Source organism: Ligilactobacillus salitolerans (genome assembly GCF_003864415.1).
Lineage (GTDB): Bacteria > Bacillota > Bacilli > Lactobacillales > Lactobacillaceae > Ligilactobacillus > Ligilactobacillus salitolerans.
Genome location: NZ_BFFP01000022.1, coordinates 1 through 41,531, shown reverse-complemented (window position 1 = coordinate 41,531; position 41,531 = coordinate 1). Strand labels below are relative to the sequence as shown.

The 41,531-nt window shown below is 40.4% G+C and carries 51 protein-coding genes; 8 read left to right on the top strand and 43 right to left on the bottom strand.

The genetic code is table 11. The features are described 5' to 3' along the window. The first annotated feature begins 271 nt into the window (after positions 1-271). Positions 272-475: a hypothetical protein gene (locus LFYK43_RS07240; RefSeq protein WP_124976891.1), complete on the top strand. Its 204-nt coding sequence runs from the start codon at positions 272-274 to the stop codon at positions 473-475. A gap of 95 nt (positions 476-570) precedes the next feature. Here LFYK43_RS07240 and LFYK43_RS07235 read toward each other — a convergent pair whose 3' ends face one another. The 21 genes from LFYK43_RS07235 to LFYK43_RS07140 all read right to left on the bottom strand — a co-directional run bounded on the left by LFYK43_RS07235 (position 571) and on the right by LFYK43_RS07140 (position 20,102). Next, the gene (locus tag LFYK43_RS07235) at positions 571-819 is read right to left on the bottom strand and encodes a hypothetical protein (protein WP_124976889.1); all 249 of its coding nucleotides are present in this window, start codon (positions 817-819) and stop codon (positions 571-573) included. A gap of 2 nt (positions 820-821) precedes the next feature. Then, entirely contained in the window at positions 822-1,268 is a 447-nt protein-coding gene (locus LFYK43_RS07230) for a DUF1617 family protein (protein ID WP_158609210.1), read from the bottom strand. Between the two features lie 10 nt (positions 1,269-1,278). Then, positions 1,279-4,803 carry a phage tail spike protein gene (locus tag LFYK43_RS07225; protein ID WP_124976885.1) on the bottom strand — a complete coding sequence of 1,175 codons (3,525 nt, stop codon included), beginning with the start codon at positions 4,801-4,803 and terminating at the stop codon, positions 1,279-1,281. A gap of 1 nt (position 4,804) precedes the next feature. Then, positions 4,805-5,527 carry a hypothetical protein gene (locus LFYK43_RS07220; protein WP_124976883.1) on the bottom strand — a complete coding sequence of 241 codons (723 nt, stop codon included), beginning with the start codon at positions 5,525-5,527 and terminating at the stop codon, positions 4,805-4,807. Next, positions 5,524-9,699 (bottom strand): phage tail tape measure protein, encoded by a 4,176-nt coding sequence (locus tag LFYK43_RS07215; RefSeq protein ID WP_124976881.1) that lies wholly within the window; start codon positions 9,697-9,699, stop codon positions 5,524-5,526. Before LFYK43_RS07215 ends, LFYK43_RS07220 begins: the two co-directional genes overlap by 4 nt. A 21-nt stretch (positions 9,700-9,720) precedes the next feature. Continuing rightward, positions 9,721-9,876, bottom strand: a complete 156-nt coding sequence (locus LFYK43_RS12570; RefSeq protein WP_158609209.1) for a hypothetical protein — start codon at positions 9,874-9,876, stop codon at positions 9,721-9,723. A 23-nt stretch (positions 9,877-9,899) separates the two neighbouring features. After that, positions 9,900-10,238, bottom strand: a complete 339-nt coding sequence (gpG, locus tag LFYK43_RS07210; protein WP_124976879.1) for a phage tail assembly chaperone G — start codon at positions 10,236-10,238, stop codon at positions 9,900-9,902. Positions 10,239-10,302: 64 nt separating this feature from the next. Continuing rightward, positions 10,303-11,058 (bottom strand): Ig-like domain-containing protein, encoded by a 756-nt coding sequence (locus tag LFYK43_RS07205; RefSeq protein WP_124976877.1) that lies wholly within the window; start codon positions 11,056-11,058, stop codon positions 10,303-10,305. Between the two features lie 78 nt (positions 11,059-11,136). Next, entirely contained in the window at positions 11,137-11,736 is a 600-nt protein-coding gene (locus LFYK43_RS07200; RefSeq protein ID WP_439957211.1) for a major tail protein, read from the bottom strand. Between the two features lie 4 nt (positions 11,737-11,740). Beyond that, on the bottom strand, positions 11,741-12,154 hold the full coding sequence (locus tag LFYK43_RS07195) for a hypothetical protein (protein ID WP_124976873.1): 414 nt from the start codon (positions 12,152-12,154) through the stop codon (positions 11,741-11,743). A gap of 2 nt (positions 12,155-12,156) precedes the next feature. Beyond that, positions 12,157-12,534 (bottom strand): HK97-gp10 family putative phage morphogenesis protein, encoded by a 378-nt coding sequence (locus tag LFYK43_RS07190; protein WP_124976871.1) that lies wholly within the window; start codon positions 12,532-12,534, stop codon positions 12,157-12,159. Further along, entirely contained in the window at positions 12,531-12,860 is a 330-nt protein-coding gene (locus tag LFYK43_RS07185; protein WP_124976869.1) for a phage head closure protein, read from the bottom strand. The genes LFYK43_RS07190 and LFYK43_RS07185 overlap by 4 nt, the downstream gene beginning before the upstream one ends. Next, positions 12,847-13,167 carry a head-tail connector protein gene (locus LFYK43_RS07180; protein ID WP_124976867.1) on the bottom strand — a complete coding sequence of 107 codons (321 nt, stop codon included), beginning with the start codon at positions 13,165-13,167 and terminating at the stop codon, positions 12,847-12,849. Before LFYK43_RS07180 ends, LFYK43_RS07185 begins: the two co-directional genes overlap by 14 nt. Before the next feature lie 74 nt (positions 13,168-13,241). Continuing rightward, positions 13,242-14,447: a phage major capsid protein gene (locus tag LFYK43_RS07175; protein ID WP_124976865.1), complete on the bottom strand. Its 1,206-nt coding sequence runs from the start codon at positions 14,445-14,447 to the stop codon at positions 13,242-13,244. Continuing rightward, positions 14,444-15,079 (bottom strand): HK97 family phage prohead protease, encoded by a 636-nt coding sequence (locus LFYK43_RS07170; RefSeq protein WP_124976863.1) that lies wholly within the window; start codon positions 15,077-15,079, stop codon positions 14,444-14,446. The genes LFYK43_RS07175 and LFYK43_RS07170 overlap by 4 nt, the downstream gene beginning before the upstream one ends. Continuing rightward, on the bottom strand, positions 15,021-16,259 hold the full coding sequence (locus LFYK43_RS07165) for a phage portal protein (RefSeq protein WP_124976861.1): 1,239 nt from the start codon (positions 16,257-16,259) through the stop codon (positions 15,021-15,023). Before LFYK43_RS07165 ends, LFYK43_RS07170 begins: the two co-directional genes overlap by 59 nt. Positions 16,260-16,265: 6 nt before the next feature. Then, positions 16,266-16,463, bottom strand: a complete 198-nt coding sequence (locus LFYK43_RS07160) for a hypothetical protein (RefSeq protein WP_124976859.1) — start codon at positions 16,461-16,463, stop codon at positions 16,266-16,268. Between the two features lie 12 nt (positions 16,464-16,475). Continuing rightward, entirely contained in the window at positions 16,476-18,188 is a 1,713-nt protein-coding gene (locus LFYK43_RS07155; protein WP_124976857.1) for a terminase large subunit, read from the bottom strand. After that, on the bottom strand, positions 18,188-18,769 hold the full coding sequence (locus LFYK43_RS07150; RefSeq protein ID WP_174713977.1) for a P27 family phage terminase small subunit: 582 nt from the start codon (positions 18,767-18,769) through the stop codon (positions 18,188-18,190). The genes LFYK43_RS07155 and LFYK43_RS07150 overlap by 1 nt, the downstream gene beginning before the upstream one ends. Before the next feature lie 168 nt (positions 18,770-18,937). Continuing rightward, the gene (locus LFYK43_RS07145; protein WP_124976855.1) at positions 18,938-19,732 is read right to left on the bottom strand and encodes an HNH endonuclease; all 795 of its coding nucleotides are present in this window, start codon (positions 19,730-19,732) and stop codon (positions 18,938-18,940) included. Beyond that, on the bottom strand, positions 19,725-20,102 hold the full coding sequence (locus LFYK43_RS07140; RefSeq protein WP_148095609.1) for a hypothetical protein: 378 nt from the start codon (positions 20,100-20,102) through the stop codon (positions 19,725-19,727). Before LFYK43_RS07140 ends, LFYK43_RS07145 begins: the two co-directional genes overlap by 8 nt. 123 nt (positions 20,103-20,225) lie before the next feature. Between LFYK43_RS07140 and LFYK43_RS07135 the strand changes: the two genes are divergently transcribed. Next, positions 20,226-20,939, top strand: coding sequence for a hypothetical protein (locus LFYK43_RS07135; RefSeq protein ID WP_124976851.1), 714 nt, complete (start codon positions 20,226-20,228; stop codon positions 20,937-20,939). Positions 20,940-21,080: 141 nt separating this feature from the next. On the opposite strand, the gene LFYK43_RS07130 is transcribed toward LFYK43_RS07135, so the two are convergent. The 20 genes from LFYK43_RS07130 to LFYK43_RS07040 all read right to left on the bottom strand — a co-directional run bounded on the left by LFYK43_RS07130 (position 21,081) and on the right by LFYK43_RS07040 (position 34,625). Then, positions 21,081-21,518, bottom strand: coding sequence for an ArpU family phage packaging/lysis transcriptional regulator (locus LFYK43_RS07130; protein WP_158609208.1), 438 nt, complete (start codon positions 21,516-21,518; stop codon positions 21,081-21,083). A gap of 99 nt (positions 21,519-21,617) precedes the next feature. Continuing rightward, the gene (locus tag LFYK43_RS07125; protein ID WP_124976847.1) at positions 21,618-22,124 is read right to left on the bottom strand and encodes a hypothetical protein; all 507 of its coding nucleotides are present in this window, start codon (positions 22,122-22,124) and stop codon (positions 21,618-21,620) included. Continuing rightward, positions 22,124-22,351 (bottom strand): hypothetical protein, encoded by a 228-nt coding sequence (locus LFYK43_RS07120; RefSeq protein WP_124976845.1) that lies wholly within the window; start codon positions 22,349-22,351, stop codon positions 22,124-22,126. The genes LFYK43_RS07125 and LFYK43_RS07120 overlap by 1 nt, the downstream gene beginning before the upstream one ends. Positions 22,352-22,362: 11 nt before the next feature. Then, entirely contained in the window at positions 22,363-22,485 is a 123-nt protein-coding gene (locus LFYK43_RS12985; protein WP_268226943.1) for a hypothetical protein, read from the bottom strand. Position 22,486: 1 nt separating this feature from the next. After that, on the bottom strand, positions 22,487-22,684 hold the full coding sequence (locus tag LFYK43_RS07115) for a hypothetical protein (protein ID WP_124976843.1): 198 nt from the start codon (positions 22,682-22,684) through the stop codon (positions 22,487-22,489). Further along, the gene (locus LFYK43_RS07110) at positions 22,685-23,098 is read right to left on the bottom strand and encodes a RusA family crossover junction endodeoxyribonuclease (protein WP_124976842.1); all 414 of its coding nucleotides are present in this window, start codon (positions 23,096-23,098) and stop codon (positions 22,685-22,687) included. Further along, positions 23,073-23,387, bottom strand: coding sequence for a hypothetical protein (locus LFYK43_RS07105; RefSeq protein WP_158609207.1), 315 nt, complete (start codon positions 23,385-23,387; stop codon positions 23,073-23,075). Before LFYK43_RS07105 ends, LFYK43_RS07110 begins: the two co-directional genes overlap by 26 nt. Positions 23,388-23,611: 224 nt before the next feature. After that, positions 23,612-25,891: an AAA family ATPase gene (locus tag LFYK43_RS07100; RefSeq protein WP_124976838.1), complete on the bottom strand. Its 2,280-nt coding sequence runs from the start codon at positions 25,889-25,891 to the stop codon at positions 23,612-23,614. Beyond that, on the bottom strand, positions 25,875-26,096 hold the full coding sequence (locus LFYK43_RS07095) for a hypothetical protein (protein WP_124976836.1): 222 nt from the start codon (positions 26,094-26,096) through the stop codon (positions 25,875-25,877). The genes LFYK43_RS07100 and LFYK43_RS07095 overlap by 17 nt, the downstream gene beginning before the upstream one ends. A gap of 297 nt (positions 26,097-26,393) precedes the next feature. Then, a complete protein-coding gene (locus LFYK43_RS12845; RefSeq protein ID WP_229717993.1) occupies positions 26,394-29,045 on the bottom strand; it encodes a DEAD/DEAH box helicase family protein in 2,652 nt (883 codons plus the stop codon). 12 nt (positions 29,046-29,057) lie between these two features. Then, positions 29,058-29,804 carry a hypothetical protein gene (locus tag LFYK43_RS07080; protein ID WP_124976834.1) on the bottom strand — a complete coding sequence of 249 codons (747 nt, stop codon included), beginning with the start codon at positions 29,802-29,804 and terminating at the stop codon, positions 29,058-29,060. Between the two features lie 6 nt (positions 29,805-29,810). Further along, entirely contained in the window at positions 29,811-30,236 is a 426-nt protein-coding gene (locus LFYK43_RS07075; RefSeq protein WP_124976832.1) for a YfdP family phage-associated protein, read from the bottom strand. Between the two features lie 16 nt (positions 30,237-30,252). Further along, entirely contained in the window at positions 30,253-30,801 is a 549-nt protein-coding gene (locus tag LFYK43_RS07070) for a hypothetical protein (protein ID WP_124976830.1), read from the bottom strand. A gap of 20 nt (positions 30,802-30,821) precedes the next feature. Next, positions 30,822-31,859 carry an ATP-binding protein gene (locus LFYK43_RS07065; RefSeq protein ID WP_124976828.1) on the bottom strand — a complete coding sequence of 346 codons (1,038 nt, stop codon included), beginning with the start codon at positions 31,857-31,859 and terminating at the stop codon, positions 30,822-30,824. Continuing rightward, positions 31,859-33,205 (bottom strand): ATP-binding protein, encoded by a 1,347-nt coding sequence (locus tag LFYK43_RS07060; protein WP_124976826.1) that lies wholly within the window; start codon positions 33,203-33,205, stop codon positions 31,859-31,861. Before LFYK43_RS07060 ends, LFYK43_RS07065 begins: the two co-directional genes overlap by 1 nt. Before the next feature lie 127 nt (positions 33,206-33,332). Then, on the bottom strand, positions 33,333-33,509 hold the full coding sequence (locus LFYK43_RS12565; protein WP_229717992.1) for a hypothetical protein: 177 nt from the start codon (positions 33,507-33,509) through the stop codon (positions 33,333-33,335). 85 nt (positions 33,510-33,594) lie between these two features. Next, positions 33,595-33,924 (bottom strand): DUF771 domain-containing protein, encoded by a 330-nt coding sequence (locus tag LFYK43_RS07055; protein WP_229717991.1) that lies wholly within the window; start codon positions 33,922-33,924, stop codon positions 33,595-33,597. Positions 33,925-33,929: 5 nt separating this feature from the next. Beyond that, positions 33,930-34,163, bottom strand: a complete 234-nt coding sequence (locus LFYK43_RS07050) for a hypothetical protein (protein ID WP_124976824.1) — start codon at positions 34,161-34,163, stop codon at positions 33,930-33,932. Between the two features lie 12 nt (positions 34,164-34,175). After that, positions 34,176-34,421 carry a hypothetical protein gene (locus tag LFYK43_RS07045; protein WP_124976822.1) on the bottom strand — a complete coding sequence of 82 codons (246 nt, stop codon included), beginning with the start codon at positions 34,419-34,421 and terminating at the stop codon, positions 34,176-34,178. 12 nt (positions 34,422-34,433) lie between these two features. Further along, positions 34,434-34,625: an XRE family transcriptional regulator gene (locus LFYK43_RS07040; protein WP_124976820.1), complete on the bottom strand. Its 192-nt coding sequence runs from the start codon at positions 34,623-34,625 to the stop codon at positions 34,434-34,436. A gap of 296 nt (positions 34,626-34,921) precedes the next feature. Here LFYK43_RS07040 and LFYK43_RS07035 point away from each other — a divergent pair, with 296 nt between their 5' ends. From LFYK43_RS07035 to LFYK43_RS07020, 4 genes are all read left to right on the top strand, one after another. Then, on the top strand, positions 34,922-35,254 hold the full coding sequence (locus LFYK43_RS07035) for a helix-turn-helix domain-containing protein (protein WP_124976818.1): 333 nt from the start codon (positions 34,922-34,924) through the stop codon (positions 35,252-35,254). An 11-nt stretch (positions 35,255-35,265) separates the two neighbouring features. Continuing rightward, on the top strand, positions 35,266-35,685 hold the full coding sequence (locus LFYK43_RS07030) for an ImmA/IrrE family metallo-endopeptidase (RefSeq protein ID WP_124976816.1): 420 nt from the start codon (positions 35,266-35,268) through the stop codon (positions 35,683-35,685). A gap of 69 nt (positions 35,686-35,754) precedes the next feature. Beyond that, complete coding sequence (locus tag LFYK43_RS07025; RefSeq protein WP_124976814.1) at positions 35,755-36,390, top strand: hypothetical protein; 636 nt, start codon at positions 35,755-35,757, stop codon at positions 36,388-36,390. Positions 36,391-36,493: 103 nt separating this feature from the next. After that, positions 36,494-37,624 carry a tyrosine-type recombinase/integrase gene (locus tag LFYK43_RS07020; RefSeq protein WP_124976812.1) on the top strand — a complete coding sequence of 377 codons (1,131 nt, stop codon included), beginning with the start codon at positions 36,494-36,496 and terminating at the stop codon, positions 37,622-37,624. A gap of 174 nt (positions 37,625-37,798) precedes the next feature. Here the strand turns inward: LFYK43_RS07020 and LFYK43_RS07015 are convergent, their stop codons facing one another. After that, positions 37,799-38,959 (bottom strand): site-specific integrase, encoded by a 1,161-nt coding sequence (locus tag LFYK43_RS07015; RefSeq protein WP_124976810.1) that lies wholly within the window; start codon positions 38,957-38,959, stop codon positions 37,799-37,801. A 57-nt stretch (positions 38,960-39,016) separates the two neighbouring features. Continuing rightward, positions 39,017-39,532: a helix-turn-helix transcriptional regulator gene (locus LFYK43_RS07010; RefSeq protein ID WP_124976808.1), complete on the bottom strand. Its 516-nt coding sequence runs from the start codon at positions 39,530-39,532 to the stop codon at positions 39,017-39,019. 281 nt (positions 39,533-39,813) lie between these two features. Between LFYK43_RS07010 and LFYK43_RS07005 the strand changes: the two genes are divergently transcribed. Both LFYK43_RS07005 and LFYK43_RS07000 read left to right on the top strand, forming a co-directional pair. Then, a complete protein-coding gene (locus tag LFYK43_RS07005; RefSeq protein ID WP_420852574.1) occupies positions 39,814-40,026 on the top strand; it encodes a DNA-binding protein in 213 nt (70 codons plus the stop codon). A gap of 172 nt (positions 40,027-40,198) precedes the next feature. Next, positions 40,199-41,401 carry a replication initiation factor domain-containing protein gene (locus tag LFYK43_RS07000; RefSeq protein WP_229717990.1) on the top strand — a complete coding sequence of 401 codons (1,203 nt, stop codon included), beginning with the start codon at positions 40,199-40,201 and terminating at the stop codon, positions 41,399-41,401. The last annotated feature ends 130 nt before the right edge of the window (positions 41,402-41,531 follow it).

The following is a 41,531-nucleotide window of genomic DNA, read 5'->3' as shown; positions in this document are numbered from 1 at the left end:
GCCACTTCTTGTACATCGATTCGATGTTTTGTCTAGGGCTTCCTTCAGATTCTACCTCGCAATAGACACCCTTGCCTTCGACTTGTGATACCGACCACTACGGCTCACAGCGGACTCACACCGCCTAGTTACTGCCCATGCCGGGCGCACCAAAAATAGCACCTAGCGGTTGCTAGATGCCTACTACTATATTCATAAAAATTAATTGATTATCTTTTACATTCACTCACATTTATAATTGAATTAGCTCAATATATTGGAGGTGAGAAAAATGAACAAATGTCCTTTCTGTGGAGCTTATAATGTAGGCCCTATGAACTTGCCAGAAGGTCAACATATTCTGCTTCAGACAGTTAATGACGATGGAAACATTAACATCGGTGCTGGCTATAAGGTTGACCTAGTTGCTTGCGGTTCGTGCAAGAATATGTGGCTTCATAGTGACGGAATCACTGCTGGAAAACCGGAAGTTTAATGTTTGAACTGTCTTATCGTGTTCCTTGCTACTCCCAATAGCTTGGAGCACGTTTTTAATTTCTGATTCAGTACCTTCGATTGTTAATTTCATTTCTATTCTCCTTTCTCAGCTGGTTGTTCCGAAACTGCTGCGATTTCTGCCAGCCGAGCACGTGCCAGCTTCTCCAATTGCTTACGCGACAAATCATCAATATCTTGTTCCTCAGCCAAATCAGCTGGTGTAACACAGACGCGAGCATTAATGTATTCCTTATCTTGCCCGCCATTAAAGTTTGCACTAACACAGTCTGTTTTGCCATTCTCATCAAAACTATACTCTAAACTCATCATTTTAATTTCCATCCTTATTCCTCTTTTCCGTCTTTAAAACACTTATCAAAGGCATCCATTACCAATTCATAAAGCAAAGCGTCCTGATTGCTGAACTCACCTTCATAATTCTGTAAAGCTTCATACAACTTTTTGAATTTATTTGAGTACTCGGTAATTGAGATCACTGCTACATCATCACTGATATTCTTAAATTGCTGATCGGCTTCTTTTCTATCAGAAACATTCTTATAAATCAGCTTCTGACCGCCTTTTTCAGTCTTGAATTCACCGTCTTCGTTTTTTTCGAAAAATTGGTCACGAATTACGTTTAAATCACTCTGATAATCTGCATTTTTCGCAACGATCAGTTTAATCAATTTCGAACGCCCCAAAGAAGCCATATTCTTGAGATTTAAATTCCCTAAAAAGTTACCGATAGCCACCAATTCTGCATTTCTAAATTTAACTACATTCTTCATTTCCTGCCTCCTAGAATTCCATAACCGTATATGTCTTGATTCCTTCACCATCAAGTTCTAACGGGATGATAAATTTGTTCCCAACTAATTTTTCCAATCCTTGGATTATTTTTGAAAGATGGAATACCGAGTTGTCCATGCCTATCAGATACATCTCAGTATTCCCAAAAACAAAACCAGCTTGTCTGTTTGAGTTCATGATTGTGATAAAGTTGTCTGAAGCCCCAACTTTGGCAGCACCCAAGGCTAGGTAGTTGCTGGCATTTCCATCACCCTTCAGAGCTCCTCGTATAGCAACATCGTCATCGAAATTGAACCCCTTAGTCATACCAGCTCCCTTGGCAGTATCAAGCCTTGGGAAGTATGTCAGTGCAGGAGTATATGGAGATGTCGTGTCTTTTCGATATGCCCATGCCATATACTCAGCTTTCGAATTTAGATTAAAACTTAGACCGTTCATTGCATCATTGGTGAGCCAATGACTTGCACTGATGGACCCCATATCTTCCCCATTGTACTGATCTAGAATGTTCATGCCAGTACTATTAAGTGATAGCACACCCTGTCCAGCGCCAATCTTAATTCCCGTACCGTCAATCGTCACAAATTTAGAAACCGCATTCCACGCAGATTGAACGAAATTTGTGGTGTCGCCGACTAAATTCGAAACATCAAGATTGATAATATGGACGTTAGCAGCATCTAGAATTCCCGCGGTAATCTTACTTGCATCGATTGTATCAATCATGGTGGACTTGATTACCGCATTATCAATTACGGTCTGCCCAGTTATGCGAACTTTGTCGCCTTGAATTAATACTCCTTCAGTAGAAGCATTAATACGACTGACAATCTCTCCTTTTTTCACCATTAAATCAATCTGGCCGTTAGTAACAGACAGATCTGTTTGAGTTGCAAAATCGAGTACACAGGGGCTCCAAACCTTGCCGGTGCCTTCAGTCAACATAATGTCGCCAACATACAGAGCGCAAATTTTGCTATTTGTTGTGCCATTATTATCGAACCGTATATATCCTGACACCATATTACCTGTATTAAAAGTATAAGCAACACGACGATCCCTATCAGAATCATAATGTGCATTAGCAACAATATTTATGACAACCGAATTCCCGCTTGCGTCATTTCCTATTAGAAAAGCATCCGAACTAACTACATTTTGGCTATTAAAGACATCGAAAGATAGGGTATAGTCAGTGTTTGGCTTGACCTGAATGTTTTCGCCTCTGAAGGTCTTCTCAGTAGCTAGAACGTTGCTTAGCATGAACAAATTTCGTGAACTGTTAAAAAAGAAACTGTGTTTGGTGACGCTCAACCTACCTGTTGGCTCTTTCCAGAAATCTAAAGTTTTTGGATCCCCAGAATTCCGCAATAGATTAGTGCCTGCCAAAGCTAAGTTATTAACATCATCCTGGATGCTGTTAATCGAAACTTGAAAGCTATCTGATGCAATGTTTATCTGATTGTTGACCCAAGACTGGGTATCATCTATTGTTGAATAGTTTAGCTTTAGGGAATCGGCCGTGGCTTTTATTGAAGCGGCATTTGCTTGAATGTCGCCTTTAACCTTCAAAATGTCTGCCGTAAATCCATCAGCACTTGCTATCCACTGATTCTTAGCGGTGTTCAAATCGCCGTTAAGCTCATCAACGCTGCTAGCTGAAGCTTTACCTTCAATTGCTTTTGCATTAACCTTAATCGAGTTCTCGGCAGTTCCGATTCGCCCAGATAGCAAGTCAACATCAGCTTGTTTAGCTGTCAGCTCTAGAGCATCCGAATTGCCTTTAATTGCTAGTTCGTTGGTTTTAACACGCTGATCAAGTGTATCGATGTCACTTTTCGAAGCAACCAAATCAAATTTGCCATTGATAGTGTCAATGTCGTTCTTAATGCCGATAATTGAATTATTAGCTGTCGTAGCACTAGCAAGTGCGTCACTGGCATTCTGTTGAGCATTTGCAACATCGCTTAGTGCTTGTCCAACAGAATTAGCTGCATCCTGTGAAGTTTGCTTGGCTATGTTAGCTGCTTCCAAAGCTTGAGCTGAATTATCGTTAGCACTGTTAATCTTATCGGCATAGTCAGCCATTTCTTGCATAGCTGCGTCAACTTTATCCCGAATCTCATGCGTATCTTTGGTGGAGACAATTAAGACCCATGTCACACCGTCCCACTGATACATCTCTGTATCTTCACCATTAGGCTTGTACCAGAGGTCTCCCACATGATTAGCAACTGGCGTATCGGGACCTCTGAACACCGTAGACTTACCGTCAGCGCCTGTCTGGGCAATGCTTTTAGCCTTGTCAGCTTTGTCATTAGCATTGCTTGCAATCTGTTCAACTTGACTTAATTTATCGCCTAGTGTAGCAGAGATGTCGCCTAATTCAAGGCTGTCATAGCTGTCTAGCAGAACGTTCCAGACAACACGACTAATCTTAGCTGTGGTATCAATGCCTAATTTAGCGAATCTGATCGGTACCTCATCACATAGGTCCAATGCTTCCAATGGAGCGTAATCGGCATAATTACTGGTCTTGGACAAGTCAATGAATGATACCTTAATGGAGACTTTTGGAATGCCTACTTTATTAGTCTTGATATAGGACTGTGCTAAAGATTTAAGTTTGGCTTGTACCTGTGCCACACTCATATAGACTGTTGTCTTATCGTCTGAACCGTCACCTTTTGTTGGATTGGTCCCAACCTTGACGTTTTCAAATTGACTAGCAAAGTCCACTGGCAATACTTTCTGATTAGGGTACCGATCCCGATAGTCAGAATCAACCACTAAGCCATCAACTGTATAGACCTTCGTTGAATCACTATTGACAACCTCTGACAAACTAGCATATGGATAGATACTTGTATATGTCTCCAGAATGTTATTTTCTTGCTCAAATGACAGCAGATTGCGTCCATATGATAATAGCGTGTTAGAGACTGTGCCACGATGTGATAGCAGGCTAATATGGAGATTGTCAAAGCGGTACTCACCGCCCCATGTGTCAAGGATTGACCCTTCAACGCCACCTAATGCCTGTCTTGCATTGGTTACCTTATCAATCGTCCATGACGTGCCATTATGCGTCTCAATGTCACTATCAACAGTAAATTGCTTTGGTGTCGTTAAGCCGTCATTCCACATTGTTAGAGCTTGTTCTGCGGACATATCTTGCATTGTGATATTAGGCTTGATAGCCAAATCATTAGCTAAATATGATACATGTTCGGCATGGACAGTTATAATCGTGTTGCCAGAATTATCCATGCTAGGCGTGACCGTCTTGATAATAAAGCGCTGGTCTTTCAGTTTATGGCCTGCATCAACTTTGATAATTCTGTTGTTTTCAATCTCACCAGCTCTTCTACCGTTGAGTGGATAGGTGAGGTCTAACACGAACTCGCCATTACGTTCTTCTGTCACAACAGCTGTCAGAGCGTCTGGTAACGTCCCCAAGCCGTTACTAAAGAAGTCTGTGGCATCTGCTGCATATAATACTGGATAACTCATATTATGATCTCACCGCCCATCTAGGTAAAAGTTCTATTTTAGTAATGTTATCACCTGTGATAGTGACCGTCTGATTGCCCTTAGCAATGGACATAAAGTCACCATACATTTTATCGAATGCCGTTCTTGTACCTGCCAAATTAGTGCATGACTGACTATCAGTATCCATAATGATACCTGTATCAATACCCTTTAGAGATACCTTAGCAGAGCCAATTTGTATCGTGCAATCACCTTCGCCAGTGACTTTGATAATCGGCTTAGCTGAAATGGTACCAGGGTTGGTCAATACTTGTTTATTAGTAATAGTCTGATACGACTGACCAGATGTTAGATACTTGTAAGGCATCATTTCGAATTGTAGGGTTTGGGTTATACCAGTTACTGTTTTCTTAACCGGAAAACTAGACAAATACGCTGCACGATAGATATAGTCTCGATCAAAACTAAATAAAAAATCATGCCATTTTGAATCTGCTAACATGATTTGTCTTGCTTGATCAATTTTTTGCATTGTTTCTTTATGCTTACCCAAATAAATAATTGGTAGTTCTTGAACGAAACTTTTATACCGATTATTTGGAATAATCAAATCGCCATCTCTTCCAGGAACTTCCACAATTTGATAATCAGAAGCAGAGCTGGCAATTTCATATTCAGCATTAATATACATATTAAAATCAGTTGATTTTAAATCATTAAAAGTAAAACTTGTTACTGTCATGTTGTTAACCGCCCCCTACCTCGTTGAGAATCAAATTTATTGAACTGTTGTGATAAATTACGTACCATTTCTCGATCACTATCCGTTGATTTCTTGGATGTCGCTAAATCTATTAATCTATTCATTAAGGCAATTTGCTCACGATATAGACCAGTCTGTTCATTCAAACTGGCTACCACATCCGCGTTATCATTTTGAATGGCCACCAAGTTGTTGCTATCCATCTGTGCCTGGTTTGGTGTATTTAAGATTGTATTAACCGCTCGGTTAGCCTCTGATGTACCCGTTGCAAACTGTGGCACATTAAAAAGTTTCTGTGTCAGACTAGCCTTTAAAACTTTAGTCCCACGTGGAGCATCAAAAATAACATTTCTACCAGCAGGAATAAAAGACTGACCATCGGGCATCGTAACTAATTCACGGAAAGTACTACCAACTTGATCGTTGACCTCCATTAAACCGCCAGGATGATAGTTAGTACCTTTAGCGTTCTTTTTACGAGAAAAGAAGTTCTTAACTGTGTTAATAATGGTTGTCAGTGTAACTGTATGATTCCTCTTTCGAGCAAACTGATCTACACCAGCACTTGCCCGGCTTGCCGGACCAGAAGCATTGTCATGACCAGTGAAAGTTTTTGGTCCTGGATGTTTACCATTAAAGGTATCGATATGTTGCCAGCCGGTACGAGCAGCAGTCTGAACGTTTGAAGAATTACCAGTAAAGCTCTTCTTATTCACGTTTTTCTTATTATGTTTATCCTGCGCTGTCACAGATTGGTTAGCTGCACCAATAATTGAGCCGGCGGCACCAGTAAAGTCTTTCTTTTTAACACTCTTTTTATTGTGTTGATCTACCTTTTTCTGAGATTCATTACTTGCCTTAGTAACTGAAGAAGCGTCGCCTTTCAAATTTTTCTTGATCGGTTTTTTACCATTATACTTATCAACATCAATTCCGCCTTTAGTCAAAGCGGCATGAGCTCCAGCGTCTTTAGCAAGTAACTTTTTAGTTTTTTCTGGCAAACTATTCCATAAACCAAACTTAACAATATTCTCAGCGAGTTCTTTTTTACCCTTGGAATTAACGATTGCTTCTTTCTGTTGCAAGGTTAATCCGTTCCATTTACCTGCAGATTCTAGGCCTTTGGCAACTTCAACGCCCGCATTGGATCTAACCCATGCTTTTCGTTCAGACCAAGACATATTGTTCCACTTACCAGATTCAAGCAAGCCATTGGCAACCATCTCTTTTGCGTTAGTAGACAGCTTTCCTTTCTTTTCGAGTAACTTAATTTGATTCCATTTGTCTTTTGACTGAACCGCCTTAGTTACTTCCGCTTGTGCATTAGTCTTAATCTTTCCTGTCTTAGGATCAAGAATTAAGCTATTCCATGAGTCGGCTGCAGCAGATACGCTTTTCTTCATGTCAGCAGTAACTTTGACTACTGACGTTGAGGTTTGTTTCTGTGCATCCTCATAGGCTTTCATTGCGCTCTTAGCTTGCTCAACCGTCCAACCATAGCTATCCTGCATATCTTGCAAAATACCTTCTCGGCTCTTTCCTCTGGCTTTTTCAGCATTAATAAATCCAATACCAAGTTGATTCATGGTATTATTATGCTCATTTTCTAGAGCTTCCAGAGCTTTGTTTTTCTCTTGGGTAGACAAAACAGTGCTGTGCTTGATCTTGCCATAAGTCTGATTGTAGTTATCCAATTCCTTGTTAGCAGCATCGGCAGAAGCCTTTGCCATCTGATCGAGTTGGCTTTTTGTTGCTTTGCTTGTCTGGTTCAATTCAGCTTGCAGGACAAGACGTTGCTTCTTACTCGATAGCCCCAAAGTTTGAACTTGCTCTTGTGCCATCTTGACTTCAAGATTGTGGAGAGTATCCCTTTGTTCTTGTGTTAAAGAAACATTCTTATCACGAGCCTGTTTGGTAATCGACTGAACTTGCTTGTAATAACCATTGATCTTTGAGATATGTTTCTGGTTAGCTTTATCTTCTTTAGCAGCTTCAGCTTCGATTGCAGCACCTGCTGCACCGCCAATACTTTCAGCTAACTTATCAGCAGCAGTTTTTTGTTTCTTAGCAGCTTGTTCAGCCGACTTAGCCATACCAGCAAAAGCTTTCTCAATAGTTTTACCGTTAGTAGTTGCTGAACTAGCTGTGTCGTCTAAAGCAACATTAGCTTGAGTTGCATAGTTCTTAAATTTAGAAGCTGCATCATCTGCAGATTTACCGATATCAGCTCCCCAACGTTGAGTTCGTTGAGAACTTTCGACTGCTTTCTTGCCCCAAAGTTCCCAAACTGCTACACCAGCGCCGATCACTGCTGTTGCACCAAGGACATATGGATTAAGCAGACTGAATCCTCTAGCAGCCCCCATCGCTGAACTTCCAACTTTGGACATTCCACTCGCAGCACCTGCCGCTTGTCCGGCAAATGTAGTCGACTCATACGCTGCTTGACTAAAACCGGACTTCAAAATTTGGAGTCCTGTACCGCCTAATTTAGCAGCTGATTGCATTCGGCCGATTGCTGACGCGAATGCTCCAATTCCTCTAGAAGTACCGCCAATCACTGATCCAACTTTGCTAATAACTGACGCAACTGGTCCAATCGCAGCACTAAACAGAGCGAACTTAATAATTGATTGTTGAGTTCCTTTATCAAGATTGCCAAATGCTTTTACAATTTCAGTTGCTTTACCAACCAAAGGAGTAATTGCTGGGATCAGGTTGTTTCCAACTTCAATACCTAAAACTTGAACCGACGATTTGAAACGGTCAAATTGAGCTTTAGCAGTAGTTCCCATCATATCAGAAACTTTTTTAGTAGCTCCTGCAGCTTGTCCTGTCTTAGCTGTTAAATCAGTTAATTGTTTGCTACCAGCGTTCATCAAAGCCAACATTGCCCGGCCACCACGTTCACCAAATGCAGCAGTAACGGCAGCAACTTTCTGGCCCTTGTTCATGCCAGCTGTAGCTTTTGTAACTTCGTTAATTACTTCAGGCAGCCCAATTGTTCCTTTTTTGAAAGCATCGATATTAACGCCTAACTTCTGCATTGGTGAGCCAGCTGCCATTGATCCTGCAGTTAACTTTTGCAGCATCATATTAAAGGCAGTCCCAGCAGTCGAGCCTTGCAAGCCAGCATTTGATAACAGACCGATTGCGGCAACTGTCGTGTTCAAATCGATACCAGCAGCATGTGCTGACTGACCAGTATACTTCATAGCTTCGCCCATATCAGCAAAGCCAGATTTAGTGGCATTAGCTGCATAGGTCATAGCGTCAGTTACACTAGTTGTGTGGCTAGCCTTGACTCCAAACTGTGTCATGGTGGAAGTTACCACATCCATAACAGTATTGAAGTCTTCACCAGAAGCACGTGAAGCATCCAGGATCGCAGGCATCATCTTCATCGTCTGATTAGCTGAATAACCAGCACGAACTAAGTCGGCCATTCCCTTGTTAATGGAATTAGTCGAAATTCCGTACTGTTGGGCCCAGCGTTTAGACGCATTACCCATCTGATCTAGCTGAGTTTTAAACTTGCCCGTAACAGCTGCACCATTAGTCAGCAAAGGGCCAATCGAATTGATTTCGTCATTAAAACTCATGGCAGACTTAACTGCTAGTCCCATTCCGGCCACAATCGGAGTTGTAACACCACGGGTCATCGTACTACCGACTGTACTAAGCTTCTGACTGGCATTGGTGATATGTGTGCCAAATGTACTTACCTTCTGTCCAGCTTGATACCAGCCATTACTTTGCAAAGTAATCTGACGCTGTGTGGCGTTCATCTTAGCTCGTAAAGCTTCCATTTGAGCAGAAGTCTTGTTGTATTGGCTAGCAGCGTTAGCTTGTCGTGTGGTTAATTTGGCTTGTTCTTCAGCAGTATCAGCAGTTTTCTTAGTCAAATCTTGATAAGTCTGCTTTTGTGCTTGTAACTTTGCTTCATAATTCTTCATCTGCTGACCCATTGAGCCATAGACTGACTTCATACCGTTTAGGCTAGAGCCATAGCCTTTGAGAGCAGACTCTTGGGCTCGTAAAGCAGAACCAGTTGCTTTGATTTGCGAATTTAGCGCACGTGAACTTGATTTGAACGGATCAATATCCAGCGTGACAGTCGCAGCTAAATGTCCTAATGAACCACTTGCCATTAATTTGTTCCTCCTTTCTAGCTAGAATAAGAACGGAAAGGCTTCATCAATATACTGTTCTTTTTCTGCGAAAATTTGATTTAAATGATCGAGGTCATCTAAAGTCATGTGGTCAACTTCATACAATTTATAGCCTTCGTTCAAACGAACTTTATAAATATCATCAAGTCGATCCATTGCCTTCTGAATGTCCTCGGCTGTTAGTTTTTTTCTTCACCGTCTTCTTCAGTATCTTCATCATCAGTATTACCTAATGAATCACCAATTGCCTGATTGATCACATCCAAATTATCTAAATTGCAGCCCTGTTTAACATCGCCCGCTTTAAATTGACCATGCCAAAAACTAACTGCAAAATTTGCAATATTCTTTTCATTCTCATCAGCGTCTTGCGAAGTTGCTCCATCAGCTCTCTGCAATTGACGAGCTTGTTGATATTGGACTTTTAAAGCCTGCATTGTATCATGCAGCATTGGCTCTTCATTGCGGATAAACTTCTTTTTTTCATCATTGATCGTCAAGGTTAATTCATAAGCCATAATTAATTTTCTCCTTTTATTTTCGTCTCATTTTTATCGTCTCTGTCTAATTTGTGTTATACAACTATTCTCCAGCAGGTGGTTCCTCAGCCTTTGCTGTTACTGTAACTGCACATTGGGCTGTCTTGTTACCATCAGTTGTTGTAGCGGTCACATTGACTGTGCCAGCCTTAATTGCTGTTACCTTACCTGTATTGTCAACGGTAGCAATTGTTTCATCCGCTGACTTCCAAGTAATCGCCTTATTCGTTGCGTTACTTGGGGCAACTGTAGCGGTCAATTGAATTGTAGATCCTTCTTCAACTTCTGCAGTTGTCTTGTCCAAAGTTACACCTGTAACTGCTACAACTGGATCAGTGACTGTCACCCGACATGTGGCAACTTTTCCCTGGTCATCTGTGGTAGCCGTGATGTTAGCATCTCCAGCACCAACGGCAGTGACTTTACCGTTTCCGTCTACGGTCGCCACTGACTGTTTAGCACTAGCCCACTTCACAACATTGTTGGTTGCATTAGCCGGGCTGACAGTTGCTTTTAAAGTGCCTGTTTTACCAGTCTCTAGTGACAAAGTTGTATTATCCAAACTAATGCCAGTAACTATGATTGGTTTAGTTTTAAATGCCGGTACATCAATATAATCGCTAGGCTTCCATTCACCAGTCGAATCGATCTTACGCCCTTTAAAATCTCCTTTAGCATAATCAGTATTAGGAGTTAAGTTGGGTATTACAACTTCTTTTGAAGCAGCTTCTCCGGTTACAATTGCTTTACCTGTTTTATCAGCAATCTCATAGACTACTGTTTTGGGTTCTTCAGCCAAAAGTCATTCTCCTTTCTTATTCAAACGTGACAACCCCGCTTGTTGAATTAGGGCTGATCTCAACCCCATTCGGCGGGGTTAGGGTTTTGGGGTTTCGTCAGGAATCTCGCCTTCTTCTTCCGTCTTAGGGAAGACCCATTTACGGAATTGTTCTAGATTGAACCCTTCATTATCTTCACGGCCAATCAATAAGATGACACCTTCATCTTCATCACCACGTGGCACAAACGATCCTTCGATTGAATCAGCATTTGGATCTGGAGTACCGTCAACCGTTTTAGTATCAACACCTGGGATCGTAAATTTACCTTTCAGCATTGCAACCCAAACGAACTGACCATTAGACAACTTAGTCCGGAACAAGGTGGCTACATCACGCGGAGTTAAGTTTTTCTTGAAAACTTCAACACCGCCGACCAATTTGATTCCGTAGAAATCAACTTTCATCTGTGAATCAACATCATAGATTTCAATTGTTTCCTTGGCGTCGGTAATACCACCAGATAGAACAACATATGGACCATCGTCCGCGGCTAACGTCTTCATTTCATTAGTCAGTTCAATCTTAATTGTGGAAAGACCGGGAACTTTCCGAGTCTCTTGTACTAAATCATCTTTGTCAACAACTCCATATTCGAAGTTGCTGGCACCGAATTTAACTTTTTTATTATCTGCCATTTTTCTATTCCTCCTCTGGAATAAATCCTTCATAATTACCCTGCACCATTGTTAGCGTTGGAGTATCAGGATCTTCAGCATGTTCTACATAATATCGTTCAAAATTGGCATTATGCATTATCTGATAAATCATTGACTCCAACTTCCCAAGTTCAGGTAATTTTTCTTTTGCAATCCAAAAATCGATTTGCAATCTTGGATATTCAATAATTCTTCCATCATCAGCACTATCAAACTCATCTCCAGGGATCCGTGTAATTCTGATCCACGGTGCATTTTCCGTAGTGTGGAAAGTATCGTTTGGGGTACCAACGAAAACGTAAGGAAAACTCATCGGCTTTCCTCTGATCTCATCTAAAAAGCCTACAAGATTCTGATTATTAGTCAGAAGCTCATAGGCTCGTTGTTCAGCAAGCAAATCTAATCACCCACTCTTAAATTTTTGATAAAGTCCTCTAAAACTCGAGTTCGCATTTCGCTTTGTGTTTTCTCCACGAAATGCTGTGGATCCTGTTTTGAAGTCCCACTGTTCGGGAAGTGAGCAATCGGCCCTTTAGTTTTGTCATAGCCAATATCAGCTGAATAATTACCAGTCTTAGTTGACACACCGGCAACTTTAACTGCGGCTGCCAAATGTTCTAACCCACTATGATCTTCATCGGAAACTGGTGTATTTGCTTGCAACTGGTCAGCAAAATCTTGAGCTCCTTCACGTACCGCACTTCTAGCGCGTCGTTCAAATCCTTTAGTAAGGTTATCCACATTCAGTAGCATCTCAGCTTCACCCTCAACGCTCATTGGACCACCTTCCCTGCAATTTGAATAATATCTTTAGTGCGATAGTCAGGATCCATCGAAATGATCTCATAGTCCTGCCCTCGCCACTTGATTATCCAATCAGTTTGAATTTCTTTCTTCTGCTTAAAAGCAATTAAAAAGACAGGTGAACTTTTGCGATAACCAACCTGGTCAGACTGATTAACAAACTCACGTAGCGGAACTTTCGGGACCTCTGCCCAGCAAGAAAATTCTTCAGTCAGTTTGTTATTAACTGGCACGCCATTAACTACTCCAATTCCCTCCGAGTAGAACGTGATCCGCTCGGTCATGTTAGTCGTCTTCATTGTCAATCACCTCAGAACGTAACTGATTAACAATATCAGCAATGCTATTGGTCAACTCAGGTCGGTAATTATCTGCAGTCAGTCCACGCTGGTAATAATCTTCTTTGACTTGTTTCATCAAAGCAATCTTAAAACGGGGGTCGTTAACAAATTCTATCGGCATAGCACTAAATTTAATTGCTCGTGTGATCATTAACGCAGCAGAATCGACCATGCCTAATAAAACATCATCATCAAAGTCTTGATCGACCTTGCAGTAATTTTTGAGCGTCGCAAACTGATCTTCAGACAACAAATTTTCCGCCATTAGCACCGCCCCCTAATCAAATGTAACCGTAGCATTAGTAGTGCCTGGTACTACGGTCGCACTGTTAGGGGCTGCTATTTTTCCGCCGGTTCGGTGTAGGTCAAGAAGTAGCCAGCTTTTGTATCAGCCTTGGCAACGCCAAAGCGCATACCAGCTTGGAGATATTGGCCATAGATCTCGTTATCAACCCAGCGAACCATGAAGTCGGCGCGATTAGCAAACAGAACACTCCGCTTGATGTCGCCAATAAAGGCGTGTGCCTCGTTAGCTTTGCCAAGATCAGTATCAGCTACAACAGCGACAGGCATACCCAACAGCACTTTGCCAGATGGAGTCAAGATAGAATCTTGCAACAAGTAACGACCGTTACCATCCTTAACCGTGTCTAACCAGTTGTAGAACGTCTGAGAAACGATCATGACACGATCATAGGCAGGATCTAAGTCAACATTGATAATGTGCTTTAAATCATCAATTGTACCAACCGTTTTAGCAGCAAATGTTTTAATGACACCAGCAATTGCAGCGTTGGTCGTGTTGACTTTGATTTGTTGGCCATTCTGTTCAATAACCGGCATAAGATCAATTTCAGAATCGTCTAAAGACTCTTGAGAGATTGGTAATGCTTGCCGATAAGTGTCAACTGCCCAATCAACACCGTCAAAATCTGGCTTGGCCATAGCAGGATTCTTTTCCAATTCGGCGACAGTAGCCATCGTTGAAGTAGCATTCTTCAGAATTGGATAGGTACCTTTACCATGTTGTGCTTGGAAAACATTGACGAATTGCTTTAAATCAACAATAGTCTGCAATTCACGTTGTGGTTGATAAGATACTTCGTCTGCAATTGTTGGCTGAACGTCTGGTTTCTTAACGCCATCAGTACCTGGATCAATGTCACGCTTATTAAGCATTACGAAATCGCCAACATTGGTTTTTTCAAAATTCAAGCCATCACGTACACGGCCACGAGAATGGATATAAGCATTGACTGCATCACGGTATGAGGCTTCTTGGTTATCTTTATTACGGCTACCAGCCGGCTTAGAATTATCGTCACCATCGATAGCAACCTGAATCAGATCAGCTTCTTCTTCTAGCTTGCGAACTTCACCTTCAACTTTTTCAATTTCAGAGCGTTTGTCCTTAGCAGCAGTTAATTCTTCTTCGCTGTTGGCTTTTTCTAGCATTTCACGAAACTCTGCATTTGATGTTTTGATAGAATTACTTTTTTCTTCAATTTTTTGCCGTAATTCTTTTAATTTTTCCTGTAGATTCATTTAATATCTACTCCTTTCAATAACTCTTGTTTTTCAACGTCTAACAACATTCGACGTTTCTCATCACGCCATTTTTCTTTATCCTTACGTAATGACTCAACTAACTCTTTACTACGAGCTCCCACAGTTGCTTCCGTGTCCGGATAAGCTGGAGTGGTAACCACAGAAACATCATATAAGTGGTCAATCGCTCGAATTAAACGGTTATATTCCACACCATCTTCATCCGATTCTGACCATTCTTCAGCATCTTTTTGACGTGCGATCGTAAATGCAAAACTACATTGATTGATAATTCCAGCACCAATGTTAGCCATAAGATCACGTGCTAATTGTGTATCTGTTGGCTTGACTCTAAACTTCAAACCAATATTGTCGACTTCTAACTCTAGGTTGACCCCTGAACGCCCTAAAACTTGATTCTGGTCATGATTAAAGGTTGCCACTACATTGGACATGTCAGCATGATCTAAAGCGTGAGAGTCGATTTTTTCACGGAAGAAACCAGCTAAAACATCAGATGGCTTATCGAATTTTAAAGCATAGCCTTCGATAACTTTTTCTTCGCCTTCATCATTCTGCCTCAGCTCCACTTTCGTTTGGATCTGCCGACTTTCCAGGTTCTTTGCCATTAGCTTCACCCCCTTTCAACTGATATTCTTCTTTCTTATCCAAAAAGACTGAGTTCAAATCGGACTGCATACGGTCCATATTCGGATCATCAACAGTTGCACGTCCAGATTCAGCTAGTGCACGGTTAGGTGTCAGCAGAGTCCCTTTGACGGCGTTCACTGCGTCTGTAATGGACAAGCCGGTCTCTTTCCTAGTATCGAAGTTCAAGCTCGCCTTGGCACGCTTACGAGCTGTTAATAGCTTGCTCTCAAATTCGGCAAGGATCGGATTAAAATAATACGGCAAGTCCGAATTGATGAAATCTTCATTTAACTGCTTGACCGACTGGTTAGGACTATTGATTCCCAACTTGTAACTAGGAATATGCAATGCTTTAGCAATTTGCGCAGTCGAATAATTATTCGAATTGATCAACTGCAAAATGTTAGTGTCCACATCAAGTGTCTGATAATCAAAAGTATCATCCGTAATAATAGGACTGCCAGCGTTAGCGTCTGCCTGAGCATATTCGAAGTCTTTTCTAACCTGTCGTCGCGATTCCTTATTTAACTTACCTTTAGCATGCAGGATCCCGCCTTTGAGCCCAGATTTAAAGAATTTAGTCAGGGTCTGAATGCCTGACTCTTGCAAATTGATCTCATCACGCAAACTTAACAGTGGGGAACGCCCATGAATTCCATCGTAGGTAAAGAACTTAAAATGGATCACATTAGCAGCTTCTTCAACGATTGTCTTATTACCATTCAAAGGTGTAAATTCATACTTGAGGTTATTCGTATCAGAATCATCAATATAAACTTGACTAGTTGGATAATATTGAATCAATGCCGGTTTATCCGATAAAGGATCTCTGACAATCCGCGAGAAACCATCATTAGATAGAATTGCACTGACCGTCATAATAAATCGCCAATGATACGCATCTAACATTGAGTTAGGTTCCTTATTGACTAAATAAAGCGTCTTATCGTCAATGATTCTATCCTTTTCATCACGCTCAATAATGGGGAATCTGGCCACATAAGAAGCAATGTAAGATACTGCTGTCAGAACATCTGAGTTTCTCAATGCAGAAACGCCAACATAAGAGCCATTTGAATATCCGGGTAACACACCATTATTAATTAAATCCATCGCCCAATCAGCACTAGCGTCTCGCTTTTCCATTTGAAATAGCATTTAAAATCACCCCCTTCCTGCCAACCAGGCCGAGAGCAGCGCTAAGATCACGACCAAGCTACCCGAAACAAACCAGCCGGCAATGTCAGATAACTTAAATGCCCCAACTGAGAGCATACAAAAACCGCAAATCATTAAGACCTGCGGTTCATTTAAACTCCAGAATTTATAAACTAACTTAGGAATTGTTTTAACTAATTTCATTGATCTATCCTTTCAAAAGCCAAATTCTCCATTCAAAATATCGTCATCAGTAATATAATTATCAATGTTTTCTCTAAAGCAAATAGCAAAAGCATCTAGCAAAGCATCCAAAGCATCGATCTTGTTAGAATACTTGTTCTTATCGATACGGACCCCGTTGTTATCACTTTTCAATACTGCATTATTGATTGCAGCTGTTAGGATCTCATTGCCATTATGCTTAATTCGCCCATCGATTACATCTTCATGGAACTGTTTAGTTGGTGCAGATAATGTCAACGTTCCCTGTCTAATAGAAGTCTGTTGCCACTCTGGATGACCTTTTTCAATTTGAGTCAGTAACGTTCCGTATTGTGCCGGATCATAACAAATCATTTGCACATCCAAATTATGTTCAGCTACAAACTCACATAACCACTGATACACACTGTCCACATCAATCACACCCGATTCAAGCTGCGTGATTTCACATCGGCCTTCTCGTTCTAACCGCCGATAATCCATCCGATCAGACTTAATTTTATTATCCAGCCCATACTTGGTCCCTACAAATGCGTGACAATCAACGTACCAAAAACCGTCTTGTGGGATACACCAGGTTATTGCGTACAAGTCTGAAGTTTTTCCGACGTCGACACCGATCCAAGCACGCTCGCCATCGATATTGATTGGTTCATCGACAAGACAAGCATTCCAATGTTCTACATCCATGTAACTTTCTTCAGAAGCTTGGCGCCAAATATTGAAATTCTTGACCAGCTTAGAATTAAGTGAGCCATCTTCTTTAGCTTGAGTTAGCTTATTTTTCAAATAATTGAAAATCTGATCGTACATGGCAGTAACATCCATCAACGGATTTGATTTAATCCACATTTTTGGATCATCAACTTCAACTGTACTATCTTGTTCAGCGATAAAAGCAAAATAACGATCGGCCACAACTTCTCCAGAGAGGACTTTCTTCGCATATGGATACATCTGCGTGTGCATTGGCACGTTCATGTCAAAACCTGCTGTAGAAATTACAAAAGTTAAGTAGCTAGGCAATAACAATTGCCCTGATGATAGAGTTTCAATCATCTCATCAGTCTTAGCGTTAGCATATTCATCGACCACGGCCACATGAGGCTCATAGCCATCAACCAGCCCTGCATCACGTGAGAATGAACGAATGATCGAACCGTCGTTAAGATTCTCAATCTCATCACGTCTGATCTTAACTGACCGTTTAATTTCATCGTCTTTTCGGCATAAAGCCTTCAATCGGTCCTTGACCATTCCAAAGACGATACCAGCCTGTTTTCTATCATTAGCAGCTGTATATAATTGACGTTTGAACTGTGGAGATTTACCAAATAAAAACTCATATAAGATAACTCCAGAAATTAGCAGACTCTTGCCGTTTTTCCGTGCCATCGAAATAAAAATATCGGTAAAACGCCTGGTGTCCGGATTCTTTTTGCTGACCCAGCCATAGATGCTGCCAATAATAAACTTTTGGTAAGGTGCTAATTCTTGCACTTTACCCGTTTTAGGATCACCAAGCATCTCCATGAACATTACTGCTCGACCGGCCAATTGCGGATCATATTCCCAAGTCCAGTCCTCACGTTTGAGATCCTCAACATGCCTTTTAACTGCAGCTAATACTGCGTCGGAGACAAGTAATGAATTATCCAGGACTCTCGCAACAAAGTCAGCTAACGGATCATCAAACTTTTTCATTAATTAAACATCTCCATTATGCTGTGCTTTCCTTGATCATCTTCTTTAGGCATGTTCATCTGCATTCTTGAATTGACATTCAACCCTAAATCAGAAGCAAGACTCTTAATGTTTTTGGTGGCTTTATCCAAATTACGGATCAGTTTGTCTTGTTGTGCTTCCAAATCAGTAATCTTTCCGCCGTAAAGACTAAGACTTGTTTCTAAATCTTTGATCAACTCTTTATCACTCCCGCGAACGGCTTTGAAGTAGTCTTTTTCAAAAACATCGTATTTTTGGCGATTGTAATCAATATCTGCGGCTATTTTAGGTAAATCTAGCGATATTTGCTTATAGATCCCGTACCAGGTGCAGTAATTTTCTAATTCAACCCGATCAAGATTTCTAAGTGGTAACTTGCCAAGTGCTGCAATGATTCGTTTATACTCTTGCTTTGCAGCACCTTTAAGATGATTAGGCGGAGTTACTTGCAGTCTTGGCAAGCCATCTGATGCTAGAAATTCCGCTTTATATTTAGCCTCTTGCTGGACCACAGTCAAATGGCCGGTCGATTCTCGCAATAATTTCTGTTTTCGTGCCATCTACCACTTTCACTCCTTTCTGATAGCAAATTCCCCACATCCCCCCCACTTTGGGGCTTAAAATTGATAGAAATTGGGACGTGAAAAAGAGGACGTCCGTTCTTCCGTGGGTATAAACCCTCCCCCGATTGTTTTGGGTGGGGGTACCTGGGGGGGGGCAATCACTGCTCATTTGTTGGTTTTCAATCTGCGAAATTTACTGAAATCTTTCTGTGAGAACAGATTGAATGCTTTTTGTGTGTTTTCGTTGAATCTTTTCTGTTCTTTTAATCTTTGAATACAAATTTCTTTCTTTGTATCAATCAGAATGTGATCAATATCATGATAGTTACTTAGTAATGTATCGATCTTACTGTCTGGATAAGTCTGAATGATCCAAACATTATCAAAGGTTTGTTCTGCTTTTAGCTTCCGCAACAACTGTTCAAAGAATAGAACAACATAGTCATGCACATCAATGTTCCTCTCGTGCGATGGTAGACCAGACAGTGATTGCATCAACGAATCATAATCATAGATTAGATCGTGTTGTCCTTGATGTCTCTCAACATATGTCGTCTTACCTGATGCAGGTAGGCCACACACTACATGTACTTGCATATATCTCATGCTCCCTTTATGGTGCTTGATCCATTCGCGCTTTGTCTTGAGCTTATGGCAATCACGACAAAGTGTTTGCAGATTGTCGATGTTAGTTCGGTCTTCCCAATCATCTTTACTTGGTATGATGTGATCAACCAACGTTCCTTCAAGCCCACACCGTTGACACAAGCGGTAATCTCTGCCCAATACTTCAGTACGTATATGCTGCCACTCTTTGCTGTGGTAGAACTTCAAATAATCTGATTGGGTGCTATTTCGATTCTGATTGTACTGCCGGTCATTGTCTTTACGTACATGCTGATCATAAGGCACTAGTGTTGGTTTTCCATTTGCAAACACTAACTTGGTAGGCTTAGCCATGTTCGATGCCGCTCACTATTTTAATAGCAGCCTCGGCCTCTGTATCAGTTAAGCCGAGATTAGAAAACTTATTGAACCCTGGTTTTCTTGAATCAATAGGCTTGTATCCCAATTCAAAGGACCCCTTATCAACGATATAGAACTGGCCGTTGTTTCCTTGCACAATATAATCTCCATCATGGATCACTGAGCTGTGATGTGTGCTTCTCAGACTAAACCGCTCACTAGCGTGATGGGCAGATTGCTTTGCACTTTTCAGTTCGTACATATCTTGCACCATCGGATAATACTTCAAGCAATTCTCCTGAGCTTTTCTGATATCGAATTGAACAGCCTTAACTTCAACAGAGCGTCTTACATACTTCTCCATGTCCATATTAACCACCACCTTAATTTTGTTTATGTAAAAATGAATGTTTCAAAAAAACATTCAAACTTTCAATTCAAACTTATATAATTTAATTAACTTCGTTAGGAAAGCTGTGATATTAGCATGTACGTTTTAGGCTCTATATTCTTATCAAAACAATGGATATCCATATTATCCTTAATAATCTCAATCACATCTGGTCTTGCATCAATAATTGCAATAATGTCTTTTTTTAGAAACAAAGCAGAATTAATTATTTTTACAGACAAAAAGAAAAACTCATGGACTCCGATTGCAGAAGGAGAAATAACATTCACTAATGAATCTGGAACATCGTTTACTCTACCGAGTGGTGTTTTATTTCATTACCAATTCTTAAATCCATCTCCTCATGATATTGCTTTTTTTAATCTCCATTTTGATGCAGCTGGCAAAGCATGCCAATTTTTTTATGATAAAAGTGTAGGCTACGCTACTAAGAATCCAACTTTTATTCATTATGATTTGATCAAGACAGCTGAGCTTCCTTTTCCTCATGAACCGCAAGGCACGTTCAAGGCGAACTCATTAACTCCGTTATATTGTTTTCTTTCTAACGAAGAACTTGCGAGTGCTGATCATGGAACTATTAAACTTTGTTATGCAATCAGAAAATTTCCGTATTTAGGTAAAAGAAATCATTTCACAACATTCAAACATTACGTTAACCTTGAGAACCTGCCAGAACTAGTGCGATCAAAGCAAGAAATAATGACAAAACTGACACAATCAGAACAAAAATCTCAAAAGACATCTAATACACACCCCCACAAAAATAAGAGAAAAAAACATAAATAAATTTTGCAGCAACATAAAAAGACAGCCATCACTGACTGTCTTACGCGATATTCGATACTATCATAATAGTTCATTTAAACGGCTCTCATGTCTTATGTCATTATAATAAATTTACATTACTTCTCTTACTAATATTCACTTTCAGCCGGTTATCTCACGAGAACACCAGACGTGTAAGTCTATTCTCGTCAGGAACTCAAAGTAATCTGCAAACTGACATAGCGCATTCTGCTGAAGTTGACTAACTCTACTAGCTGAATATCCAATATCCATTGCGATTTGTGTAGCCGACTTACGATCAGCATAAGCCTTTAACAATATTTGTCCCGAAGTGTCATCAAACTCATTGACCATTTGGACCGCTCGCTTAACATTGTCAATTAGCAAAGTGGCATCTGCATGCTTAACGATAGCTTTATCACGATCTTTATCTTGTATAGTTGCTGACGGCATCCCATCCATTACTGGCGAACGCAAAGAATTATAATTTTTACCAGCAATTCGAAGTGCAATTGGATATTCTTTTTTAAAAAAACAGCGGACAGCTTCAGCAGTTTTCTTCTGATCTAATTCCGGCAACAGTCCCACAAGCTCCACTCCCTATATGATATAATTGAATTGTTGAATAATTACTGGAGCGTAGCTGGTGAGCTGCGCTTTTTCTATATACGAAACAATTTATTCACTCTCATCGATTGCCGCCTTCTTTCTATCCCAAATATCCACCAAGCCAGTAATATGAAGATATTCTTCTGCCTCTTTAACTTCTTTGCGACTAAAATATATTTTGTTCGAAAAGTTACTGACATTTTTAGCAAAATAATATTTTTTACGAACAGTATCAAAACATAGTGCTTGTGTTCCAACTGTTATAAAAAGCCGAGACGTTTTCTTAATTTCATAACCAAACAAGTATGCCTTTGCCATCCTGTTAAAATCACATTCGTCATCTTCGCATAACCACTGGCTATATTCTTTTAAGAATTCAAGCAATTCATCGTAGTCGTTCATGAACTTATTTCTGCAATCAACAATCAATGCAGCTTCATCTTCACTAACTGTTACTTGCTTATAAATCGCTGAATCTTTTATCGTTACGGACTCGGGACAACCTGGATAAACACCAAATTCGATAGAAACAATTTCGCTCGAATTAAATTGAACGCCATCACATACTTTTTCCATTACTTCTTCACTTCCATATTTTCAAATTTTTCTTGTTGAAACTGAAAGACATCTTCGCAAATCAATACTACTAATCTGTTGCGGTCATACTTTACTTCAATCATTGCTAACTCATTGGATAGCCACAGCCAGTATTCGTAAGACTGCGGACCCAACTCTTGCAACTTCTGATTTGCTTGTCCCATTAAATTCAAGATGTCACGAAATACTGACTGCCAAGCTTCCATGCGATCACTCCTTACAAATCAAACAATACTTTGCCACTCTCATCTTTCACTTCCACACCGCCAACCGATAAAGCTAGCTGCTCCCAGAATTCTGGATTATCTTGGTACTCGTCAACTGTAATTGGTTTTTCCATGTTAAAGATCGCCTACCTTATCCCAGTCATTCTTTGATCCATGAATTCTGAATGGCTTGAACTGTCGTCTCGATTGATCGACTTCAGAAAGTTCATATATTGGTCCCAACTCGTATGGCTCAGTTGAACCACGAACGACAGTGTGAGCATGTGGGTTCCATTTAATAACACGCTGAGTTCCTACTACAAATTTAGTCATCTACTCCACCTCCTCAATGCTGATATAGATTCCCGGCACATCTGACCAAAATTTCTCTGTGATCAGGCTAACCACGAAACGATCGTCTTTCCAAAATCCCAACTTGGTCATACAATCTTGCAGCAGCTTCACACTGTTGTCTAAATCTGGTTTAGTATCTTTGTATTCCCCATTCACATGCTTACCTTTGATTGGGAATAACCACTTGATCATCAGACGAACTTTACCGTTGAACTTTTTATCAGGTAAATGTTGCGCCAAATTATCCATATACTTTGCACGAGCAGCTTTTAGTTCTGCCGGTTCGTAGAACATCGGCTTACCTTTTACCACATGAACCTGCTTCTCCTGGTGAGTTACCGATGGTATCAATAGCGGCATGAAAAACTCATGCGTAACCTCTTGTTGTTGCATATTCAATTGCTCCCCCATTATTTTCAATTTTGTAAATCGTTCCTTCGAATGGCCAATCATTGATCACAAATATCTGTCCCAGAAAAGCTACATCTTTGTATTTTTCAAAAACATCATACAAAGTGAACTCCTCTTCGCTTGGTAATGCAGCCTCAACATATTCAGGCTTTTGTATTTCGACGCTTTCCATTTCTGGATCATAAAAACTTTTATCGATTACCAAGATGATTTTCACATCGTTACTTGGAGTTACGTGTATCGTTTTGCCGAGTATTTTCACATTTTTCACTTCTTTTCATTATTTAAATTTTTTTACATTACCACATCTGTTACAAGCTATTAACGGTTCACTTATTTCTCTGTCTTAAGCTACTCCCCCAAGGGGAGCTTAAGACAGGAAAGGTGAACGCCGTCGCAATAGGATTTTTACGCTTTCTTTCTTAGTTACGGGCTAAATAGCCTGTTACGAACAAATTACTTGTCTTTCTTAGTTACGGGCTAAATAGCCTGTTATTACTTTTGATTATCGTTAACATTAGTTTTTTTGACCATGCCATCTACCACATGAAAACCTTCATGCTTTTTTACTCGCCCGTAAACTGTCTTTTTTGTGACTTCAAGATAGTTTGCTATCTGATTTAAGTCGACTGCATTTCCATGATCAGAAATTACATTGAACGCTTCTTCAAGGTCTTGTTTTGCTTTTTCTGATCGGCTTTGATTGTTTTTCTGCACGCCCTGTTTCCACTTCTTTTTCGAGCTACTGCTATCTTCCAACTCAATATCTGCCAGTGACTCGTCCAAAACGTGGACTGGATATTTGAACCAAGCATTGATCGGCTTGAACCCGGCGAACTCTCGCAGTGTTCCTTCCAACCGCCAAGCTGTTTCATGCTCCACTTGTTCAACAACGATGTCTTTCTGTTGATCAATGAACGCCCGAATCTGTTCAGCTTGAGGTAATGAATCAATTGCTTGATGAAGGTGGATCACCATTTGTTTTTCACTGAATTGGTCATCTAGGCCCACCTTGTCGTAGCTCGGATTAAAGTGTTTGATTGCTTTGTTGTAGACACCACAGATTGCTTCACGCTTCAGTTGATTGTATCGGTCTTCACCTGCTGGCAACTCAATCAGATCAAGAATGGCATCGGGATCTCGAGCAAACACTCCGGACCCGCTCGAACGGTCCATTGAGTTTTTGCCGCCTTGGCTCCCCTTTGAGTGGTGATGGCAATAGATCACCGCACACCCTAATTCAGTCGCAATTTTGTCGAATTGATTGGTGAAGTTAGCCATTTCATGAGCGCTGTTCTCGTCCCCGGTCAGTACTTTATAAATTGGGTCAATAATGACAGCCATGTAACCAATCTTTTGAGCTTTGCGGATTAGTTTCGGTGCCAGCTTATCCATCGGGCTTGTTTTGCCTCGCAAGTTCCAAACATCGATATTGTTGACATTCTCATGACCTCTGCCGATCGTGTTGTAAATATCCACAAAACGTTTTTTGGCAGAACGAGCATCTAACTCAAGATTGACGTACAACACTTTACCTTGCTCGCATGGAAAGCCGAACCACTTCCAGCCCTCAGCGATTGAGATTGCTAATTGAATCAAAGCAAATGACTTACCCGCTTTTGACGGTCCCGAGATCAACAACTTATGACCTTGCCGCAACATTCCATGAATCAGTTCTGGTGCAAGTTTAATCTCATCATCAAAGAGATCTGACATGTTTTCTAAATCAGGCAAGTTATCGTTGAGATCTTCGATGTACTCTTCCCATTCTTCCCAGGTATCTTGGCCAATATTAGTATCAATTAAGAATTGCTTTTCTTGGCCACGTTGAAACCCTGGTAGTCTAGATAAGCGCGATGGATTCTTGTTCTGTTTATCAACACTTAGGCCGTTGCTCTCCATCACTTTGAATAAATAATCGACACGCTGCTTGTACTGCTCGTAATTCTGCGAGTTAACCTTGACGATTGCATGAATTGATTTATTGCCGGAATAAGTCAACGTGGCAATTGGCAATTCGAGCCGGTGCAGGATCTCGTTTTGTTTCTCCAACTCTCCTTTGTCGGACTCAACTAAGGCGTAACGGTAATCAACTACGTTATCATTCTTAACACCTTTACCATCTAATGGATTGATACGGACCCATGCTCCAGCTTCTGGATTAGGATCACCCATCACTGAACCAACGTCACCATTGTTTCTACGTAAAGCATCAATAATTTCGCCAGAAGTCATGGTATAAATACCTTCATTAGGCAGCCATTTCTCAATCTCACCTTCATTGCTAGTTTTGGCCCAGGGATTATTGGAGAAACCGATTATTTCGCCTGGGTCGAATAACGTCTGCAAGTATTCGATGATCTGTTCGGCTGGGTGCCAGACTTTGGGTTTCTCAATCTTGGTTCCTTCTAGCCAACTTGAATCAAGCAGTCTATAACCTTTAGTCGGTGCCTGAGCGACAAACGAATCACCCCAGCCTAATTGCGTATCATCGTCTGGATCATAATCAGAATGCCAGCCACCTTCTTTAGCGAGTTGCGTGATAGTTGCTCCAGTGACTGGTGAGCCTGTGCCTTTGAAGGTGTTCCATTTCTTCTCACATTCTCCTGGGTGGTAACGGCTTCCGTCCTGGGCTGACCAACGATCCCAATCAGAAACTGAATAGCCTTCTTCCTTGAGTGCCATTCCTACATCCGTCCACGTCTGATAGTCCAAGCTACCTGGGTCGATGTAGTCCAGTAATGGAATCAGATCAAATTTACTTTGTTCCACCATAATTCTTACCTTCCGTCGCTGTCTTAATGGCTAATTGCAAACCTTCTGAGATACCATTTTGATGAGCTAACTTAGCAGCTGCTTCTGCCTTGTTCTCCAGGTTAGTCAACTCACCAATGATTTCATTATTGAGAATATGATTGCGGTCCAGGTATTCTCTTGACGAGCTAAAAGCGTTATGGATCTGAGTTAATAAATCGTTCATTCCTCTTTCCTTCTTTCTGTTTTATTTTTATCCGGATAATGTCCCTTGCCGAGATTCGAACTCGGATCAACCATTCAAGGGACCAGTTAGTTCAGAATGTATGCAAAAAACTATTCAATGTAATTTAGAGGTCTTTCCACTTCCTTTTATGATTTATTTTCCTTGCCAACTGTTGCTGAGGCGATTTGATTTGTATTAACCGATGTTGTACTAAAGGAGGGGATTCACCTCTTTCTATAATTTAGTAGTACCCCAGCAAAGGCTCACAGACTTTTGGCGGTCTGCAAGTCTAATTTCTTAACCTGTAAAACTTTGAACTAAAGAATCAAAATCATATTTTGGTGTGTCACGTTTTTCAGCTGGCTTAAATTCTGCCGGCTTAATACCTCGTGGCAATCTCCAACCGTTAGCAGCAATTCGCTTGATCATGGTGTTAGCAGAATCAAAGTTCCACGTACCGACATGCTGGAAGTTTCTACTTTCCAAGAATCTAATCTGTTTCGGTGTGGCCAATCCTGCATCACGACGTTTGTTCAAACGTGTGAGCAATAGCTCAGCTTTCCCAGCATTTTGAATCTCGTCAGGAAAGATCCCCATTTTCTCAAGCGCGGCCGTTTGCTTTTTAGTAGGTGGTCCCATCTGATAACCAAACTGTGGTACGAAATCAGTGAGATCTGAGTCTTGAATCGACATTTCAAATTGCAATGGATCTACCAGCTTACGTTTCCGCTTTTTCATCGCTGATAATTGTTCAGCTAGAGCATCTTCACGTTCAGCAGCTACATCTTTTTCTGCTTGTTCTTCAATGTCTTGGATGTCAACAGCACCATCTGCCTCTTCCACGATCTCAGTCATCTTCTTGGCCACGTCTGCATTTTTAGTGATCAAACTGGCAGGATGACACAACTCTAGACGTTCGGTGTGCCACAAGAAGTCAAGAATCAGCAGCTCTTTTTTACCAGGTGATAAGCGAGTCCCGCGTCCAATCATTTGACAATTTCCTACAATGGCAACTTTTCCATTACGACGTGTGACTAGAGTGCTTAGCTCATTTTGAACACACCAGCATGTTTCTTCAGTGTGATTTTCATTTGTCCAAGTGGGACGGCCGTCGTATGTGCTCCCGATATTTGCATATGCTTTTTTCTTTAAGTGAAGTACATATAATGGATTTATGCGTCCTTTAGTCTCAACCGTCATGTTTGCTTTGTAGCCACGCATTAGTGCCATAGCTTGAAGCCGTTCAATAAAATGCTTATTTCCTTTAGCGATGTGGTATGAGCGTCTTATCCAAGATTGTCCAAGCTGTTTACTTCCATCGGCTAAGTGGATAGTTTCAAGCATTATGTCAAATTGCTTTTCGCTCATTTCGAAAAGCTCTGGACTTAAATCTTTTGAAATATATTTTTCTAAATGTTCCCAGCCTGAAAGCTCTCTGCCCCTACCACGTGGCTTTCCATGAGAAATAGTCCATTCAATCATTTTCCCGTGACGATTAAAATTACTTGTTGAGCTAAAAATTCTTTTACCAAATTTTAGACCGCAGCCTTTAATTGCTTTTTCAATTTCGTCAACCCAAGGTTGATTTTCAGATTGCGTAATGGCAATTGCACCGTTTAATTTATTGATAGTTCCGTCTGTCATAACCCAGCCAATAAACTTAATTTCATCTTCTGTTAGCGGTACTCCAGAAAATTTATTAGATCCCGCAATTGGAATATTTACACCAGAAGTTAATTTAGCTAGTTCTTCAGCTGTTTTAACTTTCCAGCCTTTTTGACGTTTGTTGTCGTACACCATTCGGTGCTTATTGGTTACTCGAATGTCAACAGATGGGCTTGATAAAGAAACAAAGTGTTCGTCTGGTCCAAGCGGACGTCTAACTTTAGCAAGTGATGGTTTAAATTCAATTTCATTAGTTTCCATGTTGAACGCAGCCACTTCTTCGCCTATTTCAACATCTTTTTTCCAGCCATCTTTTGTTAAGATTTCCGTCTGCTCGTCCAAGCAATACAATGCACGGACCTTAGTTGGTCGTAAAACAACGATCGTGTCGACAGTCGGACAGTCCCAGCCTTCAGTTAATAGCATTGAGTTGCAAAGCACGTTGTACTTACTGTTATCGAAATCTTGCAAGACTTCTTTGCGGTCGTCTGACTCACCGTTAACTTCAGCTGCTTGGAACCCTTTCGAGTTTAGAATGTCTTTAAATTTCTGTGACGTCTTAACCAGTGGCAGAAATACCACCGTTTTACGGTCCATGCACTGCTTAGCCATCTCATCGGCAATTTGATAAAGATATGGATCTAATGCTGTTCCTAAATCTTTCGTTGAGAAATCGCCAGTCTGCTGCTTAACACCGGTCAAATCAAGTGTTAGTGGGATAGTCAGGGCTTTGATTGGCGACAAATATCCGTCTTTGATTGCGGCAGGTAAGCTGTACTCGTAAGCCAGGCTATCGAAATACTCGCCTAAATTACGGAGATCTCCACGATCCGCAGTAGCTGTAACTCCCAGCACGTCAGCATTTTCAAAGTAATTCATGACCCGCTGGTAGCCTTCGGACAATATATGGTGTGCCTCATCGACAATGATTGCGTCAAAGAAATCTGGATTAAACTGCTCTAGTCGTTTCTCGCGTTGCAATGTCTGTACTGATCCAACAACAACACGGTAGAAACTATCGATGCTAGTGCTTTCTGCTTTCTCAACTGCAGCTCTTAGGCCGGTCGTTTTAAAAAGCTTATCTGCAGCTTGTTCAAGCAACTCTCCACGATGAGCCATGATCAGGACTCGTTTGCCCTGCTTGACCAACTCTTCAGTGAGCTTAGTAAACACGATGGTTTTACCGGTGCCTGTTGGCAAGACTAACAATGTTTTCTTATGGCCGATTGACCATTCTTCTTGAATCTTATCGATTGATTCTTGTTGGTAAGGTCGTAATCCCATTTGAATTACCCCCTAAGCCATGACGATGATTTTTTTGTTTTCCACAAACTCTTTAAGTTCTGTTTCCAAGTATTCACGGATCAAGTTAATTGCTTGATTTCTCCAGGCACCACCGTCAGCCTCAAAAATTGCACCTTGTGGGCCTTTTTCCATTCGGAAAATGAACTGGCTTTCTGGCTGTTCAACTTCTAAGAATGTCCGATATGGAGCCAGCACGACTGGATTAGGAACTTTGACTTGTGCTTTGGATGAAATTCCCCGCTTGATAGTTAAGCTTTGTGAGACACCATCATCTAATGCTTGGCCAACATTTTCATCAGCGACATTGCCAACTACTTGCAATAAGATCTCACGATCATGGTTATTTTTGAATTTGGATTGAAGGGCGATGTTAAACTCTTCCATGTGCATGAAATGTCCGTAGTCAAATGCTGGTATAATAGCTTTCGCTTCTACCAGCTCTTCGCGACTGCCATCAGCTTTCAGCAAACTGTATAATTCAACATGACGTTCGTTATAAATTTCAAGGATTAGTTGCTCATCATTTCGTTCAACCCCAGATTTAATATAATCAACTAGGCCGGACAAGGTATGGATAATCAGACGATCCTGTGCATTATAGATATGCGGTTTGATGTAGTTAGGCTTGCCGTTATTATCAATAACATATTGTTGGCCATTAGCGTTAGTAACCATTCTGTCTCTTGGATCAATTCCCTGTTCCATCAAATATTGAATTGCCTCTTCACTCATGCTCATAATTTATTAGCCCCTTTTCTTTTGCTGCAGATCAATAATCTTGTTACTCATTTCTTTTTCAATAACATCAATTGGTTCGCCAGTATCTGTCCGTTGTTCGCCATTATCATCGATATAGGTTTGCCCAGGAGTGCCAGATTTCAATTCACGAGCTTCAATCTTGCCAGTTGCCAAACTCTTACCCGTCAACATTGTTGTGGTTACTCCTTCAACTGGTGCAAGCTTGACAGTAACATCAGCTTTAACATCGACTGTTTCACGATTGTCGTTTGGTTTTAACTCAATTTTGACGGTCAGTGTTCGTTTAGCTCCTGCTTCGGTGTTCATATCATGAATATTGGCGAACACTTTGTTCATTTCACCATCGATTTTTTCTTGCAAAGCTCCCGAGGCAACTCGGGAAACATCAAATTCTATATCTTTGCGTTTCATTGTTTAGTCCCCCTTCCTAAAATGCTGCTCCGCCATTCCAACCGTTGTTAGCTGGTGGTGTCTGTGGTTGAGCTTGTGGTTGTGGTGCTTGCTGTTGTGACATCTGCTGCACTGGTTCAGCTGGTCCCTGTGTGCCTTCACCTGGTTTCAAGAAATTCTTGATCCGATTGTTTTTCTGAGCATTGCCATTCTTGTCGTTGTATTCATTGACCTCAACTTCTGCTATACCCTGAGATCCAACTACAGTGTTCCAATTTGGTTGAAATGGCTGACCGACCACAACAGGTTGCCCAATTGACTGAAAGAACTGTGTGAGCTTCCACTGCATCCGTTTTAACAGGTAAAGTCGTTCGATAATCGACGTGGTACCTTCTGGGCCAGTGACTTCGCATTTAACTTCAGCGTAGGGAGTGCCATTAGGAATCTTGCCGCTCCCATCATAGATTTTGCGATCCATGCTTTTGACAGTGAATGGATAGTTACCCGGTGAGATCAACGTAAATTCATTTTCTTCGGCAGTAAAACTGTCGCCCCATCCGATTACTTCGTTGTTTGTATTGTTCATTTATGATTTCTCCTTTATTTTTAATTTCTAACTTTGTTGTTTAACAAATTCAAAGCAGCATCCCAGTTCGATGTGATGTATTCGAACAAGCTCTGCGGCACATTCTCCAACGGTGTATCTTGCGGCATAAATCCGCCTTGATAAATAATTTGCATTAGCTCGTCTTCAGTCACGCTCTGAATCTTCATCAAATCTGCTAAGCCTTGCGGGATCACATTGTCAATTTCAATTACCTGAGCAGTTTGTGTTTCTTCCGGCGGTTGCTGTGCTGATTGAGTCGGCGTTTCTGGTGGTAGCGGTGGCTGTTCTGGCTGTTGCGTTTGAACTGATTGTTGTGTTCCGCCAGTAAATGCCTGATCAAAGGCTGCAGCAATCTGCTTGTATTCAAACGGCAATTCGTCAGCTAAATTCCAACGGTTTTTAGCGTCCCAAGTCGGGCGATGTGTGGTGTACATCGTTCTGGCACCGCCTTGACCTTTCTTTGATTTGTTCTTAGTTTCCACAACATAAGTTTTGTAGTTTGCGAACAGAATCGTGTCGGCCCACTCTTTAACAATTGGCGCTGTTTTCTTTTCCAACTTCAGCTCGTAACGGTCATAGGACCCAACTTCATCTGGTTCTTCTTTCTTGCGTAGCCAGGCATGAGCAGTGATCACTACGTTAATACCAGCATCAATTACTTCTGAGAGTTTATCTAGCAAGTTTCCCATCTCAGTTCCAAGTGCAACATAACGAACACCGTAATCGCTTGAATCGATAGCTTTCCAGTTATGTTGGGCGCAGAGAGCTTTTTTGCAGAGATCTTCAGCCCAGTCGGTTGTGTCGATTACCAATGTTTTACCTGGTCGATTCAGTTTCATATCTTGGACTTCATTGAGTAACATCTGCCAGCTAGTCGGTTTGTCATAACGCTTAACGTCTAAATAATCAGTTGAATTTTCGGTATCGATAAAGACCGGATCAGGAAACTGACTTGCAAAAGTTGTCTTACCAATTCCTTCCACCCCATACAAAACAACCTTCTGTGCCTTTGGAATCTTTCCGCTTGTAATATTCATTAAAATGCTCCTTTCCCTTGCCAAGGACTGTCTGAAGCTTCTGCTGCTGGTTCTTCTTCAGCGATTGCTTCGTTTGTCGCAGTATCAACGCCACCATAGCCGTCAGAAATGATAATGCTACATTCGCCACCAGTAGAAACTCTCGTGGCAATTGCTTGCAGATTTTCTTGCTCCAGCCATGTACCAAATTCATTAAGTGTGGTCATGTCCATTTGTTCAAGCTTATCCAGCAGTACGAAACCGCATTGTGGCTTGAGTTTGCGGACAATAGCAGTAGAAACTTTCAGTTGATCGGATCCCGACATGTTATCCCATTTCTGACCGTTATAGATCAGTTCGCCATCGTCAACGGACAAGCCTGGTAGTGGTAATTCGGCATCACTTAGCAGATGAGCTTTCTTAGAACGGATATCATCAAGTTGCTTGGATAACAGGTCATACTGATGTTTGTACTCATTGGCATCGTCTTCGGCTTTATCTTTATCCAGGTTGGCACGAACTTTACGATTGATGTCGTCAATCTCAGTCATGCTCTGCTCAAGCTCGGCTGTTGATTCGTCCTGAAGCATGGCGACCGTCTTTTGAGCAGTTAAGATGTCATCCACTGTTTGCTTGTTTGATTCTCTCAACGTCTCAAGTTCAGCGTTTAGTCGCTCGATTTGTTCCTGCAGCTGCAGCAATTGCTGTTTCTCGTTTTTGTTTTGTTGCTGAAGTTGCCTTAGCTGATCACGTTTGCGTTGATTCTCGCCATTCTTAGCTAGAATAGTCTGTTGCTGCTGAATCAGTTCAGAAGCCGATACAGGCTCTTTAGGGGCATCCGGATAGAACTGCTGCTCATTGGCATACTTCTTCTTCTGATCAGCAATCTTGCCGATCTCGTGGCGACGATTGTATACTTCGCTTTCCTCTTTCTCAAAAGCCAGTAGCTGATCGCCGACACCGATAATCTGAAGAAGCTGCTGCGCTTTGTCGTGGTTATTCATCTCCATAAACTTCGGTAAGTTAATGGCTAACTCTTCCACAAAGCTGTTCAGCAATTGCTGGCCACCCTTCTGACCATTGGGATCGATAACCTTCAGGGATGAGTTCTTGCCGGCACGTTCCACGATTAAGCCGTTGCTCATACGAATATGAAGCTTAGGCGCAACTGCCGATCCCTCACGTGCTGCTTTTGACGGTTTATACTTGTTGCCCCCTAGAGCCCACGCGATCGCGTCTAAGACGCTTGTCTTGCCCTGGTTGTTATCTCCACCCAAGATAGTCAAACCAGCTTCCTTGGGCTGTAATTTGACGGATTTAACACGCTTGACGTTTTCAATCTCAAGCGAATTGATTTTCATCGACATTTTTTTCACTCCTTAATGTGGTACAATAACCACGAACAATTTAGTTTTTTTCTAGTCACTCTGGCGGGAGTGGCTTTTTTCGTTTGGTTCGAGATCTCTGCAAATCTGATTGATTTCGGGGATGACCTTAATCAGTCCGATTATCGAGGCTGTTAGGATCACCACCAGCAAAATGCTTAGGATGGTAACTTGAATCACCATTGCTATGCTCACGTTCTCGCCTTCTTTCTTTCCACTCATAATCCAACTGCTCTGCACAAACAAGCAGAAACATGATCAAAGCAGCCATGCAAACATCCATCATTTGTTTATCCACCTCTCAATCAAGTAACAGACTGCTTTTATAAGCGGAAAAACGATGATCACCAGCAACACACTCTCACCTGGGGTCATGGCATCTTCGCCTCCCAATCAATCCGGTCCCTGTTCTGCTCTATCCACTCACAAGCTGGTTTTGCGAATATTCCATAAGCAGAACCTTTGCCTTTGCTTGGTCGCAACCACCCACCAGGTTTTCGATAGTCGATTTCATCGGCAAACTCAGAAAAGATGTAAAGCGTCACCCAGGCACGTTCACGATTGAAACAACAGTTTTTTCTAAACTCATCAAGTGTCCAGGTCTTACCAATTATTAACTCTTCAAAATACTGCTTGGCAGATTCGCTGATCATCGCTTTGATCTCTGATTCAGGAAGCTGAATGGATAACATCTGCTGCATGGAAATCACCGCGATTCATGGACTAATTTCTGCAATCTACTTAGCAGTTCACCACGACTAGAAGCTCTCAACTGGACCAGCTCACCATTGTGGTAATCCATGTATTCGAACAAGCCGTTATCAATCTCAGTGATCTCGCCCAGTTCGTCCTTGCTGTCTGCAGAAACAAGAAAAGCTAAGTTCTGCTCTAAGTCAACTCGCAACTTCTCGCCATCGTTAATTTTTAAAACATTTGTCATTTACTCACCACCCTAGATTCCATCAAGATACATATTCTCAGCCGTCTCAGCCTGTTCATCCATCAAATAAAACTGAAAGTCATCAATGTTGAAATCACTAAACTCAAAACGATCACATATTTCGTGCCATAGCTTCGAACTAATCATTGATATTTTTGCCTTGGGATATCGTCTAATGAATTCATCGATCAATCCTTTACCTGAAGAAAAGAATTCAAGCTGTCCATTCTGAACATCTAATGCTTGGTATAACTTCATCTCATTCACCACCTATCTAATTTTGAAATCTGAAATCAGTCTGATAATTAACTTATTTGCCGCAGGATTTTTCTTGCGGCCTGACAAATAATCGCCAACATCTTGCTTGGATATGCTGTACATCGTGGCAATATCCGCGAAGGAAATATCGTTCTTACTCAGGAAAGCAATAATCTTGTCCCTGGATGTTAATGTTTCCGGCATTTGGCTCACTCCTTTCTTATATGTAAAGGTGTAAGCAATTTTAATAGATATTTATAAAAAGCTATTGATTATTTTTATACGTTCATATAAAATGAAGGCATAGTAAATAAACGTTATTTAAGCCCCTTTAATTCCAACCAGTCGCCAAACTATTGTTTTAAAGGCTTTGCTTTTTTAGTGCTTTTTATCTACTAAAATAACTTACGAGTAAATAATAATACGTTCGGATTATTTAGTCAACACATTTTTACCGGTTTGTATTATTGTTTATCTCCATTTATGGAGGAAATGTTGCTATGACAGTATTTGAACGCATAAAAGATTTAGCAAAAAAACGTGATAAAAGTCTACAAAATATTGCAGAAGAACTTGGTTTTAGCAAAAATATCTTCTACAAATGGAAACAAAGCGATCCAAAGGGTACAGATTTAGAAAAAGTAGCCGATTACTTTCATGTAACGGTTGACTATTTGCTAGGACGCACTGACGACCCACTTGGTAGTGGAGAAAAATCTGCTGATTTAGATGATGATACGGTCTTGTTTACTTATCAAGGAAAACCGCTATCGGATGAAGATAGAAAAAAGATGCTAGAAATTTTTCGTTTAATGAATGGGGACAATAAATAAGGGGAAATTTGATGGATGACATTATTAGGTGGTTGTGTGATTTTGCGTTTGATCATCAAATTGCTGTTACTTTAAACAGCTTGAGCTTCGGTCAAAACGTTCCATCATGTATGTATGGGAGATCTATAATTGTGAATTTAAATTGGGAAAACCGAGATGAATTACCATTTATTTTTGCGCATGAAATCGGGCATGTTCTAAATGAAGATGAAGGAACATTCTATTACAGTACTGCAACTGCTCATTCTAAGATTGAAGCTGCTGCTAACGAACGAGCAATTAATTTATTATTGGATTACTGTAAGAGTGAAGATCTCCTGCCGAGGAATTATATTGAGTTTATGGAATTATACGGAATACCCAGGCAAATGGAGGAAAAAGTTAAGAAGTGTTTTATATGCGCCGATGATCAAATTTATTCAGTATATTAAGCTTTTGTCCGGCCCGCGTGGACGTAAAAAACCGATGGGGACAAATTATACTTTATGGGGGAATTAAATATGGATGCATTTGAAGGGATTATGGTAATTATTGCGATCATTGCAGCTGTCATTATGATTGGATTCGCAATAACTTGGCTAGTAGGGATTTCTGGAAAATTGACAACTGTAAAACGTGTCGGTAAATTGGGAACTCTGATTGTTGGCACAATAATGATTGTTTCAGGCGGAATGTCTTTTGGCATAGATACTTATATTCAGCATCAATATGCACAACAGGACAAAGAATTTGAAAAATATGCTAAAGAATTTCGTGCAGAATATTCTTCCATCTGGGGAACCTCAGAAGATGTTGGAAATGATATTCAAGATCGTTGGGAAACGGCAATAGATAACACTTCGTATGACGAAGACTTCGATCCAACTGATACGATTACTATGGCAGTTAATGCTAATGAAGACGGAATTTCTGATATGAGCGACGAAGTAAAAAAACTGGAAGGTACCTACGCTTTATTAAAAGCAAACGATACTGGAACATATGATTTTAACGCTTATAAAAAGGCCTACAAAGAGATTAAAGAATATTCTGAATATGTTTCTGATCCAAGCGGCGAAAGTTATTATTCTTTTAACAAAGACTTTGGCAAATATGACCAGGAAGCAAAAAAATTATACAAAAACTTAACTGAATAACAAAAACACACCCTGCCCTCGCCAAAGCTTAGGATGTGCCTACATAGATTGTAAAGGACAATTCTGCCCTTTTACTATCTTAACACAGAAAGGAATGAACGGAATGGCTAGTATAAAAAAGCGTGGCAATAGTTGGCAAGTCCGAGTATCGTGGTTTGACGATGATAATAAGCGCCATTTTAAGAACAAGAGTTTCAAGCTTAAAGCTGAAGCTGAAAAATTCGCTAATGAAAATGAATATCTCAAAGATCGCGGCTTTGCCTCTGTCGATTCTAAAACGCCGTTTCCTGATTACTTTTGGTCTTGGTTCACCACGTACAAGGAAGATAACGTCACAGAACGTACTAAATTGACGTATAAGCAAGTTTATCATGCACTCCAGAACTATTTACCACGCACCCCGATAGAAGAGCTAGATCGACGTAAATATCGCAAATTCATCGCTCAATTTGGAAAACAACATGCGAAATCTACTGTCAGCAAATTTAATTCCTTAATCCACGCATGTGTTAAAGACGCCCTATACGATGGTGATATTAATAAAGATTTCGTCGAAGGTACTGATCTTGTCTATGATAAAAAACGAACTCGTTGCGTTGATTACCTATCAATTCAGGATATGGAAAAGCTATGCAGCTATCTGATTGAATCACTTAATCACCACTTCACTGCTAAATATATGATCTTAACTGCACTCTACACTGGGGCCCGCTTAGGTGAGATTCAAGCCCTTACATGGAAAGACATTAACTTTAATTTTAAGACGATCACAATTAACAAAGCTTGGCATGAGACAGACCACCAATTCAAGGATACAAAAAATGAATCATCAAAACGGATAATCCGTGTTAATCAGAATCTGCTGGATATTCTAAAGGAGTTAAAACCAAATAAGACAGAAATGGTTTTCGAGAATCAATACAAAACTATCCCCACCTCTTCAGCGGTCAATAAGACGCTTAGAGAGTGTTTAACGGACTGTTCGATAAATCGTCAAGGTTTCCACTTCCACAGCCTCAGACACACACACGTGGCTTATTTACTGGCAAATCATGTGGAGCTATACATCATCGCTAAACGATTAGGTCATTCTGATATCACCACGACTAGCCGAGTATATTCATACTTAATTGACGAGTATAAAGTTCAATCTGACAATCAAATTGAAAGTATTTTAAATAAAATCCATAAGAAAAAAGTTAAAACTATGAATTCCAAAAGTATTCAGAATTGATGTCCGTGCACATTGCGTGCACAACAGCACTCTAACCCTTGCCGCATAAGGGGCTATAAATTATGTACTCTCCTCTATATTCAATATTAAGAACGCTCTAATCGTTGACCTGAATGGGTTTTGAACGATTAGGCGTTCTTTTTTTATTGACTGATCTTGAAATTGCTCTTGATATTAGTCACGCATGACCTTTGCAAACACGTTTGGTACTTCCGTTTCCATCTTCTCAGTCACGTGTGAATAAAGGTCTAGTGTAATTTGAATTGAGGCATGACCTAAACGCTCGGAAATAACTTTTGGCGCAATACCGGCCTCTAGTAGCAGTGTTGCATGTGTATGTCTAAAACCATGAACAGTTATTTCACGTAGATTATTTTTCTTAACATTTTGCAACATCCAAGTTCGCGGCTTTGATAGTTGAATGAAACTATTATTTTGGTTGGCAAAGACAAGTTGATTTTTGTTACTCAATGTATTAAAACCTAGTTTCAACATTTCTTGTCGTTGTAATGATCGCCATTGATCCAGATATTTCATTGTTTCTAAATCAAGGCTGATTGTCCGCTTTGAATGTCTTGTCTTCGGATAATCAAGGTAGAGTCGTCTGTCTTTACCACGGGCCAAATTCTGTTTGATATGAATGCATTGATTTTCAAAATCAACATTGCACCATTCAAGTGCTAAAATTTCGCCTCGCCGACAACCCGAAGCCGACAAAAGTTGAAAAAACATAAAAATATGAAATGGTTGCTGCTCATAACAAAGCTTTAAAAATTCTTTTAATTCATCTCGCGAATAATAGTTTTTGCGTTCAACTTTATCTATTTTTTCGACCTTGCGAGGAATACTAATTTTTTCTGCTGGGTTAGAATCAACAATACCTAAAGTAATGGCATATTCAAAAATACGCGCAATATCTATTTTTAAGTCACGAAACTTTACATATGTTTTTGCCTTACGATTAATAAATTTCTGAACATCTGCAACCGTAATACTGCTCATTGATTTATGCCCAAATTCTGGTAATACGTGAACTTTAAACTGTTCGACTGTTTTTACAAAGGTACTTTCTTTAACGGTATATTCGTAATTCTCTTTCCATAAGTCAAAAACTTCTTGAAAAAGATCACCATTACTCTGTTGTTGGCAAGCAAGTTCTCCATTCTGATATTGCACTTTAACACGTTCCATTGCTGCTTTTGCCTCACGCCTAGTGGCAAAGTTACGTCGCATAGCCGTGTCTTGTTTACCAGTAACTGAATTGATGCCTAAATAAGTTTTGAACATCCAACGTTTGGCACCATCTTTTTTAGAATATTGCTTAATTGTTGCCATTTATTTTTCCTCCTATGTTGTTGGGGTGCATAGGAAAAATTAATACAGCTGTTGAAACTATTTACCATTTTTGTTTATATAATCGATTTTTTCAGCGGCTTCCGTTATTTTATCAAGTGGTAAACGGTCAACTAGTGCTGGTTCCATGACGACCTTGCCACTAGCATCAACGTTAGGAACACCGTCTTCGTCCACACTAGGATGTGGCGTAAAGAAGTTTGCAATATATTGTGCTTCGCTTGCTACCTTACTAATTTCTTCGACTGGGTACGAATCCATAATTTTTGATAGTTCAAACAGTGTTCTAATTCTCTCGTCGTATGCATCAATTCGATCCAATATTGCGGGAGTATCTGCTAGTGCTACCTCTTTTGGTGTACCAAATAATTGCATTGGTGTTGCGTGAAAAACATTAGCAAATTTCTCAAGCGTTTCAAATGTTGGATATCGTGTCCCACGCTCAATATTTGAAATGCTCTGTTTTTGTACACCAATTTTTTCGGCCAATTCAGTTTGTGACATATTAAATTCCTTACGTAAACGTGCAATGTTCGATCCAAAGTTCTCAATCATACTATTTCACCTCAACTTAGTATTAGGTATTATCCTATGACATCATCATAATTGATGTATTACTGAAAGTCAACTTTTGTAATACTATAAGCAGTCAAATAATACATAAAGATATTAATTGACAACAATTTTATTGATGATATACTATATCTGAGATCATTATAGTTTACAAAATGTAACTATTAGTTCTCATAGTAAACTATTTAGGAGGTGATACTATGGGTATCATGGAGGAAACAATGGCTCGTTGGCAAGCTGAAACCAATGAACGTGTATTTTTGATGATTAAAGAAGCTGTTGACAGCGCAGGAAATAGCAACGATGTTGTGAAACAAAAATATTGTGCAAGTCATTTTGGTATCAGTGTTAACACGCTTAAAGAATGGGTAGCACATGGTTGCCCAGAGATTAGGCTTGAAAGCGGCATGGTCTTTTACAGCAAAAAAGCTGTCCATGATTGGTTATTAACCTATCAAAGCAAAAGTAGCCCTTAGGCGTCACTGCCAGCGGCATAAGTGACGCCTAAAGGGCATAACGGGTGCCTTACTAATAGCACCCTAAAACAATACAAATATTAGTGGCAAAAACATGAAATACCTATTTCAATGACTGATCTATCAAGCAGTAGGTATTTTGTAAAAATTTGCAATTTTAGGAGGTGATCTATTGATACAACCAAAACCCATCTCAAATAATGTTTTAGGAAAAATTGATTGGTTTCAAATTGTGATTCAGGGGTTAGCTTGGACAACAGTTTATACTGACATTCTTCAGATTAGTTTAGACTGTGTGACTGTGGAAGATGCTACTTTAAAGCATGAGGATTATGACGTTATGTATACTTGCGGACCCATTCGCTACTATACTTACGAAAATCAAAGTAAACAGCTTGGACGAGGAACATTAGTGATGAGTGGTCAGGCCTGTACGATGTATGAATGGGCTAATCTTGCCGAGAATTCCCAACGGAATGTTTTCCAAGAATTAGCATTGCGTATCATTGACTTAGCGAGTTCTTCCTCAATAAGCTTTGATGTCAAACGACTTGACCTAGCACTTGATGATTACAATGAAAAAACATTCTTCGATATAGATCTAATCATTGGCAAAGTCAGTCGTAAACAATTCTTATCCAAAGGGCGTACAAATACAGTTTATGATAGTGAGTTTGATAAAAGAACCCGCTCAAAAACACAAGTAATCGGAGCACGTGGTTCTGAATGTATGTTTCGTATTTACGAAAAAGGCAAAGAACTAGCTATGGGTTTAAGCGGTGTTGAGCGTGAAGTGGTGTTGAAACAGGCCCCACAAATAAGACTAGAAGCTGAAACACGAAAAGATACTGCGAATGACCTTTTTATAACGATTGCCTATCTTACTAAAAAAGAAACACTAACAAATTTAATTCGAGGCTTTGTTAGTACAGAACTTAATTTTTATAGTGATACCACTTATCAGGTAATTAGTCGCTGGTGGAGCGATTATTTAAAACCAAGCTATATCCCCAATGTTCATCGACGTTACGAAAAATCAATTTTTGAAGATACACTCCATTGGTTTGAGGTTCAAGGACCGTATGCTGTTACTCAAGCTCTTTTTTTCTTATCAAATAATGGAATTGAAATCTTAGCTAACAATACTATTGAATTGCCGCCGCCACTATTAGGACGACGCGATGATTATTGTTGGAATCAAGATTTGGCTAATAAATTAATTGATTTTGTGACGAAAGAAAAGCGAATGGACTTAATACCATTGATTCATCAGAGAAATCGGGTAGGAGATAGTTCACACTATCGACCTCCCACACCACCGTACGTACGGAACCGTATACGGCGGTTCAACAACTTAAGCTTTTGCTTGAATTGACTGATACAACTGGGACATGTTTAATAGTCCTCGCTGTGTCAGTCTTTTGTTTGTTATGGATATACACAGTGTTTTACTATGCGCATTGCGCCAGTACCCTTTCCGTGTATTCACTTAGATTTTAGCTTCT

Coding starts and splice junctions, on each gene's coding strand:
- LFYK43_RS07115 (WP_124976843.1), bottom strand. CDS start 22,684: ATGACTAAATTTGTAGTAGGAACTCAGCGTGTTATTAAATGGAACCCA.
- LFYK43_RS07095 (WP_124976836.1), bottom strand. CDS start 26,096: ATGAACGATTTATTAACTCAGATCCATAACGCTTTTAGCTCGTCAAGA.
- LFYK43_RS07215 (WP_124976881.1), bottom strand. CDS start 9,699: ATGGCAAGTGGTTCATTAGGACATTTAGCTGCGACTGTCACGCTGGAT.
- LFYK43_RS07040 (WP_124976820.1), bottom strand. CDS start 34,625: ATGCCGGAAACATTAACATCCAGGGACAAGATTATTGCTTTCCTGAGT.
- LFYK43_RS07060 (WP_124976826.1), bottom strand. CDS start 33,205: ATGTCGATGAAAATCAATTCGCTTGAGATTGAAAACGTCAAGCGTGTT.
- LFYK43_RS07235 (WP_124976889.1), bottom strand. CDS start 819: ATGGAAATTAAAATGATGAGTTTAGAGTATAGTTTTGATGAGAATGGC.
- LFYK43_RS12565 (WP_229717992.1), bottom strand. CDS start 33,509: ATGATGGATGTTTGCATGGCTGCTTTGATCATGTTTCTGCTTGTTTGT.
- LFYK43_RS07045 (WP_124976822.1), bottom strand. CDS start 34,421: ATGAAGTTATACCAAGCATTAGATGTTCAGAATGGACAGCTTGAATTC.
- LFYK43_RS12570 (WP_158609209.1), bottom strand. CDS start 9,876: ATGGATCGACTTGATGATATTTATAAAGTTCGTTTGAACGAAGGCTAT.
- LFYK43_RS07100 (WP_124976838.1), bottom strand. CDS start 25,891: ATGGTGGAACAAAGTAAATTTGATCTGATTCCATTACTGGACTACATC.
- LFYK43_RS07015 (WP_124976810.1), bottom strand. CDS start 38,959: ATGGCAACAATTAAGCAATATTCTAAAAAAGATGGTGCCAAACGTTGG.
- LFYK43_RS07110 (WP_124976842.1), bottom strand. CDS start 23,098: ATGCAACAACAAGAGGTTACGCATGAGTTTTTCATGCCGCTATTGATA.
- LFYK43_RS07185 (WP_124976869.1), bottom strand. CDS start 12,860: ATGAAGACGACTAACATGACCGAGCGGATCACGTTCTACTCGGAGGGA.
- LFYK43_RS07180 (WP_124976867.1), bottom strand. CDS start 13,167: ATGGCGGAAAATTTGTTGTCTGAAGATCAGTTTGCGACGCTCAAAAAT.
- LFYK43_RS07190 (WP_124976871.1), bottom strand. CDS start 12,534: ATGAGCGTTGAGGGTGAAGCTGAGATGCTACTGAATGTGGATAACCTT.
- LFYK43_RS07220 (WP_124976883.1), bottom strand. CDS start 5,527: ATGACAGTAACAAGTTTTACTTTTAATGATTTAAAATCAACTGATTTT.
- LFYK43_RS07140 (WP_148095609.1), bottom strand. CDS start 20,102: ATGGAGAAGTATGTAAGACGCTCTGTTGAAGTTAAGGCTGTTCAATTC.
- LFYK43_RS07030 (WP_124976816.1), top strand. CDS start 35,266: ATGGATGACATTATTAGGTGGTTGTGTGATTTTGCGTTTGATCATCAA.
- LFYK43_RS07150 (WP_174713977.1), bottom strand. CDS start 18,769: ATGGCACGAAAACAGAAATTATTGCGAGAATCGACCGGCCATTTGACT.
- LFYK43_RS07230 (WP_158609210.1), bottom strand. CDS start 1,268: ATGAAGAATGTAGTTAAATTTAGAAATGCAGAATTGGTGGCTATCGGT.
- LFYK43_RS07160 (WP_124976859.1), bottom strand. CDS start 16,463: ATGAAATTAGTTAAAACAATTCCTAAGTTAGTTTATAAATTCTGGAGT.
- LFYK43_RS07155 (WP_124976857.1), bottom strand. CDS start 18,188: ATGAAAAAGTTTGATGATCCGTTAGCTGACTTTGTTGCGAGAGTCCTG.
- gpG (WP_124976879.1), bottom strand. CDS start 10,238: ATGGCTTATGAATTAACCTTGACGATCAATGATGAAAAAAAGAAGTTT.
- LFYK43_RS07145 (WP_124976855.1), bottom strand. CDS start 19,732: ATGGCTAAGCCTACCAAGTTAGTGTTTGCAAATGGAAAACCAACACTA.
- LFYK43_RS07020 (WP_124976812.1), top strand. CDS start 36,494: ATGGCTAGTATAAAAAAGCGTGGCAATAGTTGGCAAGTCCGAGTATCG.
- LFYK43_RS07225 (WP_124976885.1), bottom strand. CDS start 4,803: ATGAGTTATCCAGTATTATATGCAGCAGATGCCACAGACTTCTTTAGT.
- LFYK43_RS07125 (WP_124976847.1), bottom strand. CDS start 22,124: ATGGAAAAAGTATGTGATGGCGTTCAATTTAATTCGAGCGAAATTGTT.
- LFYK43_RS07080 (WP_124976834.1), bottom strand. CDS start 29,804: ATGAGCATGAGTGAAGAGGCAATTCAATATTTGATGGAACAGGGAATT.
- LFYK43_RS07010 (WP_124976808.1), bottom strand. CDS start 39,532: ATGATTGAGAACTTTGGATCGAACATTGCACGTTTACGTAAGGAATTT.
- LFYK43_RS07065 (WP_124976828.1), bottom strand. CDS start 31,859: ATGAATATTACAAGCGGAAAGATTCCAAAGGCACAGAAGGTTGTTTTG.
- LFYK43_RS07055 (WP_229717991.1), bottom strand. CDS start 33,924: ATGCAGCAGATGTTATCCATTCAGCTTCCTGAATCAGAGATCAAAGCG.
- LFYK43_RS07050 (WP_124976824.1), bottom strand. CDS start 34,163: ATGACAAATGTTTTAAAAATTAACGATGGCGAGAAGTTGCGAGTTGAC.
- LFYK43_RS07135 (WP_124976851.1), top strand. CDS start 20,226: ATGTACGTTTTAGGCTCTATATTCTTATCAAAACAATGGATATCCATA.
- LFYK43_RS07240 (WP_124976891.1), top strand. CDS start 272: ATGAACAAATGTCCTTTCTGTGGAGCTTATAATGTAGGCCCTATGAAC.
- LFYK43_RS07200 (WP_439957211.1), bottom strand. CDS start 11,736: ATGGCAGATAATAAAAAAGTTAAATTCGGTGCCAGCAACTTCGAATAT.
- LFYK43_RS07120 (WP_124976845.1), bottom strand. CDS start 22,351: ATGGAAGCTTGGCAGTCAGTATTTCGTGACATCTTGAATTTAATGGGA.
- LFYK43_RS07025 (WP_124976814.1), top strand. CDS start 35,755: ATGGATGCATTTGAAGGGATTATGGTAATTATTGCGATCATTGCAGCT.
- LFYK43_RS07165 (WP_124976861.1), bottom strand. CDS start 16,259: ATGCTATTTCAAATGGAAAAGCGAGACGCTAGTGCTGATTGGGCGATG.
- LFYK43_RS07175 (WP_124976865.1), bottom strand. CDS start 14,447: ATGAATCTACAGGAAAAATTAAAAGAATTACGGCAAAAAATTGAAGAA.
- LFYK43_RS12985 (WP_268226943.1), bottom strand. CDS start 22,485: ATGGAAAAACCAATTACAGTTGACGAGTACCAAGATAATCCAGAATTC.
- LFYK43_RS07035 (WP_124976818.1), top strand. CDS start 34,922: ATGACAGTATTTGAACGCATAAAAGATTTAGCAAAAAAACGTGATAAA.
- LFYK43_RS07070 (WP_124976830.1), bottom strand. CDS start 30,801: ATGAACAATACAAACAACGAAGTAATCGGATGGGGCGACAGTTTTACT.
- LFYK43_RS12845 (WP_229717993.1), bottom strand. CDS start 29,045: ATGGGATTACGACCTTACCAACAAGAATCAATCGATAAGATTCAAGAA.
- LFYK43_RS07005 (WP_420852574.1), top strand. CDS start 39,814: ATGATTAAAGAAGCTGTTGACAGCGCAGGAAATAGCAACGATGTTGTG.
- LFYK43_RS07075 (WP_124976832.1), bottom strand. CDS start 30,236: ATGAAACGCAAAGATATAGAATTTGATGTTTCCCGAGTTGCCTCGGGA.
- LFYK43_RS07170 (WP_124976863.1), bottom strand. CDS start 15,079: ATGGCAAAGAACCTGGAAAGTCGGCAGATCCAAACGAAAGTGGAGCTG.